Here is a 57,671-nt window from a genome sequence, read left to right on the forward strand (position 1 = left end):
GTGGTGATCGACGAATGCCACACCTATCGCGGTGTTTTCGGCTCGCATGTGGCCCAGTTGATCCGGCGTTTGCGTCGGGTGTGTCGCCGGTACGGATCGGACCCGGTGTTCATCCTGGCGTCGGCCACGGTGTCCGATCCGGCCGTCGCGGCCGAGCGGTTGATCGGCGCGCCGGTGGTCGCGGTGACCGAGGACGGCTCGCCGCACGGCGAACTGGTGTTCGCCCTGTGGGAGCCGCCGCTGACCGGCCACGAGGGTGAACACGGCGCGCCCGTACGGCGTACCGCGACGGCCGAGACCGCCGATCTGCTCACCGACCTGGTGCTCGATGGGGTGCGCACGGTGGCGTTCGTGCGCTCGCGGCGCGGCGCGGAGGTGGTCCGGGTGATCGCCCGGGACCACCTGGCCCGGGTGGACGAGGGGTTGGCCGACCGGGTGGCCACCTATCGCGCGGGCTACCTGCCCCAGGAGCGGCGGGCGATCGAGCGGGCGCTGCACGACGGCAGCCTGCTGGGGGTGGCCGCGACCACGGCGCTCGAATTGGGCGTGGACATCTCCGGGCTGGACGCGGTGCTGATCGCGGGCTATCCCGGCACCCGGGCCTCGCTGTGGCAGCAGGCCGGGCGCGCGGGACGGGCCGGGCAGGAGGCGCTGGCGGTGCTGGTGGCGCGGGACGATCCGCTGGACACGTTCCTGGTGCATCATCCCGAGGCGCTGTTCGATCGGCCGGTCGAGGCGACGGTGCTCGATCCGGACAACCCGTACGTGCTGGCCCCACACCTGTGCGCGGCCGCGGCCGAGTTCGCGCTGACCGACGAGGACCTGGAGCTGTTCGGGCCGGTGGCCGCCGAGTTGTTGCCGGGTCTGGAACGGCGTGGGCTGCTGCGCAGGCGGTCCACGGGCTGGTACTGGACCAGCCGGGAGCGGGCCACCGACCTGACCGACATCCGCGGCGCGGGCGGGCCGGCGGTGCGGGTGGTGGAGCAGGACACGGGCCGCATCCTGGGCACGGTCGACGCGCCCGCCGCGCACTCGGCGGTGCACCCCGGGGCGGTGCACCTGCACCAGGGCGACACGTACCTGGTCCGCGAGCTCGACCTCGGCGAGGGTGTGGCGCTGGTGCGGCCGGCGAATCCGGACTGGACCACCAGTGCGCGCGAGGTCACCGAGATCCGAATCCTGGAGACCGTGCGCAGCCGGGAGTGGGGCGCGGCCCGCCTGCACTTCGGCTCGGTCGAGGTCACCGGCCGGGTGGTCTCCTTCCAGCGCAAGCGGATCATCACCGGCGAGGTGCTGGGCGAGCACAAGCTGGACCTGCCCGAGCGCAGCCTGCGCACGCGCGCCGTGTGGTGGACGGTGACGCCCGAGCAGGTCGCCGAGGCGGGCATCGACCCGACCGACCTGCCCGGCGCCGCACACGCCGCCGAACACGCCTCGATCGGCCTGCTGCCGCTGTTCGCCACCTGCGACCGCTGGGACATCGGCGGGGTCTCCACATCGCTGCACCCCGACACCCGCCTGCCGACCGTCTTCGTCTACGACGGCCACCCGGGCGGCGCCGGCTTCGCGGAACGCGCCTACGTCACCGCCGACACGTGGCTCACCGCAACGAGGGAGGCCATCGCCTCCTGCGAATGCGACCACGGCTGCCCAAGCTGCATCCAGTCCCCCAAATGCGGCAACGGCAACCAGCCCTTGAACAAGCCGGCCTCAATCGCCCTCCTGGACGCGCTGCTACGAGAGGCGGAGGGGACAAGCAACCCGAAGGGTTAGCAAAGCCCGGAAAGCAGGAGCACGGGACGACCCGGGCGACCAAGGCGAGAGGGCCGGCCGGGTCCCCCAGACGTGCGGAACGCACCGGGCGGACGAGACGCCACCGACAGGCCGGGCAGGGCCAGGCGAGTGAGTGCGCCTGGCAGGGCCGGCTGGGCGGGCGCGCCGGGCAGGACGGGCCGGGCATCGCGCCGGGCGGACAGGGGCGGACGGGGCGGGCGGACAAGCAAGCCGGTCCGGGTCGCCGCCGGCCTGGCCAGGCGTTTTGGGTGGGGCCAGGTCGGGCGGGCTGTCCCCCCTGGTCGAGGCTGCGGGCGCGCCCCAGCGGGCGCGGTGCGACCGCGCCTCCGGCGGGCCGATCAGGGTCGGGCGGGCACCGGACCGGCCAGACGGGTGGGCGCGCCGGGCGGGACGAGCAGGTCTGTGGGTTGGCCGGCGGGCGGGCAGGCCGGGCAGGGGCGGGCGAACGGGTAGGCCGGTCCGGGCCGGGTGGATGCCAAAGCGGGACGGGGCAGGCCGGCCGGACGGGTGGGCAGGGCCAGGCGGGCGGGTGGGTCGCTTGTGCCATGTGGGGGCCGGCGGGGTTGGGTCGGGCCCGCAGGGGCCGCTTGGGGTGGTGGGGGCTTTGGGTGGGTGGTGGTTAAGGGCTGTTTGGGAGGTCTGGTGGGGGTGTGGGGATGGTTGGGCCGGCTCGGGCGGTGGCTTGGGCTTTGCCGATTCGGGCGGGGGTCGATACGTGGACCTCGGCGAAGCCGTTGATGAGCCGGCAGCTTGTCAGGTCCGTGTGCTGGGCTCGGGCCACTCGGCGGGCCAGGGCGCAGGCCTCGTCCGGGCCGGACCCGGCGGCGGATCGGGCCGCGGCAGCCAGCGCGGCCAGGTCGGCGGCGGCACCGGCGCGGTGTCGGGCCGCAACCGCGCCGGCGAAGGCGAAGACGAACGCCGCCGCGCATATCGGGACCAGCGCGAACGCAAGTACCCACAGTGTGGCCGAGCCCTCCTGGCCCGACCGGCCTCCCCTCACGGCGGCGCCTCCGCCTCGACGGCCGCCACCGCCGTATGTTCCACGTGGAACGTGACCCCGGCCCAGGCCGCACCCGGCACGCCGACCTCGGCGGCCACCCGGAAGCGCACCAGACCGTCCCCGCCGGACACCCCCGTCCGCGCCCCGGCCGGCCCGGCGGCCGAGGCCCGCGCCACCGCGACCTCGGTCGGCTCGCCCCGGGCCAGCGCCCGCGCGCCCGCCTGCGCCGCGTCCACACAGCGGATCTGCGCGGTGGCGGCCCCGATCCCGGCCGTCAACACGGCGGTCAACACCACCAGGACCGGCAACACCACGGCGGTCTCCGCGGTCACGAATCCGTCCGCCCCACGAAGCCCCCGCCCCGCACGAGCCTCAGAACGAGACATCGAGTGCCTTGGTGATCACCCGGGCGAGCGCCGCGGCGACCCCCGGACTGGTCACGATCTTGAACAACACCGCGCCGAACGCCACCGCGGCGACCGTGCCGACCGCGTATTCCGCGGTAGTCATCCCGGTGTCGACGCGCAGCCACGACCACACCCGACGTGCGTTCGAAATCGACATGCGCATGAGTCCCCCTCATCGATACGGATCCATATGAAACCTGCATGAAGCACACATAAAAATGTGCACTTCGGACACACCCGCCGACTCACCCCGCCCGCAGCAGCGACGTGCCCAGCCCGATCACGATCGGGACCACCCCGACCAGCAGGAAGGCGGGCAGGAAGCACAATCCGAGCGGAAGGGTGGCGCGGACCCCCACCCGGCGGGCGGCCGACGTCGCGGCCCGGCGCTGCTCGGCCCGTTGCTCGTCGGCCATCCCGGCGACCAGAACCGCCGCCGGCACACCACCGGCCGCCGCCCGGGCCAACACCCGCCCCAGCGGCGCGAGCACGGGATCGTCGGTCAGCCCCAACCAGCACCGTCCGGGGTCGCCGCCGAGCCGCAACGAGGCCACGATCGGCCGCAGTCGGCCCGCCAGCGGCCCGCCGACCGCGTGCGCGACCGCCTCGGCCGCGTCCGCCGGTGTGCTGCCCGCCACCAGGCACGCCGCGAACAGGTCGGCCGCGGGCGGCAGATCGGCTCGCAGCCGATCCCGCAGGGCCCGTCCGGACCGCGACTCCAGGCCGGTCAGTCGCCGATCCAGGACGACCGCCACCACGAGCCCGGCCAGACCTCCGAGCCAGCCGCCGAGCAGCACGAACACCGCCACCCCGCCGAGCCCCGCCGCAGCCCGCCGACCGAGCGCCGGATCCCGCCCCCGCGCCGACGGCCGGCGAAGCTCCTGGCCCCGCCCCCGCACCGCGCCGGCCGCGCCGCCCGCCGCCGCGACGACCGCCACCAGCACCGCCGCCGCGCTCATCCCGGCACCGGACCGGCTCGGGCCACCAGGCGATCGGTCCACTCCAGACCGACCACCACCAGGGTCAGCCCCGCGCACAGGCACCCGATCCCGACCGGCGTGCGCAACAACACCTCCATCGGCCGAGCGCCCAGGGCGCTACCCAGGAACAGACCGAACACCGGCAGCCCGGCCAGGACCTGCGCGGTCGAGCGGGCCCCGGCGAGTTCGGCGATCACCTCCTCGTGCGCGTCCTCCTCGGCCCGCAGACCCGCCGCGATCCGCTCCAGGGCCGGTGCGAACCCGGCGCCTCGCCCGGTCGCGATCCGCCAGCAGGCGGCGATCCGACGCAGCCCGGCCGCCCCGGGCACGGCCGCCGCGCGATCCAGCGCGTCCGGCACGTCGCCACCCACACGGGCGGTCCCGATCGCCTCGCCCACCACCGCCAGGATCGGCCCGTCCACCGCATGCGCCGCGGCGGCCAACGCCTGCGCCGGCGTGCGCCCGGCCCGCGACTCCCCCGCCAGCGCCGCACACAGCCGCGCCACGCCACAACGCACCGCCCCGGCATCCCGCTCGCGTCGGGCCCGATCCCGCCGCCGCCGCACCACCCAGGCCCCCGGAAAAGCCACCAGCACAGGCACCACCGACCCCAACCCCAGGCCCGCCAAGCCCCCCGCAGCCAACACCGCCGCAACCACCCGGTGCCGCCCAACCACCCCCACCCAAGCCACCCACCGCCCACCCGACCCGCCGCCCGAAACCCCCAACATCCCAGCCAACCGCCCAGGCCCCACCCGAGCCATCGACCACCACACCAACCCACCAACCCCAACCGCCCCCACCACCCCCAAAATCACCCACCCCACCCCCACCGAATCGCCACAAAAATCACCCCCACCCGCTCAACGCCCACCCCCAACCACCCACCCACCCCCTCAACACCACACCGCCCTGGCAACGCCCACCACTGCACCCACTCAAACCACCCCGACCAACCCACCCGTTCGACGCCCAACACCCCCGACGCCGCACACAACCGAGCCACCCCACCCCAAACCGTCACCAACCACACCGCCCCCACCCCGCCCGCCCAGGACCCCCAGCCGTCCGGCCCTTCGAAAACACCCACCGCAGGCACCCGGAAGCCACCACCTGGACCGACAAACGCAACCAAATTCCAGCCCGCCCGGGCTTAAGGACACCCACCGCACGCCCCCGGAACCGCCACCCAAACCGGCGAACACAGCCCCCTCCAGCACCCGGCGCTTGAGGACGGCCGCCGCAAGCCCCCGGGAACCGCCGCCCGAACCGGCGAACACAGCCCCCTCCAGCCCACCCGGCGCTTGAAGACACCCACCGCCGGCCCCCGGAAACCGCCACCCAAACCGCCGAACACCCCCCAGCCGGTCCGGCGTTTGAGGACGTCCACCACAGGCGCCCGGAAACCACCGCCCAAACCGGCCAACGCAACCCAACCCAGCCCGTCCGGCGCTTGAGGACACCCGAGTCGGGCCGACCCGCCGCCCCAGGCCGCCGCCCACCGCGGCCGTCGTCACCCGCGCCACCACCCGGCCAGCAGTGCGGCCAATCTGCCGTGGCCCGGTCCCGGGCGGCAGCCACCGGCGCGTTCGAAGCTCACCGCCGGGACCGGTCGCACCCAGCCCGCCGTGTCCCGTTCCAGGACATGGACCTCGGCCGCCCGCCGCAACCCATCGCGCTCGCGCACCACATGCACGACCAGATCGAGCGCCGCCGCCACCTGGCTGTGCACCGCACCCCGACCGAGCCCGGCCAACGCCCCCAACGCCTCCAACCGCGCAGGCACATCGGCCGCCGAGTTCGCATGCACCGTGCCGCAGCCGCCCTCGTGCCCGGTGTTCAGGGCCGCGAGCAACTCCACCACCTCGGCCCCCCGCACCTCGCCGACCACGAGCCGGTCCGGCCTCATCCGCAGGGCCTGGCGGACCAGATCGCGCAGGGTCACCTCGCCCGCGCCCTCGACGTTGGCCGGCCGCGACTCCAGCCGCACCACATGCGGGTGACGCGGCGTCAGTTCGGCCGAGTCCTCGGCGAGCAGCAGCCGTTCGGCCGGATGCGCACACCCGAGGAGTGCCCCGAGCAGCGTGGTCTTGCCCGAACCGGTACCGCCCGAGACCAGGAACGCGGCCCGTGCCGAGACCACCGCACACAGCAGTTCGGCCGCGGCCGGCGACAACGAGCCGGCCCGCACCAGGTCGGCCACCCCGAGCGAGGTACGCCGAGGAACCCGCAACGACAGGCACGTACCCCGCACCGCCACCGGCCGCAACACCGCGTGCAGCCGCACACCGTCGGCGAGCGTGGCGTCCACATACGGCGAGGCGTCGTCCAACCGCCGCCCGACCCCGCTCGCCAACCGCTGGGCCAACCGCCGCACCGCCGCGTCGTCGGCGAAGGTCACCGCCGTGCGCTGCGGGCCCGCGCCCCGATCGATCCACACCTCGTCGGGCGCGTTGACCAGCACATCAGTCACCTCGGGGTCGCGCAGCAGCACGTCCAACGGCCCGGCCCCGGCGATCTCCGACCGCAGCGCCCGAACCAGCTCCGGCAGCGCCGCCTCGCCGAGCACCCGCCCCTCGGCCCGCAGCGCCGCGGCCACCGCCGCGGGCGTCGGCTCGTGCCCACCGGCGGCCAACCGCGCCCGCACCGCCTCGACCAACTCCGGATCCGGCGCCGGAGCAACCACCGGACCGGCCGCCGCGACCGGCACCGCGACGGGTCGCGGCGGCGGCGCGGAGAAGACTCCGGTACCCCCGACCGGCGGCGCCGGCACCGGCCACGGCGGCGGCTGCGGCACCCGGCCCGACCGCCCGCCCCGCGGCGGCAGCGGCGGCGCGCCCGGCGGCGGAAACGGCGGCATCGGCGGCACCTCGCGCGCGCTCACGCCGCCTCCCGCGCCACGCCGGCCGGATTGCCCGCGAGGTAGTCGCGACAGAACCGGGCCAACGGCCCCCGCGTGCGCAACCCCGGCGGATCACCCCGCTCGGTGGCCGCCGCCAATCCCGCCTCCGGCCGCAACTCCCCCGCGAGCGGCAGCCCCAGGCCCCGCGCGACCGCCTCGGAGGTCAGCCCCGACGAACTCGGCTGCCGCACCACCGCCCGCAGATCACGCACCATCGGCCCCACCCGGCCCGCCACCTGCGCCGCCGCGGCCAGCGCCCGCACCTCGGCCGGCACCACCAACAGCCCCGTGTCGCACAACCGCAGGGCCTCCGCCGCCCCCGGGTCGGTATGCCGGGGCACGTCGAGCACCGCCACGTCGTGCCGTCTGCGCACCGCCCGCACCACCGAGCGAACCGTCTCCGGCGGGATCGCGGGCGGCCTGTCCCGGTCCCAGGACAACACGGTCAACCCGTGCAGCTGCGGCAGCGCATCGGAGAGCGCACCCCCGTCGATCCGCCCGCGCGCGCTCGCCAGATCGGACCAGCGCAGCCCGCTCTCGTCCTCGCCGCCGAGCAGCACGTCGAGGCCGCCGCCCAGCGGGTCCACGTCCACCAGAGCGGTGGCCAGTCCGGTCCGCACCGCCGCCACCCCGAGCGCACAGGCCAGCGTGCTGGCCCCGCTGCCGCCGCACCCACCCAGCACCGCGATGGTGTGCGCGTCGGGCCCGGTGCCCTCGGCCACATCGCCCAATCGATCCACGATCCAGTGCTCGGCGTCGGGCAGGAACACCACGTGGTCCGCGCCGACGTCCACCGCCCGCCGCCACACGTCGCCGTCGTCCAGGTCGTCGCCGATCAGCACCACGTCCTCGCGGCGCGGCAGCCCGCATCGGGCCAACCCCGGCGTCACGTCGTCGCCGACGATCACCAACGGCGCCCCCGGCCACGCGGCCCGCGCCGCGCCCGCGTCCGGTTGCACCTCCGGCTCGATCCCGGCCACCGCGCACAGCCGCAGGAGTTCGTCGAGCAGGGCCGGATCGCCGGTCACCAGGAGCGGACGAGCCGGCCGAGGTGGGGAAAGCGCTGCCACGGAACCTCCAGGGGTCGGGGAGGTCCGGCCGAACCGGCCCTCCCGGGAACTGACCCCAACCGTCGCGGCGATCGCGCGCTCCGCCGAGCGGGTGGTTCCCACCTGTGGACAAGCCCGCGACTGTGGATTACGGATTCACTCGCGTGAGGGACACCCGAGCCATTCCGACGCCACCCCCGGCCCCACCCCCGACCACAAGGCCCGCCCCCCGACGGACCCCCGCGCCCACCCACCCCCACCCACCCCACGGCACGACCCAGGCCCCGGCCCCGCCGACCCCGACTCCGAAATCCCCACCCGATTCCCCACAACGACCCGCAACGCCAAACAACCGCCGACAATCACGAGGGAACCGACCCGCATCAGGGATCCACATCAGGGATCCGCCCCGGCGACCACCCGAAGAAAACCCCGCGCCCATCCACATCGGGACGCAAAAAAGCCCCCCGGACAAGCGACGACCCCCGCCGGGGGGGAGAGCGGGGGTCGTCTCCGCGGCCGACTCGGGGGGGGAGGAGTCGGACCGGGTTAGCACGGTCGCGAACGATCCGTGACTTCCAGGATGTACCCGAGGGGGTTCTCTAGCAAACCCACGACGCGGAGTTTACGCCGAATGGCTGCCCTTATCCTCGTGAACTGTGGAAACCCAGGCGCCGAAGCGGACAGCAGCCTTCTTCGACCTCGACAAGACCATCATCGCCAGGTCCAGTGCGCTGGCGTTCAGCAGATCCTTCTACCACGGCGGACTCATCAATCGCCGCTCCGTCCTCAAGAGCGCCTACGCCCAGTTCGTCTTCCTCGTCGGCGGCGCGGATCACGACCAGATGGAGCGCATGCGCGAATACCTGTCCGCGCTGTGCCGCGGCTGGGACGTGCAGCAGGTGCGCGAGATCGTCGCGGAGACCCTGCACGACATGATCGACCCGATCATCTACGACGAGGCCGCGTCGCTGATCGAGGAGCACCACGCGGCCGGCCGCGACGTGGTCATCGTCAGCTCCTCCGGGGCCGAAGTGGTCGAGCCCATCGGCGACATGCTCGGCGCGGACCGCGTGGTGGCCACCCGGATGGTGGTCGAGGACGGCCACTACTCCGGCGAGATCGACTTCTACGCGTACGGGCCCAACAAGGCCGCGGCGGTCAAGGAGTTGGCCCGCACCGAGGGCTACGACCTCACCTCCTGCTACGCGTACAGCGATTCGATCACCGACCTGCCGATGCTCCTGGAGGTCGGCCACCCGTACGCGGTCAACCCGGATCGCGGCCTGCGTCGCGAGGCGACCGCCCGCGGGTGGCCCGTCCTGGTCTTCAGCCGGCCCGTGGCGCTGCGCCAGCGGGTGCCCAGCCTCTCGGTACCCTCGCGCCCCGTGCTCGCCGCGACCGCGATCGGCGCGGGCGCCACCGCGGCCGGCTTCGTCTGGTACCTCGCCAGGAAGCGCCGCTGACCGGAAGGCGGGGCCGCCCCGGCGCCCGACGATCATCGACAGCGGAGCAAATCCGACAAAGGCCGAAAGTAAAGATCTTGGGTCAGGGGTTCCCCTCCTCTCGGCAACGCACTAGAAAAGGGACCAACGGCCCGTACGGCCCCCGCTCACCCGGGTGGCCGGGACGGATCGAGCACGACCGCCGGGAACCCACGTGCGACCGACCCTCGTAGGGGCCGAACGCGTCGGACAACCTGCATGTTCTTCCCCCCGTGGATGCGCATGCCGGGGCCGATCGTCATAACGGGTACACGCCTGATACCTCGGCGGGAGTGACAAAGCGGCGGCGTCCTCCCGGACGCCGCCGTCTCGTACGTCCGAACCCGAAACACCCCGCAGCGAACCGCGCCGAGCCGCGCCGGGCCACCCGAGCCGCCCCGAGCCGCCCCCGGCCGAAGCACCCCCGCCGGCCGTCAGATCCCGCGCATCACCGCTTCGCACACCGCGACGCTCTCGCGCGCACCCAGCGTCATCGCCTCCGCGCAGTGCCGGATCCAGGTCGCCACACCCTCGGCGGTACCGCTCTCGTACGCCCGCAGCGCCTCGGCATAGCCGTCGACGCCCAGTTCCAGGTGGCCGACCTCCGGCACCGCCGCGCCCTTCGGGTCCAGGCCCCGGGTGATCAGCACGATCCGCTGCGCGGCGCGGGCGATCAGCCCGTTGCCCCAGCCGAACGGGGCCAGGCTCAGGATCTCCCCGTGGGTGACCGCGGCGACCACGACGGCGGGCGCGGCGGACGGCGCGAGCAGCAGTCGGGACAACCCGTCGAGGCGGGCCGCCACCTCGTCCGCCGGGAGTTGCCCGGCCGAGGACTCGTCGTCCCGGCGCGGCCGGCCCAGCGCCTCGGCGGGCACTGCGTCGGCCGCGGCGACCACGTGCAGCCGGGCCAGCACCTGGAGCGGGCTGTGCCCCCAGGTGCCGAGGAGCGTGCCGATCTCGGCGGACAGCCGCAACGCGCCCGCGACCACCGCACCGCCGTCGTCGCGCGAGGACGAGTAGTCGGTCCGCCGGCGAATCTCCTCCAGCGACCAGTCGACGCCCTCCAGGGCGGCACTGGCCCGCGCGCCACGAAGCGCGGATTCGGCGCTGATGTCCATGCTGCGGCGGCGCATCGTGCGGTGGCCGAGCAGCCGGTCCACCGCCGTGCGGGTGTCCTCGACGGACTCCGGCACGCCGGGCAGGAGCGCGAGGGCGGCGAGGGGATCGGTTGCGGTGCTCACCCGAGCGACCCTACGCCGGGCCGGGAATGGCCCGCGACACGGGCCCGCGCCGAGCCCGGCCGCGCCCGCCCGGGGTCGACGGCCCCTCGGCCGACACTGCGACTACTTTCCGACTTGACGTGATCACGGTCCGCAACGGATGATCCTATCGAAAACGATTGTCAAACTCATATATCAAGGGAGAGGCCGTGAAAATCGCCTTCGTCGGCAAGGGCGGCAGCGGCAAGACCACGCTCTCGTCGTTGTTCATCCGGCATCTGGTGGCCGCCGGCCGTCCGGTGGTCGCCGTGGACGCGGACATCAACCAGCACCTCGGCGCCGCGCTCGGCCTCGACGAGCAGGCCGCTGCGGCGATGCCCGCGATGGGCGCCCGCCTGCCCACGATCAAGGACTGGTTGCGCGGCGACAACCCGCGGATCGGCTCGACCGAGCAGATGGTCAAGACCACCCCGCCGGGCCGGGGTTCGCGGCTGATCCGACTCACCGAGGACAACCCGATCCACGCGGCGTGCGCGCGCGAGGTGCCCGGACTGCCCGGACTGCGGCTGATGGCGACGGGGCCGTTCGCCGAGTCCGATCTCGGCGTCGCGTGCTACCACTCGAAGGTCGGCGCGGTGGAGCTGTACCTCAACCACCTCGTCGACGGCGCGGGCGAGTATCTGGTGGTCGACATGACCGCCGGCTCGGACTCGTTCGCCTCCGGGTTGTTCACCCGGTTCGACCTGACCTTCCTGGTCGCCGAGCCGACCCGCAAGGGCGTCGGCGTCTACCGGCAATACCGCGACTACGCCCGCGACTGGGGCGTCGCGCTCGCGGTGGTCGGCAACAAGGTCCAGGGCCCCGACGACGTCGAGTTCCTGCGCGAGCACGTCGGCGACGACCTGCTCACCTGGACCGTGCAGTCCGACTACGTACGGGCCCTGGAGAAGGGCCACTCCCCCGACTTCGACAGCCTGGAACCGGCCAACCGGGCCGCGCTGGACGAGCTGGTGCACGCCGCCGACGCCGGTTTCGAACGCCGCGACTGGGCGCGCTACACGGCGCAGATGGTCGAGTTCCACCTGCGCAACGCACGCGGCTGGGCCAACGCGAAGACCGGCGTCGACCTGGCCGAGCAGGTCGACTCGGGATTCGTGCTCGGCCCGCAGGCAATGTCCGCACCGGTCTGAAGCACCGACCCGAAACGCCCGGCCCGAACGCCCCGTCCGAGGCGCGACCCGAAGCCCCGACCCGCAGTCCCGGCCCGCAGCCCCGATCCCGACGACGCGGGGCGGCCCGCCCACCAGTGACGGACCGCCCCGCACCCACTCCGTCCCGCTCAGTCCTCCGTCGGGGCCGACGGCAGCTGCGACGAGATCAGGTCCATCACCGACGAGTCGGTGAGCGTGGTGACGTCGCCGAGCGTGCGGTTCTCCGCCACGTCGCGCAGCAGGCGGCGCATGATCTTGCCGGAGCGGGTCTTGGGCAGCTCCGCCACCGGCAGGATCCGCTTGGGCTTGGCGATCGGGCCGAGCACCTTGCCGACGTGCTCGCGCAGTTCGGCGACCAGTTCGGCCGACTCCGAGGCGCTGCCGCGCAGGATCACGAACGCCACGATCGCCTGGCCGGTGGTCGCGTCGGTCGCGCCGACCACCGCCGACTCGGCGACCTTGGGGTGCGACACCAGGGCCGACTCGACCTCGGTGGTGGAGATGTTGTGGCCCGACACGAGCATCACGTCGTCGACCCGGCCGAGCAGCCAGATGTCGCCGTCGTCGTCCTTCTTCGCACCGTCGCCGGCGAAGTACAGGTCCTCGAAGCGCGACCAGTAGGTGTCCTTGAACCGCTGGTCGTCGCCCCAGATGGTGCGCAGCATCGACGGCCACGGCCGGTCCAGGACCAGGTAGCCGCCACCGCCGTTGCCGACCTCGGTCGCGGTGTCGTCGACGACCTTGGCCGAGATGCCCGGCAGCGCGCGCTGCGCGGAGCCCGGCTTGGTGGAGGTGACGCCCGGCAGCGGGCTGATCATGATCGCGCCGGTCTCGGTCTGCCACCAGGTGTCCACGATCGGGGTCTTCCCGGCGCCGATGTGCTCGCGGTACCAGATCCACGCCTCGGGGTTGATCGGCTCGCCGACGCTGCCCAGGATGCGCAGCGAGGACAGGTCGAACTTGGCGGGGATGTCGTCGCCCCACTTCATGCAGGTGCGGATCGCGGTGGGCGCGGTGTACAGGATGGTGACCCCGTATTTCGCCACGATCTCCCACCAGCGGCCCTGGTGCGGGGTGTCGGGCGTGCCCTCGTACATGACCTGGGTGGCGCCGTTGGAGAGCGGGCCGTAGGTGATGTAGGAGTGCCCGGTGACCCAGCCGATGTCGGCGGTGCACCAGTACACGTCGGTCTCGGGCTTGAGGTCGAAGACCGCGTGGTGGGTGTAGCTCGCCTGGGTCAGGTAGCCGCCGGAGGTGTGCAGGATGCCCTTGGGCTTACCGGTGGTGCCCGACGTGTACAGGATGAACAGCGGGTGCTCGGCGTCGAACGGCTGCGGCTCGTGCTCCTCCGACTGCGCGTCGACCAGGTCGTGCCACCAGATGTCGCGGCCCTCGGTCCACGCGACGTCGCCGCCGGTGCGCCGCACGACCAGCACGTTGCGCACGTCCGGGCAGGACGTCAGCGCCTCGTCGATGGCGGGCTTGAGCGCCGACGGCTTGCCACGCCGGTAGCCGCCGTCGGCGGTGATCACGATCCGCGCGTCGTTGTCGGTGACACGTGACGAGACCGCGTCCGCGGAGAAGCCGCCGAAGACCACCGAGTGCGGGGCGCCGATGCGCGCGCACGCGAGCATCGAGATCACCACCTCCGGGATCATCGGCAGGTAGATCGCCACCCGGTCGCCGGCCTCGACGCCCAGCGAGGTCAGCGCGTTGGCCGCCTTGGAGACCTCGCGCTTGAGGTCGGCGTAGGTGAGCGTGCGGGTGTCGCCCGGCTCGCCCTCGAAGTGGATCGCGACCCGGTCCCCGTGGCCCGCCTCGACGTGCCGGTCGACGCAGTTGTAGGCCACGTTCAGCTTGCCGTCGGCGAACCACTTCGCGAACGGGGGCGTCGACCAGTCCAGTGTCTCCTGCGGCTCGACCGCCCAGTCGAGCCGCCGGGCCTGCTCGGCCCAGAAGCCGAGCCGATCGGCTTCCGCCCGTTCGTACGCGTCGGCCTTGACGTTGGCGTCGGCCGCGAGCGCGGGCGGAGGTGCGAAGCGGCGCTCCTCGCGCAGCAGGTTCGACAGTGCCTCGCCGGCCTTGTCTCCCGTGTTCCGGTCTGCGTTGCTCACGCGTACTCCTCCGTGCGGCTGCGGTCTCTTCTCTGCCGTAGCTCATCAGGGACCGGCCCGAGCCGGCAAGAGGAGCACGAAGATTGGTTTAGACCACTCCGATGCACAGCGTGCATCGTGGCCGACCGCGCGAGCATGCGGGCCGGCTATCCGGGGTTGAGCGCCGGAAAAGTGTGATCTTCGGCGCTCGTCGGGACGGCCTGCGGGAGCGCCCCGGACTCGGCCCGTTCCGCGTCCACCGGACCGAAGTCGCCGCGCACCGCGTCGTAGAGGTACATCTGCGCGGACGCGAGGTCGAAGTAGAGCCCGAACAACCGCAGTCGGCCCGCCGCCACCGCCTGCGCGACCACCGTGTGGTCGCGCAGGTTGTCCAGTTGCTGGACCACGTTGGTCAGGCACAACTGCTCCACCGGCGGCACGGTATGACCGGTCACGGTCGGCGCGGGCTCGGCGGTGAAGCGGGCCAGCGACGCGTCGCCGTGGCGCAGCCAGCGGTCCAGGTGCGGCGTGGCACCGGGACGCGATCCGGCGTCGGGCACCGTGCCGACCTTGTCGAGCAGCGCCTTCATCGCCCCGCACCCGGAGTGCCCGCACACGGTGATGCTGCGCACACCGAGCACCGACACCGCGTACTCGATGGCCGCGCCCACCGACGCGTCGCCCGTGCCCGGCTCGGCCCGGGCGGTGTCGCCGGACGGAACCAGGTTGCCGACGTTGCGCACGGTGAACAGGTCGCCGGGACCGCTCGCGGTGATCAGGTTCGGCACGATCCGCGAGTCGGCGCAGGTGATGAACAGTTGCGCGGGTTTTTGCCCCTCCAGCGCGAGGCGTTCCAGGAACGGCTGGACCAGGGGCGCGGTGCGCTGCCGGAACTCGCGGGCACCGGCCACCAGGGCCTGGGACGCGGTGCCGTCCTCGCGCGGACACGCGCGCTGCCAGTGCCACCACGGCGCGAACCAGCGCGGCGACGGGGTCAGTCGGGACCGCCGGGGCCCCGGGGTGCCGCCCGCGGCCCGCTCGTAACAACCGTCGTGGATCTCCTCGATGTCCACCCGGCCCCCGCGCGCGAGGTAGCCGGCGCGCCACGAGTGCACGGCCTCGAACGCGGCCTGGTCGAGGTAGTCCACCGTCATGTCCACCACCACGTGCTCCCCGGGGGGCAACTTGGCGAGCACGCGCGACAGTCGCGGCACCGACAGGAAAGTGAGCGAGCCGTGCACCTCCACGTGCAGCACCCCGTCGCCGGGGTGGACCCGCACGGTGCTGCGGCTGAGCCGGTACAGCGCGGTGCACACCGCGACCACCACGCCGAGCAGCACACCCTGGAGCACCCCGGCCAGGATCACCCCCGCGATCGTCGCGGCGTACGCCGGGAATTCACGGTGGCGGTGTACGTGCCGGATGTGCGCGAGGCTGACCATCTGGAGGCCGACCGCCATCACCAGGGCGGCCAGCACCGCGAGCGGGATGCGCTCGACGAGCGCGCCGAGCAGGGCCACGAACACCATCACCCACACCCCGTGCAGGATCGTCGCGGCCCGGGTGACCGCACCGGCCCGCACGTTGGTCACCGAGCGGATCGCCACGCCGGTGACGGGGTAGCCGCCGATCGCACCGGAGACCACGTTGCCCACGCCCTGGCCGATCAGTTCGCGATCGAGTCGGGCGCGCGGCCCGTCGTGCAGCCGGTCGACCGCCGCGGCCGAGAGCAGCGACTCCATCCCGGAGACCAGCGCCACGCTGACCACGCCGACCACGATCGCGCCCCACGCACCCGACGGGGGCAGCACCGGGGTGGTGAACACGACCGAGGACAGGTCCACCCGGGCCACGTCCAGGTGCAGCACGCTCGCACACGCGGTGGCCAGCGAGACCGCGACCAGCGGCGCCGGCACCCGGCGGAGCGCCGCCCCGCGACCGGGCAGTCGGCCGAGCAGCGGCCAACCGAGCAGCAGGGCCAGGGTGATCATCCCGACGGCGACCGCGGGGGTGTGCAGGTCGGCGATCTGACGGGGCAGTTCGCGCAGGTTCTCCCAGGCCGACCGTTGCGGCGCGCCGCCCAGGACCACGTGCAGCTGGGCCAGCGCGATCACCACGCCGATGCCGGCCACGACGCCGTGTACGACGGCCGGCGACAGGGCGAGGGTGGCCCGGGCCACCCTGGCCACGCCGAGCAGGATCTGCAGCAGGCCGGCGCCGACGGTGACCAGGCAGGTCACCCGCCAACCGTAGTTCTGTACGAGACCGGCCACGATCACCGTCAGGCCCGCGGTGGGGCCGCTCACCTGGAGCGGCGCGCCGCCGAGCAGGCCGACCACGATGCCGCCGACCACGGCCGAGATGATGCCGGCGCCGAGCGGGGCGCCGGCCGCGAGCGCGATGCCGAGGGAGAGCGGCACGGCGACCAGGAAAACCACCAGCGAGGCGCGGAGATCGGCCCGCACGGACGCGGCCCTGGAAACCGGCGCGGGCGTGGTGACAGGGGCAACGGGCATGTCCGTGTCCTCCGGGGTCAGTCATGTCAGTCATGTCATGGCGGGCATGGCTGCCGCAGGGGTGGCGGCGCGCGGGTCGAAAGAAGAGTATTCGGGCCGGATAGGCCAACTTAACTCTAAGTGTTTACCTCGTCACAGTAAGGCTATCCTTTTCGGAACGTAAAATGTGCACCCATATGGGTGAAACAGATGTTTCACACCGAGCATCTTCCACACTGTGTGTGATGGCCCGTAATCTCCCCGGAGTGGGGGTGGTGCCGTGCAGGTGCTCACGCTGTTCGCGACCGGGCTCGGCGCGGGGTTCGCCGCGGGCGGCGCGTCCTGTGCGGCGGTTCAGGGCGGCCTTCTGGTCGGCGCGGTTCGCCCGTGCGGGGCGACCTCGGCCACCGGGCCCACCGATCGCGCCGATCGCGCCGATCGCGCCGGACCCGCCGAGGCCGCCCAGACCGCCGACTGCGCCGCCTCCCCCATGCGCCGCCCGCTCCCCCGCGCGCTGGCCGCCTTCCTGGGCGCGAAGCTGGTCGCCCACGCCGTCCTGGGCGCACTGCTCGGCCTGCTCGGCGGCGCGATCCAACCGGCGCCGAGCACCCGGGCGGTCCTGATGCTCCTCGCCGCCGCGCTGATGGTGCTGTTCGGCTTGGCCATGCTCGGCGTGCCCGGCGTGGGTCGGCTGTTGCCGCGCGGCTCGGCCCGCGGCGCCGGGCGCGGCCCGCTGCTCCTGGGCGCGGCCACGGTGTTCGTCCCGTGCGGGGTGACGCTGGGCGCCGAACTGGTCGCCGTCACCTCGCAAAACGCGCTCGGCGGCGCCGCGATCCTGACCGGTTTCGTCCTCGGCACCATCCCGCTGTTCACCGTCCTGGGTCTGCTGGTCGGCGCGTCGGGGCGCGTGCTGCGTGGGCGACTGACCACCGCCCTGGGCGTGTTGGTGCTCGTGGTGGCCGCGTGGACGGTCGGCTCCGGACTGCGTCTGGCCGGCTGGTGGACCCCGGCGGCCCGCGGCACGGTCGACCACGCGGCGGCGAGCACGGGGGCCGACGGCGTACAGCGGGTCACCGTCCGGGTGGCGAACGAGGGTTACCACCCGGCCCGCGCGCTGGCCCGGGCCGGCGTACCCACCATCCTGGTGTTGCGCACCGACCACACCACCGGCTGCACCCGGGGCTTCGTGCTGCCCGCGCGCGACCGGCAGCAGGTCCTGCCGGTGACCGGCGAGACCACGATCGACCTGGGCGTACCGCGCCCCGGGACGGTCGACTGGACCTGTGCGATGGGCATGTACGGCGGGCGGATCGAGTTCCGCGCCGACCCGTGACCGGAGGGTGACGCCGGATCGCTTCCGGGGCCCGACGCCCCGTACGGTGATGTGTCCGCGCTCACGCGCCCCGGACGATCCGATGGATCCCGGCCCGGGTACGCGGGGAAGCGGACCGGGGACGCACGCAACCGGGTGACCCCGGCGTGCGTATGTATCGATAGGGAATACAGCCCGGTCCGGCATGTCCATGGGAAGAGGTGAACTGTGCGAACTGTCCGCGGCGCTGCGGTGCTCGTCGTTGTCGCAGTCCTGGCCGCTATCGGTTTCGTGGTTTTCGCAAAGGACGGGAAAGATTCCGGCAACTCCTCTGCAAAGAACCCTGGCAGCGGAAATCCGAGCGATCCGGGCAAGGAATCGGACAAACCGAGGGGTCCGGTCAAACCGATCGGTGACGGCTCGACCGCCGACACCGGTCCCCAGCCGAACCAGCCCAAGGTCGAGAAGCTCAAGCCGGGGGAGAAACCGCCGCAGTTCGTCGTGTTCTCGTGGGATGGCGCGGCCGAGGACGGCAACAAGCTGGTTTCGCAATTCCTGAAGGTGTCCGAGGCGAACAAGGCACAGATGACGTACTTCCTGAGCGGTATCTACATGCTCCCGAAGACGAAGAAGGCCATGTACACCGGGCCGAAGCACACCGCGGGCCAGTCGGACATCAACTTCATGTCCGACGAAACCGTGCGCAACACGATCATCCAGATGCGCGAGGTCTGGCTCAAGGGCAACGAAGTCGGTACGCACTTCAACGGCCACTTCTGCAACAGCGCCACGAGTGGCAAGAGTTGGAGCCCGACCGACTGGAAGAACGAAACCGAGCAGGCGGTGAAATTCGTCCAGAACTGGAAGACCAACACCGGCTATGCCGACCTTCCGCCGCTGCCGTTCGACTACGCACCGGGCAAGGAGCTCATCGGTGGCCGCGCGCCGTGCCTGGAGGGCCAGACGAACCTGATGCGGGCGGGCAAGGAGATGGGATTCCGCTACGACGCGAGTTCGGCCGGCGGTCTTCAGGTGTGGCCCAAGCGCGGCAAGGAGACGGGAATCTGGGACTTCCCGCTGCAGTCGCTGCCGTGGCCGGGTGACCCGAACAAGTCGCAGCTCTCCATGGACTACAACATCATGTACGAGCAGGAGCAGCGGCACGGTAAATACGACCCGTCCAAGAAGGACGCGTGGGAGAAAGAGGCCCACGAGTTCTACATGAACGGATTCCAGCGCGCCTATACCACCAACCGCGCTCCCCTGTTCATCGGGAATCACTTCGAGGACTGGAGCGGCGGCATCTACATGAACGCCGTCCGGGACACGGTGACCTCGGTCTGCACCAAGGCCGACGTGCGCTGCGTGACGTTCCGTCAGCTGACCGACTGGCTCGAGGGACAGGACCCCGCGGTGATCGCCAAGCTCCAGGGGCTGGGTGTGGGCCAGACCCCGGCGGACTGGAACTCGATCGTCACCGCCGCGCAGGGCCCGAACAAGCCCGCCGCGAACCGGGCGCTGTCCGTCGAGGAGAACGCGCTGCCGACGCGCCGACAGGACTGACCGACCCGCGACACGCTGCTCCACGAGGGCCCCGTACCGAGCGCAACCTCGGTACGGGGCCCTCGTGTTGCCGTCCACGGCGGGTCATGATGCGCGCCGTGGGCCGGATCGGTTCGGCGGAATCGAAAATCTTGTCGATACACTGATGGGGACCGGGTCCGGGTCGGACCGCTCCCGCGTCGTGGGTCTCCCCCGACGGGAGACATGCCGGGAAGTCTGGTCGGCGCTGTTTTGTCGTTTTCGCAGGGCGGTATACGCCCGCGAGCCGCAGCCGACCTGGAGGTCCCGTGGGTGCCGAGTCCGCACCACGCAACAAGTTCTTTCGGCGTCCGTCCACGCTGGCCGAGCGGAATTTCATCGCCGACGCGCTCCGCACCGAAACGGTCGGCGGCGCGCTGTTGCTGATCGCGGCGGTGGTCGCGGTGGTCTGGGCGAACACCGGGTGGAGCGACGCCTACCAGGACCTGCGCGACTTCCGGTTCGGCCCCTCCGCGCTGCATCTCGACCTGTCGCTGAGCACCTGGGCCGCCGACGGACTGCTCGCGATCTTCTTCTTCGTGGCCGGCATCGAACTCAAGCGCGAGTTGGTGGTCGGCGACCTGCGCAATCCGGCCCAGGCGATCCTGCCGGTGGTCGCCGCCGGATGCGGGATGCTCACCCCCGCGCTGTTCTACTTCGCGGTCAACGCCGGCGGCGGCTCGCCGGACGGCTGGGCCATCCCCACCGCGACCGACATCGCCTTCGCGCTGGCCGTACTCGCGGTGATCGGCACCAGCCTGCCGTCCGCGCTGCGCTCGTTCCTGCTCACCCTGGCCGTGGTGGACGACCTGGGCGCGATCCTGATCATCGCGATCTTCTTCACCGATTCGGTGAACTTCCTCGCCCTGGCCGGAGCGTTCGCACTGCTCGTGGTCTTCTGGCTGCTCCAGCGCCGGCGGGTGCGCGGCTGGTGGTTCTACGTACCGCTCGCGGTGGTGATCTGGGCGCTGATGCACGAGAGCGGGGTGCACGCGACGGTCGCCGGCGTGGCGATGGGCCTGCTGATGCGGGTGGTTCCGGACCGGGACGAGCGCACCTCGCCGGCCGAGCACGTCGAGCACCTGGTCCGGCCGGTCTCCGCCGGTCTGGCGGTGCCGATCTTCGCGCTGCTGTCCGCGGGCGTCGCGGTTTCCGGACCGGTGCTCGGCGACGTGTTCACCCACCGGCCCACGCTCGGCGTCCTGCTCGGCCTGATCGCGGGCAAGGTGGTCGGCATCTTCGTCGGCACCTGGCTCGTCGCCCGGTTCACCCGGGCCCAACTCAGCGACGACCTGGCCTGGCCCGACGTGTTCGGCATGTCCATGCTGGCCGGCATCGGCTTCACCGTGTCGCTGCTGATCAGCGAACTCGCCTTCACCGACGACCCGATGCTGACCGAACAGGCGAAGGCCGCGGTCCTGGTCGGCTCGGTGCTCTCCGCCGTGGCGGCCACGGTCGTACTGCGGATACGGAACAACACCTACGCCCGGCTGTGCGCCGAGGAGAACCGCGACGACGACGGCGACGGTATCCCCGACGTGTATCAAACGGACGCCGACGGGCTGCGCCGGGACAAGCTCGCGTAGTCCGGATTGCTTCGTTTCCCATCCGAAACACTCGTACGACGTGCCCCGGTGGATACGCATCACCGCAGCAGGGCATGATCGGGGTTCGGCTTATCCATACCGGTACGAGGAGTGACCATGGCAGGCACCGACAGGTCCCCGGCCCAGGACGTGCCCGTCGACGCGCAACGATCCCTCGGCGAGCTGTTCTCGTCCGCCAGCAAGGACATGTCCACCCTGGTCCGCAGCGAGATCGCGCTCGCCAAGAGCGAGGTCAAGGTCAGCGTGGTCAACGTCGCGAAGGGCGGCGGCGCGTTCGGCGCGGCGGCATTCGTCGGTGTGTTCGCGTTCGTCTTCCTGAGCTTCGCGGTCGTGTACGGAATCCACGCCCTGGGTCTGGGTGTGGCGTGGAGCTTCCTGATCGTCGGCGGCTTCTACCTGCTGCTCGCGGGCGGGCTCGGGTACTACGGGATCGTGTCGTTCAAGAAGGTGCGACCGCCGGAGCGCACGATCACCACCACCCAGGACACGATCAACACGCTCAAGAACGTCGGCTGACCGCGCGGCGCGCCCGGGCCGGGGAAAGCGGGCGCGGAAACGGGAGTGCGATCGCGAGTGTGCAACCCTGCTCGGCATGACGGTTCCCGAGAGCACCGTGGTCAACGTGGCCGGGCCCTGGACACACCGCGACATCGCCGCCAACGGCGCGCGGTTCCACATCGCCGAGACGGGCGAGGGACCGGTCGTGCTGCTGCTGCACGGATTCCCGCAGTTCTGGTGGACCTGGCGGCATCAGATGCAGGCGTTGGCCCGGGCCGGCTATCGCGCGGTCGCGATGGACCTGCGCGGCTACGGCGGCAGCGACCGCACCCCGCGCGGCTACGACCCGATCACCCTGGCCCTGGACGTGACCGGGGTGATCCGCTCGCTCGGCGAGCCGGACGCGATCGTGGTCGGCCACGACCTGGGCGCCTATCTGGGGTGGACCGCCGCGGTGTTGCGGCCCAAGGTGGTCCGCCGACTGGTCGCGGTGTCGATGCCGCACCCCCGGCAACTGCGCGGCGCGCTGCTGACGGACCGTCATCAGATGGCGGCGAGTTCGCACATCTTCGGCTTCCAGCGGCCGTGGGTGCCCGAGCGGCAACTGATCCGCGACGACGCGGCGATGGTGGGCGACATGCTGCGCGCGTGGTCGGCGCCGGGCCGGCCGGTGGACGAGTCGTTCACCCGCTATCGCCAGGCGATGCTGGTGCCGGGCACCGCGCACTGCGCGGCCGAGCACTACCGGTGGCTGATCCGCTCCATCCCGCGCCCGGACGGCATCCAGTACTCGACCCGGATGAAGGCCCCCGTCGAGGTGCCCACGCTGCATCTGCACGGCGCCCTCGACCCGGTGATCCTGCCGCGCACCGCGGCCGGTTCCGGGCGCTACGTGGAGGCGCCGTACCGCTGGCGACTGCTGGACGGCGTCGGGCACTTCCCGCACGAGGAACAGCCCGCGATGTTCACCGAGGAACTGCTGGGCTGGTTGAAGGATCCGGAACCCGAGCGTTGAAGTTCCGACAGCGCTTTCGGGCCTTCATTGTGTGATCTCGATGGGCATATCCGACACTTCCGTACAGATCACCCCGGGTGGGCTCGGGAATCGTTTCCGGCCCGGCGGGCGGCGCGATTACGCCGTCGGTGGCCCGGGTAGGCGCCCCTGTATGAGCCGGACGTACAGCGCTCCGAGCATGGCGGCGGGGGCCGGGGACACCCGGTCGGAGACGGCAGAGACCCTCATGGTTGAGATCCACACCACCGGTACCCAAGGGTTCGAGCACGAGCGAGGGGCGCCGGCCGGCGCGGTTGCCGACCGGGGGGATCATTTCCCGGGGCTGATGGGGATATTGCGCCGGCGAGCACGCTGGTTGACGTTGCGTCTGCGCTTCCCCCGCTGACCCGTCACGGGCCGCCGCGCTCCGGCGGCCCGTCGGTTCGACGTCACATCGCGCAACTCTGGGTGTCCACGGGGCGGTCGGCGACCGCCCCGGCTTCGGCGTCCGCGCGGACCTCCTCGACGGTGAGCGCGTATCCGGTGGACTCGTCGTCGAGCGACTTGGCGAAGATCACCCCGGCGACCTTGCCGTTCGGCGAGATCAGCGGTCCGCCGGAGTTGCCCTGGCGGACCTTCGCGTAGAGCGAGTAGACGTCGCGACTGACCGTGCCGCGCTTGTAGATGTCCGGACCGCCGGCCTGGATCCGGGCCCGCACGCGCGCGGCCTCGACGTGGAAGGCGCCGTTCTCCGGGAAGCCGGCCACGATCGCGTCCGCGCCGCTCTCCACCTTGGGCTCGAACAGCAGTGGGGTGGCCTTGAGCCCGGGCACCTTGAGCACCGCGATGTCGCGCTTCCAGTCGTAGAGCACGACCTCCGCCGGGTACTCCCGGCCCTCGCCGCCGATCTGCACGTTCGGCTTGCGCACCCCGCCGACCACGTGGGCGTTGGTCATCACCCGCTGCGGCGCGTAGACGAAGCCGGAGCCCTCGATCACCTTGCCGCAGCTCTTCGCGGTGCCGACGATCTTGACGATCTTGTCCTGGCTCTCCCGGACCGCGGGCATCGACAACAACTTCGGGTCCGGCGGCGGCACCTGCGGGATGTCCTCGCGCACGAACGGACTGAACACCTGTGGGAAGCCGTTGCGGTCGAGCAGGTTGCCGAACGAGGAGAACCACGTGTCCGCGCCCCGGGGCAACACCTTCTGCACGCCGCCGAGCACCTGGGACGAGCGCACCTCGCGCGAGACGGTGGGCATCGACGCGCCCGCGACGGAGGAGCCGATCAGCCACACCACGATCAACAGCGCGCACACGCTCACGATCGCGCCGCCCGCCGCGTCCACCAGGCGCGCCGGTCGCCAGGTGAGTCGGCGGCGCAGCCGGTTGCCGGCCGCGGTGGTCAACGCCTGGAGCGCGGTGGCCAGCACGAGCACGACGCAGATCGCCGCGATCGAGGGCCCGAGCCCCGGCTCGAAGCGGTTCAGCAGCGAGGGCACCAGCCACATGCCGAACACGCCGCCGCCGATGAAGCCCAGGAACGAGAGCACGCCGACGATGAAGCCCTGCCGGTATCCGGAGATGGCGAAGGCCACCGCGGCGGCGAGCAGCAACAGGTCCAGGACATTCACGCGCTCACGTTCTCACGTGCGAGCCCGCGCTGTCCGCAGCCGTGCCGCTTCGTCGAACACCGGTGACACAGCCATACGAAACCGCCGTTGACGCACCATCAGCCCACCCTCCGCGAGCCGGGCGTCCCCGCCCGCCACCCCCGTGGCGCGTCAGCGCCCACGCCTCAGGCCACCCGCGTGATCGACGCGCGAAGCGCGGAGAGCGGCGGAGCCGCGAGTTTTGGGCCGGTGACCCGGAGCGAAGCGGAGGGACACCGGCCCCGAGCGAGGGGCCACTTTTTTTCTCGGAGGAGCACAGCGGGGGAGAGAAAAAAGTGGCCCCTCGCGAGCCGGCGCGAAGCGCCCAACAAGAAGCATCGCCGCCGACACGATCTCGGTCCGGCGTGATGCTGCGGACACGACCCACCTCCGCCGGCCGGCGCGAAGCGCCCAACAAATCAAACCCCGGGTTCGGAGGCGGTTTCCTCGTAGGGGTCGAAGCCGCGCCGGGCCAGTCGGTCCTCGGCGTCGGACAGGGTGATCTCGCGCCGGGGGTCCCACGGCCGCTCCCAGCCGGTGTGGTGCAGCACCCGGTCGATCAGCCCCGCGGTGAAGCCCCAGACCACCAGGTCCTGCACCTCGAACGCCGGTCCCAGGTGGCCGCCGGGATGCCGCAGCCGGACCCGGTTGGCCGGGTCGGCGAGTTCGGCGATGGACACCCGCAACACGCGCGCGACCTCCTCCGGCGCGCCCGGAGCCACCTCGCTCTCCCGGTGCCACCAGGCGAGCACGGGCGTGACCACGAAGTTGCTCACCGGGATGTACAGGTCGGGCAGTCGGCCGAAGACCCGCACCCCGGCGGGGTCGAGCCCGACCTCCTCCTGCGCCTCGCGCAGCGCGGTGCCCTCGGGCCCCTCGTCGCCCGGATCCACCGAGCCGCCGGGAAAGGCGGCCTGGCCCGCGTGCGAGCGCAGCGTCGCGGCACGCTGGAGCAGCAGCAGATCGGGTCCCTCGGGGCCCTCGCCGAACAGGATCAGTACGGCGGAGCGCCGGCCGCCCTCGGCGGGCGGCAGGAAGCGGCTGAGCTGTTCGGGGCTGACCGACCGGGCGGCGCGCGCCACCGGGCGCAGCCACTCCGGCAGGTCGGCCTCGGCCCACGTCTGGATCCCGGTCCCGGTCTGCGTCACCCGGCGTCCCCCTCGTCTTTCGGTGCTTTCGGTGCGTCCCGCGTCGGCTCGGCCTGCTCGGTCGGTGGGGCCAGCACCGGTTTGGCCGGCGGCTTGAGCCGTTGGCCGGGCTGTCCGGCCATCTCGTACTTGAGCAGGGCCCGGGCCTTGATCGGGTCCGTCTCGCCCTCGCCGTAGGCCGGACACAGCGGCGCGATCGCGCACGCCCCGCAGGCGGGCCGGCGGGCGTGGCACACCCGGCGGCCGTGGAAGATCACCCGGTGCGAGAGCAGGGTCAGGTCGCGGCGCGGGAAGAGCGCGCCGACCTCCTTCTCGATCCGGACCGGATCGTCGTCGGTGGTCCACCCGAAGCGGCGGGCCAGTCGCCCGAAGTGGGTGTCGACGGTGATCCCGGGGACGTCGAAGACCTCGCCGAGCACCACGTTGGCGGTCTTGCGGCCGACCCCCGGCAGGGTGACGAGGTCGGCGAGCCGCCCCGGCACCTCGCCGGCGTAGCGGTCCAGGAGCGCCTGGGCCAGACCCTGTACCGAGCGGGTCTTGGCCCGGAAGAACCCGGTCGGCTGAATGATCGACTCCAGCTCCGCGGGCTCCGCCGCGGCGATCGCGGCGGCGTCGGGGAAGCGGGCGAACAGCGCCGGGGTGACCGTGTTGACCCGGCGGTCGGTGGTCTGCGCGGACAACACCACGGCGACCAACAACTGGAACGCGTCGCCGTAGTCGAGTTCGCAGTGCGCACCCGGGTATATCTCGCCCAGTTCGCGGTTGATCCGGCGCGCACGGCGCACCAGGGCCAAGCGGGACTCGCCCTTCCCGGCTTTTGTGGCTTTCACGACCTTCGCGGTGCTCCGCGACCCGCGCGGCGCGGGCTCCGTCACGTTGCTCGACACCCGGCCAGAGTACGCAGATGCGCGGGCACTACGGTCGAGCAGTCCGCACACGCTCGATCACAGGAGCGACATGTCCGGTTACTGTGGATCCGCCCGTTCGTGATCCAGGCCACCCCGCGTGATGATTGCGGGTACCGGTGCGTCAGACTGTGACCGATCGCACTGTTTGACCGTCCGGCTTCATTGGTGTCGACCAGGCCGGCCTAGGAGGAACCTCGTGGACGACGTTTTGCAGCGGGCTCCGCTGTTCGCGGCGCTCGAAGATGAGGACGCCGCCGAGCTGCGGGCCTCCATGACGGAGGTCGGGCTCGAGCGCGGGGATTCGCTCTTCCACGAAGGTGACCCGGGCGACCGGCTTTACGTGGTGATCGAGGGCAAGATCAAGCTGCACCGCAGCTCCAACGACGGCCGGGAGAACATGCTCGCCGTGCTCGGCCCGGGCGAGATGTTCGGCGAGTTGTCGCTGTTCGACCCCGGACCGCGTACGGCGACCGCGACCGCGCTGACCGACGTGCGGCTGCTCGGCCTGGGCCACTCCGACCTGCAGCCGTGGCTGACCGGTCGGCCCAAGGTCGCCGCGGCACTGCTGCGGGCGATAGCCCGTCGGCTCCGGCGGACCAACGAGAGCCTGGGCGACCTGGTCTTCTCCGACGTGCCCGGCCGGGTGGCCAAGGCGCTGCTCGACCTGTCCCGCCGGTTCGGCGTGCCGGCCGACGAGGGCATCCACGTGGCGCACGACCTCACCCAGGAGGAGCTGGCCCAGCTGGTCGGCGCCTCGCGGGAGACGGTCAACAAGGCGCTGGCCGACTTCGCGAGCCGGGGTTGGCTGCGGCTGGAGGCGCGTGCGGTGGTCCTGATGGACGTCGAGCGGTTGTCGCGCCGCTCGCGCTAGCACTGCGTACACATCGACCCGTGGGCCCGCCGTCGGCGGGCCCACGGTCGTGTTCGGGCGGCGGTGCGCTCAGGCGTCGATGCGCTCAGGCGTCGGCGCGCTCGGCCAGATACTCCAGCTGGGCGCGGACCGACAGCTCGGCGGCCCACCACACGTCCCGGTCCACGTCGGCGTAGACCCGCCGGACGACCTCCTCGGCGGTGGTGTCGCCCGCGGCGACCGCGGCCTCGACCTGGGCCAGCCGGGCCGCCCGGTGCGCCAGGTAGAAGTCGAGCACGCCGGCCGCGTCGTCCAGGATCGGGCCGTGCGCGGGCAGCACGGCGGTGATCTCGCCGGATTCGGCCAGCGTGCGCAGCCGGCGCAGCGAGTCCAGGTAGTCGCCCAGGCGGCCGTCGGGATGCGCGACCACGGTGGTGCCGCGGCCGAGCACGGTGTCGCCGGTGATCACGAACCGGTCCGCGGCCACCACGAAGCACACCGAGTCACCCGAATGGCCGGGGGTGGCCAGCACGCGCAGATCGAGCCCGCCGTCGTCGATCACCTGCCCGTCGGTCAGGCCCTCGCCACCGTAGCGCCACTGCGGGTCGACCGCGTGCACCACCGCGTTGGTGAGCGCCTTCAGGCCCGCCACGCCCGCCGAGTGATCGGGGTGGCCGTGGGTGAGCAGGATCCGGCCCACCCGGCGGCCCTCGGCCTCGACCGCGGCGACGATCGCGCGCAGATGGCCCTCGTCGTCGGGGCCCGGATCGATCACCACGGCGGTGTCCGCGCCGGGTTCGGCCACGATCCAGGTGTTGGTGCCGTCGAGCGACATCACGCTCGGGTTGGGCGCGAGCAGACAGGTCACCCGCGCGCTCGCGGGTCCGCCGATGCTCGCGCGGGGGTTGCCGGGCAGGGGCTGTGCGTTCATGGTCGCCATCCTGTACCTCGGGTGCCCGGGACCGAACGGTGGATCGTTGCGTATCGGCCCCCGGGGCGCCGACGCGGGGTCAGCGCAGACCGAACGGATCCGCGATGCCGGGCCATTCGAGCACGAGGCGGTCTCCGTCGAAGCGGCCCCGCGCCATGATCGGACTGATCTCGCGGTCCGCGGCGGCGGCCAGCGCGGCGGCGGGGTCGGCGAGTTCGGCCAGGTGGCGCAGCGTGTCGATGGTGGGCGGCAACATGGCCATCTCCTGCGCGCGGTGTTGGGCCAGCGCGTCGGCGGGGCGGGCCCAGGTGACCCGGTCCGCCTCGCCCGAGACGTCGCGGGTGCGTTGGCCGGCGGGCAGCGCGGCGACGAAGAACCACGTGTCGTAGCGACGGTCCTCGAATTCCGGGGTGATCCAGCGCGCCCACGCGCCGAGCAGGTCGGAGCGCAGCACCAGGTCGCGGCCGGCCAGGAACTCGGTGAAGGTGCGCTCGCGGGCCACCAGCGCGGCGCGGTCGGCCTCCCAGTCGGCGCCGGTGGTGTCCGAGACGACGGTGGTCGGGTCGGGCCCGGCGAGCAGCACGCCGGATTCCTCGAAGGTCTCCCGGACCGCCGCGCACACGATGGCGCGGGCCTCCGCGACCGTGGTGCCCAGCCGTTCGGCCCACTCGGCGGGTTCGGGCCCGGCCCAGGCGGGCGAGTGGTCCGCGTCGCGGGGGTCGACCCCGCCGCCGGGGAAGGCGTACATCCCGGCCGCGAACTTCATCGTGGTGTGCCGGCGCAGCAGGTAGGCCTCGGGCCCTCGGGGACGGTCGCGCAGCAGCACCACGGTCGCCGCGCGGCGCGGGGGCACCGGTTCGGCCTCGCCGGCGATGATCGCGCGGGCCCGCTCGGTCCAGGACGCGGGCATGCCCGGCTGGGCGCTCCCGGCTTGCGTACTCCCCGTTTCGGCCATGCGCCGGATCGTACGCCTGACCGAGTCAAGTTCCATCCCTGACCCCCCGAAACCGAGCGGACCCGCCCCTTTCGGGTGCGGGTCCGCTCCGCGCGTACCTCGACGGGGACGCGCGCCGTTCGGGTCAGACCACCTCGACGAGGATCTCCACCTCGACCGGGGCGTCGAGCGGCAGCACCGCCACGCCGACCGCGCTGCGCGCATGCCGGCCGGCCTCGCCGAAGACCTCGCCCAGCAGTTCGCTGGCGCCGTTGATCACGCCGGGCTGCCCGGTGAAGTCGGGGGCGCTGGCCACGAAGCCGACCACCTTGACCACCCGGCGCACCAGCGCGAGGTCGCCGAGTTCGGCCTTGACCGCCGCGAGCGCGTTGAGCGCGCACTGCCGCGCGAGGTCCTTCGCCTCCTCGGCGGTGACCTCGGCGCCGACCTTGCCGGTCGCGGGCAGCTTGCCCTCGATCATCGGCAGCTGGCCGGAGGTGTGGATGTAATTGCCGGTGCGGACCGCGGGCACGTAGGCCGCGACCGGAGGCACCACGCCGGGCAGCGTCAGGCCCAGGTCGGTGATGCGCTGTTCGGGGTGTACCTCGCTCACGACGCCACCTGCTTCGCCCGCTTCATGTAGGCCACCAGGCTCTCCGGGTTCGGGCCCGGCACCACCTGGACGAGTTCCCAGCCGTCGTCGCCCCAGTTGTCCAGAATCTGCTTGGTCGCGTGCACCAGCAGGGGGACGGTCACGTATTCCCACTTCGTCATGGGTCCAGACTTTAGACCGACACGTCCGGCGGTTCGACGGGGCGCCACGCCACCGGCGAGGACAACACCATCGTGCTGGAGGGTTTGCCGTGCTCGGCGAGCCGGTCGATGAGCACCTGGAAGTCGACCATCGTGGCGACCGCGACCATCAGCAGGCAACACGCGTCGCCGGTGACCCGGTGTACCTGGAGCACCTCGGGCCATTCGCGCACCGTGTCCGCGTCGCGGCGCAGCAGACAGCCCGGGCCGTAGCAGTTCATCCGGACCAGGGCGACCACGCCGCGGCCGGCCGCCGCCGGGTCCACGTGCGCGTGGTAGCCGGTGATCACGCCGCTGTGTTCGAGTCGGCGCACCCGGGTGGCCACCGCCGGCGCGGAGAGGTTGATCCGCCGGGACAGTTCGTTGAGCGAGGTCCGGGCGTCGCGTTGCAGTTCGGCGAGCAGTCTGCGGTCGATCGCGTCCATGTTCGCCCTCCGTTCACGATCGTGAGGGTATGTCGTCCGACACGTTGCGAGCGTAAACCGAATCGGCCGTTCCGAGGTTCGACGCCCATTCCCAACCGAGCCGTCGCACGATTGCATGTGGGCACTCCCCGACCGGCCCCCGGCGGGCCCGGCGCGAGAGGTGGACGTATGGCGATCGGCGCATCGACGCCCCGAAGCGAACCGACGCACGGCGTCCACCCGCCGAACGCGCGGCCGGCCGGCGCGATCCCCTACGCGGACTACGCGAGTCTCGACACCCTGCTGTCCCTCCAGCGCACCCGCACCGACGTGCCCGCCGAGATGTCGTTCCTGATCGCGTCCCAGGTGATGGAGTTGTTGTTCGCGCTGCTCCGGCACGAATGGACGATCGCGGGCGAGCGGCTCGACGCCGACGACGTGGCGGGCGCGACCGACACGCTGCGGCGCAGCGTGCGCGAGTTGGACGTGCTGGTGTCCACGTGGGACCTGCTCGCCACGCTCACCCCCGGCGAGTTCGGCGCGTTCCGCGAGGAGTTGGGCGAGGCGTCCGGCTTCCAGTCGTACCTGTACCGGCACCTGGAGTTCCTGCTCGGGATCAAACGCGCGGGGGTGCTGCGGGGCTACGTGGGCACCCCGGACGTGCACGCGGAGCTGGACCGGGCGTTGCGGGCGCCGAGCCTGTACGACCACGCGCTGGACCTGCTCGCCCGGCGGGGCCGGTGCGAGGCCGCCAGCGGGCGGTCCGACCCGAGCCGGCCCTACGAGCCGACGGAGGACGTCGAACGCGCGTGGGCGGGCGCCTACACCGACGGGGTGCGCGATCTGGTCGCTCTCGGCGAGGTGTTGACCGACATCTCCGAGCGCTGGACCCGCTGGCGCGAGCGGCATCTGGCCGCCACACTGCGAGCGCTGGGGAACCGACCGGGAACGGGCGGTTCGGCCGGTGCTTCTTGGTTGGCACAGACCGTACGCGTGCGCGTTTTTCCCGAGTTGTGGACCATGCGCACCTTGGTCGAACCATCGAAGTCCTGATTCATCGAAAGACTGGTGGAGCATGTCGGATTCCTCGTTGAACACGGTCGCCGACGATTCGTCGGACCAACGCTCGACCGCCGGCCTCGCGGCCGGGCGGAGCACCACCGCGGCCGCGCTCGACGCCGCCGATCCGCTGGCGCACGTGCGCGAGCGGTTCCTGCTGCCGGAGGGTGTGATCTACCTCGACGGCAACTCGCTCGGGGCGCTGCCCGCCGGCGTGCCCGAGGCGCTGCGGGACGCGGTGCACCGGCAGTGGGGCACGGACCTGATCCGGTCCTGGAACGCCAACGACTGGTGGGGCGCACCCGCGCGGATCGGCGACCGGATCGGCGCGCTGATCGGCGCCGCGCCCGGCCGGGTGGTCTGCGGCGACTCGACGTCGGTACAGATCTTCAACGCGATCGCGGGCGCGCTGCGGCTGCGCCCGGGGCGCACCGTGGTGCTGGCCGACCCGGACAGCTTCCCGACCGACCTCTACCTGGCCGACTCGATCGCCGGCCTGCTCGGTGCCGAGGTGCGCCGGGTGCCGGTCGGCGAGGCGGCCGAGGTGTTGCGCGCGGACGGCGACACGATCGCGGTGATCGCGTACAACCACGTCGACTACCGCAGCGGCGAGTTGCGCGACCTGCCCGGCCTGACCGCCGCCGCGCACGCCGCCGGCGCGTTGGCCCTGTGGGACCTGTGCCACTCCGCGGGCGCGTTCCCGATCGACCTGGACGCGCACGAGGTGGACCTCGCGGTGGGCTGCGGCTACAAGTACCTGTCCGGCGGGCCCGGCGCGCCGGCGTTCGTCTACGTCGCCGAGCGGCACATCGCCGCGTTCGAGCCCGCGCTGACCGGCTGGCACGGGCACGCGAACCCGTTCGGCATGGAGGCCGGCTACGCCCCGGCGCCCGGCATCGAGCGGGCCCGGATCGGCACGCCCCCGCTGCTGTCCATGCTCGCCCTGGAGGCCGCCCTCGACGCCTACGACGGGGTGTCCATGGCCGAGGTGCGGGCCAAGGGCCTGGCGCTGACCGACCTGTTCATCGCGTGCGTGGGCGACCTGGGCCTGGAGACGCTGACCCCGACCGAGCACGCGCGGCGCGGCAGCCAGGTCGCGGTGCGCCACTCCGAGGCGCACGCGGTGATGGCGGCGCTGATCGACCGCGGGGTGATCGGCGACGTGCGACCGCCGGACGTGCTGCGCTTCGGCTTCAACCCGCTCTACATCGGACACGCCGACGTGGTCGAGGCCGCGCGGGTGCTCGGGGACATCCTGGAGACGGGGGCGTACAAGGAAGCGCGCTACGCCGTTCGGTCGACGGTGACGTGACGCGGGTCACCCCGGGGGGATCACCTCCGACCGGGCGGGGAGCGGGTGGTTAGGCTCGACTCGTGAGTTTGGGTGCGAGGTCACACGGGTCCGGTGGTTGCACGCGTGCGGCCGAATGGCGCAAGCCTTCGAGGGCAGGGATCCGGGCATGCCGCCGCCCCGAGCCGAGCGCGCCGCCCCGTCCCGCCGGGCGGCTGCGTTGACCACGTGGCCGGCGGGCGCACGCACGACCGACGGCGACGCCGATTGGGAAGGCGTGCGCCTGCACGTGGTCAGCGGCAAGGGCGGCACCGGCAAGACCACCGTGGCCGCCGCCCTCGCCTTGGCGCTGGCCACCGGCGGGCGGCGCACGCTGCTGGTCGAGGTCGAGGGACGGCAGGGCATCGCGCAGCTCTTCGACTGTCCGCATCTGCCCTACGAGGACCGCCGGATCGCGGTCGCCCCGGGTGGTGGCGAGGTGTACGCGCTCGCGATCGACCCGGAGGAGGCGTTGCTCGAATACCTCGACATGTTCTACCACCTGGGCCGGGCCGGTAAGGGCCTGAAGAAGCTGGGCGCGATCGACTTCGCCACCACCATCGCGCCCGGTCTGCGCGACGTGCTGCTGACCGGGAAGGCGTGCGAGTCGGCCCGGCGACGGGTGCAGGGGGCGTTCGCCTACGACGCGGTGGTGATGGACGCGCCGCCGACCGGGCGCATCGCGCGCTTCCTCAACGTCAACACCGAGGTGGCCGGGCTGGCCCGGTTCGGTCCGATCCACACCCAGGCCGAGGCGGTGATGGGGGTGATCCGCTCGGCGCAGACCGCGGTGCACCTGGTCACCCTGCTCGAGGAGATGCCGGTCCAGGAGACCGTGGACGGTGTCGCCGAACTGCGCGCCTCGGGCCTGCCCACCGGCGGTGTGGTGATCAACATGGCCCGCCCGCCGCTCCAGGCCGAGGACGAGAGCGACACCGGCCGGCGGCTGACGCCCGAGCTGCTCGAGGCCGGGCTGCTCGCCGGCGGGATCAAGCCCACCCGGCCGCTGGTCGCCTCGCTGCTCGGCGAGGCCGACGAGCACGCGAGCCGGATCGAGTTGGAGAGCACCGGCCGGGCCCTGGTCCGCGGCCTGGATCTGCCGGTCTACGAACTGCCGCTGCTGGCCGACGGGATGGATCTGGGCGGTCTGTACCGCCTCGCCGAAGCGCTGCGCGAGCAGGGGATGGCATGAACAGGCTGGAGATCGACGCGCTGCTCGACGACCCGGGCACCCGCATCCTGGTGTGTTGCGGCTCCGGCGGCGTGGGCAAGACCACCACGGCCGCGGCGCTCGGGCTGCGCGCGGCCGAGCGTGGTCGCGACGTGGTGGTGCTGACCATCGACCCGGCGCGCCGACTGGCCCAGTCGATGGGGTTGACCGAGTTGGACAACACGCCCCGCCGGGTCGTCGACGTCGACGAGACCAAGGGCGGCAGCCTGCACGCGATGATGCTCGACATGAAGCGCACGTTCGACGAGATCGTCGAACAACACGCCGACCCCGAGCGCGCGCAGCAGATCCTCGACAACCCCTTCTACCAGTCGTTGTCCTCCAGCTTCGCCGGCACGCAGGAATACATGGCGATGGAGAAGCTGGGCCAGTTGCACGCGACCGGCGAGTGGGACCTGATCGTGGTGGACACCCCGCCGAGTCGCTCCGCCCTCGACTTCCTGGACGCCCCCCAGCGTCTCGGCTCGTTCCTGGACGGCCGGCTGATCCGGATACTGTCCGCCCCCGCCAAGGTCGGTGGACGCGGCGCGCTGAAGTTCCTGTCGGCGGGCATGGGGATGATGACCGGTGCGCTGAGCAAGGTGGTCGGCGCCCACCTGCTGACCGACATCCAGACCTTCGTCGCCGCGCTCGACACCACCTTCGGCGGCTTCCGCAAGCGGGCCGACGCGACCTACAAGCTGCTCCAGGCCCGGGGCACCTCGTTCCTGGTGGTCGCCGCGCCGGAGAAGGACGCGCTGCGCGAGGCCGCGTACTTCGTCGACCGGCTCGGCACCGAGCGCATGCCGCTGGCCGGCCTGGTGCTCAACCGGGTGCACGCCACGAGCGCGGGGCGGCTGTCCGCGGAGCGGAGCCTGGCGGCGGCCGAGTCGCTGACCGAGCGGGCCGACGACCTCGACGACCCCGCCGACGGGGAATCGGCCGACGACGCACCGCAGCCCGCCGATCTGCGGCTGGTCGCGGGGCTGCTCACGCTGCACGCCGAGCGGCTGCGGGTGATCGACCGCGAGGAGCGCATGCGGACCCGCTTCACGTCGATCCACCCCGAGGTACGGGTGACCGAGGTCCCGGCGCTGCCCGGAGACGTGCACGACCTGGCAGGTCTGCGCGTCATCGGCGAGAGCCTGGGCTCCGGCTGACCTCGCGGCCGGGCCGGACCCGCGGGCCCGGGTGATCCGGACCGCGGTGACCCACCGCCCGACGTCTCGTCGCCACCCCGCCGGGACCCGGGCCTGACTCCCGGCCCCGGCGGGCGGTGACGTGCGCGCGCGATGGCGTTGCGGATACGGCGGTGTTCGAAGGTGCCGACCTCGGGTCGTCCACACGTGTTGCGCCACGTGTGCCGACACGTGTTCAGCCGGCGACCCGGAACTCCTCGTCTCCGTGGATGTCGCGCTCGTACTCCTCGCGCGCGGTCTCGAGGAGCCGACGCCACGAGGTGATCATCGGCCGGCGGCGCAGCAGCGCGCGCCGCTCCCGCTCGGTCATGCCGCCCCAGACGCCGAACTCCACCCGGTTGTCCAGCGCGTCGGCCAGGCACTCGGTGCGGACCGGACATCCGGTGCACACTGCCTTGGCGCGGTTCTGCGCCGCCCCCTGCACGAACAGCTCATCCGGATCGGTACTCCGGCAGGCGGCCTGCGTGCTCCAGTCGGTAACCCAGCTCATGCTGGTGCCGTCCTCTCCCGATTTTCGAGGCTCCCCCAACGGCGGCGCCGGGAATTCCCGATGCCAAGCAGGACGGTACGAAACCCTGGGCACGCGCAACAGCCCCTGCGCGGGCAGTCATCGATGGCCCGGAAGGACTATGCGCAAATATGGACCCACCCGTCCGGGTGAATGCTCTTGCGCTTTGGGTCCGGGCTTCACTCAGAAGAGGGCACGTCGGAGGCACGAGAGACGGCAGCAGGACCCGACATCCGGCCGCTTTCACTCCAAAGAGTGAAATGCGTGATGACACGAATCCCCCGGCTGCTCCGCCAGCTTAGGCGAAGTCCCTTCGCCGCGTAGGGTGTTTCGGCACGTAGGCTGTCGCCCATGGCCCGAACTTCCTCCGGCTCGGCCCGCCCGAAACGCGGTTCGTACCGTCCACGATCCCCGCTGGGCTTCGTGGGACGGTTCGCCGCGTTCGTGGGTGCGAGCATCCTCGCCGGCGCCCTGGTCGCGGGAGTCGCGCTGCCGTTCGTGGGCGGCCTCGGCCTGTCCGCGAAGGCGGCGTCGGAAAACTTCGACGACCTGCCCGGCGATCTGGATCAACCGTTCCTCTCGCAGCCGTCGTACATCCTCGACTCCGAGGGCAACCAGCTCGCGATGGTCTACGACCGCTATCGCATCCTGAGGAACTTCGACCAGATCGCGCCGATCATGCGTCAGGCGATCGTGGCGATCGAGGACTCGCGCTTCTACGAGCACGGTCCGATCGACCTCAAGGGCACCCTGCGTGCCCTGTTGCGCAACCAGCAGTCGGGTGGCACCGGATCCAAGCAGGGCGGATCCAGCCTCACCCAGCAGTACGTGAAGAACATCTTCGTGGAGGAGGCCGGCAACGACCCGGCCAAGGTGGCCAAGGCCCAGGCCCAGGAAGTCTCCCGCAAGATCAAGGAGCTGAAGTACGCGATCGGCCTGGAGCAACGGCTGTCGAAGGACGAGATCCTCACCCGGTATCTCAACATCACCTTCTTCGGCCGCCAGGCGTACGGCGTCGAGGCCGCGTCGCAGCGCTACTTCAGCAAGCACGCCGCCGATCTGACCCTGCCCGAGGCGGCCACCCTGGCCGGCGTGGTGCAGGCGCCGTCGGCGTACGACCCGATCGGCTATCCGAACGCCGCGCGGGATCGGCGCAACGTCGTGTTGCAGCGCATGGCCGAGGTGAAGGTCATCACCCAGGCCGAGGCCGACACGGCCAAGGCGACCGAACTCAACCTGAAGACCCAGCCGCTGCCCAACGGCTGCATCACCGCCGACCAGATCGACGGTGCCGCGTTCTTCTGCGACTACGTCGAACGGGTGGTCAAGAACGACCCGGCGTTCGGCGCGAACAAGGACGAACGCGACAAGATGTGGCGCGAGGGCGGCCTGAGGATCACCACCACGTTGGACCGAAAGGCCCAGAAGGCGGCCTACACCGCCGCGACCAAGGGTGTACTGCAAAAGGACCCGGTCGCCGACGCGGTCGTCATGGTCGAACCGGGCACCGGGAAGATCAAGGCGATGGCGCAGAGCCGGCCGTACGGGTTCGGCGACTACGAGACCACGCTCAACTACTCGGTCGACCACAACATGGGCGGCTCGACGTACGGCTTCCAGACCGGGTCCACGTTCAAGCCCATCACCGCCGCGGCGGCGCTGGAGAACGGGATGAAGGTGGACCAGGAATACTCCACCGGCTACGACATCGACATGCGGAAGGAGAAGTTCCGCACCTGCGGCGAATCGACGCGCGACCCCAAGTACCAACCGCAGAACGAGAGCCGCAGCGAGACCGGCACCTGGAACATGCAGACCGCGCTGGAGAAGTCGATCAACACCTACTTCGTCCTGCTGTCCAAGGACGTGGGGCTGTGTCCGATCGCGACGCTGGCCGATCAGATGGGTGTGCACCAGGGCAACGGCGAGGCGCTGAAGCAGGTGCCCAGCATGACGCTCGGCGCCAACACCATCGCGCCGATGAACATGGCGGCGGCCTACGCGACGTTCGCCAGCCGCGGGGTGTACTGCACGCCGATCGCGGTCACCGAGGTGGCCAAGCTCGACGGCACCAAGTTGTCCGTGCCCCAGGCGGGCTGCAAGCAGGTGATGAAGCAGTCCACCGCGGACACCATCAACACCCTGCTCAAGGGTGTGGTCGAGGACGGCACCGGCACCCAGGCCGGCCTCAAGGACCGCGACAACGCGGGCAAGACCGGCACCACCAACGAGCGCAAGGCGGCCTGGTTCGTCGGCTACACGCCGAACCTGTCCACCGCGGTGTGGATCGGTGGCGCCAAGAACGATGTCGAGATGGTCGACATCAAGATCGCCGGGACCACGTACGAGAAGGTCTACGGCGGACAGGTCCCCGGACCGATCTGGAAGAGCGCGATGTCGGGTGCGCTCAAGGGTGTGGACGCGCCGGACTTCGCCGCCCCGCCCCCGGGCGCGATCCCGGCGAAGCCCGATCCCAACAAGAAGCCGGACGACGGCAAGCCCAACCCGCGCGACCAGAACCGGCCGCCGGGTGGCGGGAGTACTCGGCCGCCGTGGCCGCCGTGGACTCCGCCGGTGACGCCGCCGACCACGCCGACCACGGGCGGGGGCGGTGCCACCAAGCCTCCGGAGACGCCGCGGCCGCCGGGGCACACTCGGCCGCCGAGCACGGGGGATATCGGGGGTGGGGATTTCGGGGGGTTTTGAGTGGGGGTGGTCGCGGGGTCGCTCGTGATCGCCCGTAGGCCCCCGTAGTCGCTCGTGATCGCTCATGGAAATGTCGATGGTGGTGCTCCCGATGTGTTCGGGGGCACCACCATCGGCGTGTGGAGCGGGGGTCGGGCGGGTGTGCCCGGGGTCGGGCGCGGGACCGGCTCTGTGCGGTCCGCCCGGTGCGGTCCGCCCGGTGCGGTCCGCACTGTGTGGTCGGGCCTGTGCGGTCGGCGCTGTGTGGTCGGGCCTGTGCGGTCGGCGCTGTGTGGTCAGCCGGCCAGCTGGCTCTTGATCTCGGCGGCGATCCGGCCGCCCTCGGCGCGGTCGCCGATCTTGGGGCGGACCACCTTCATGACCTGACCCATCGCCTGCGGGCCGGCGGCGCCGCTCTGCGCGATGGCGTCGGCGACGATCGCGCGGAGGTCGTCGTCCGACAACTGCGCCGGCAGGTAGGCCGCCAGGACCTCGCCCTCGGCGCGCTCGCGGGCGGCGGACTCGGTCCGGCCGCCGTTCGCGAAGGCCTCGGCGGCCTCGCGACGCTTCTTGGCCTCGCGCACGATGACCTTCAGCACCTCGTCGTCGGACAGCTCGCGGGCGATCTTGCCCGCGACCTCCTCGTTGGTGATCGCGGTCAGGGTGAGGCGCAGCGTCGAGGAGACCAGTTCGTCACGGGACCGGATGGCCGCGGTCAGGTCGCTCTGCAAACGGCTCTTGAGGGTGCTCATGGGGTCAAGTGTCGCAGCCGTGACCGGCGTGCCCGTACCGAATTACCGCGCTCGGAGTGCGTCGCGACCACTCTCGCCCGGGCCCGACCGCCGTCCCGCGACGTCGGGTGCGCCGCCGAGACTGCCGAGCATCGGCCGGCTCTGCCAGCATGGAGGGATGCGACCGCGTTCAGCCTTTCCCCTAGCCGTAGCCGCCACCGGGGCCGCCTGCCTCACCTACGCGGCGGCCTACGAGGCCCGTTCGTTCCGTCTGCGCCGGGTCGAGGTGCCGGTGTTGCCGCGCGGCGCCCGGCCGGTTCGGATCCTGCAGGTGTCCGACATCCACATGGTGTCCGGTCAGCGCCGCAAGCAGGAGTGGCTGCGCCGCCTCGACGCGCTGCACCCCGACATGGTGCTGAACACCGGCGACAACCTGTCCGACCCCGAGGCGGTGCCGGAGACGCTGGACGCGCTGGGCCCGCTGCTCGGTCGGCCCGGGGCGTACGTGTTCGGGTCCAACGACTACTTCGGCCCGCGCCCCAAGGACCCCACGGGCTACCTGCGTCGTGACGACGGCACCCGCCGGCTCGGCCGGGAGAACCCGTGGACCGACCTGCGCGACGGCTTCGACGCGGCGGGCTGGGCAAACCTCAACAACGCGCGCGGCCGGCTCAAGGTGGACGGCCTGGACATCGAGCTGGTCGGCCTGGACGACCCGCACATCGACCGGGACCGCTACGAGCAGGTGGCCGGCGGCCCCGACCGCAGCGCCGACATCTCGCTGGCCGTGGTGCACGCGCCGTACCTGCGCGCCCTCGACGCCTTCACCGCCGAGGGCTACCCGCTGGTGATCGCCGGCCACACCCACGGCGGCCAGGTCTGCGTCCCCTTCTACGGCGCCTTGACCACCAACTGCGACCTCGACCGCAAACGCGCCAAGGGCCTCTCGAAGCACCTGTCCGCCGACCGCGAGGCCTACCTCCACGTCTCCGCCGGCTGCGGCACCTCCCGCTACGCCCGCTTCCGCTTCGCCTGCCCCCCGGAGGCCACCCTCCTCACCCTGACCCCCCGTCAGTCCGGCGGCGCCACCGCCGCCCCGCCCCCGCGCTAAACCGGATTTCGCCTCAGGCCCCCGACCCGCTAAGCTGAACGCGCAGCATCGGGGTGTGGCGCAGCTTGGTAGCGCGCTTCGTTCGGGACGAAGAGGCCGTGGGTTCAAATCCCGCCACCCCGACCACCGTCAGGGGCCGTATCAGAGAGATCCGATACGGCCCCTGACGCGTTGCCGGCGCGAGGTACAGCACTCACTCCGGCTGTGAGCAACCTTGATCAAGCGCTGGGTCGGGTGGCCCACCCTTGGTGACCCGATGACTGGCCTGACGCAACTGCCACCGAGCGTCTCACCAACCTCCTTGAGCGCTTCGCGCATCCGCCCCCGACAAACTGGGGGCACGTTGGGGCTCCTGATGATCAGGAACCTTCTCGCCGGTGTAGAACTCGGACTTTTCACAGACGCCTGGTGGAAACGACCGAGCGCTGCTCCACGGCTTGGACAAGTCGCGGAGCAGCCGGCATTGCCCGCAGGCTGCTACACGCGGTTCTGCTCGGCCAACGGAGCCGGTGCCGGGGCGAGCGGCAGGACGTACTCCTCAGCCAGATTCGCCAGGTGCAACGGGAGCGGCCGGGAGAGCGGGTGGTAATCGTCGTGGAAGCGCAACTGGTGGGCAGCAGCAGCGACCACTGCGGGCCGGTCCGACCTCATGCCGGTGCGTCCGGCAGCCGCCAGGGCTGCCTCGGACAGGCAGCCCAAAACGGTGAGTTCCAAGGCTTGGGGATTCCAGGCCGTCGCTGCGGGACCATGCGGCCAGTTCTTGTCCGGAACCAGCTTGCGGAGGTCGCGGCGCACCGTGCCCGCAGTCGGCGGCTTGCCCACCGTGCTGACGAACACCCGATTATCGGCATCCGCTTCCCGCGCTGCCCAGAGACCTGCGGAGAACCCCGGCGTTTCCACCTCAGTCTCACCTGGTGCGTACCACTGGGGCGTCTCGCCACGGCTGTTGGCGTCGCGGAGCAGCACCACACGCAGGTCCTCCCCGTGAAGCGCGAGCCGGGCAGGCGGCTCCCCATCGAACGTGAGCATGTCCTTGACCAGCTGCCCGTTATTCAGTCCGGGCCACACCTCACGCAGGTTGCCGCTGTTCACAAGGAGCAGGGTCGGCCGGTCGCGCACCTGGTACAGCAATGCTCTGATCTGGCGCTCGACCTCGTCGCGCCGCTCCTCGGTGGTCGAGGCGGCGCGACCGAATCGGGTTCTCGTCGCAGCACCATCGGCAGCGAGGGTGAGCAGCAGCCGGGCGTAAGGCACCCACTCCTTGCGGGCGTCGTCCCAGCCACGTACAGGGTGCACCGGATCTCGTGGGCGGATCCGGAGGGCGACCAAGTGCCGTCCGGCCTGCCGAGTCGGCCCGTTGGCCTGCCGCCGCACGTGCCAAACCGCGAGATACTGGAGGTCGTCCGCCAGTTCCTCGTCCAGCCGCTGGTCCGGGGGGACAACGGCACCGAGCTGGCGCATCCCGTCGGCCAACGCGGACCGGGCGCGCTGAGCCAGAGGCCCTTCGGCGTCCTCCGGTACGACGATGAACTGGCTGACCCGGCGGGCCGACGCGCAACCGTGGCGCAGCGCGGACTTGGGATCGGAGTCCTGCGCCGAGAATCGCTCCGGACCCAGCGTCTCGATGATCGCAAGCCCCACCGGGCCGCTTCGGGGACCGAGCTGGGCGACCGTCAATGCGGCGCGCGCCCGGACGGCCTCCGCCAGCGCCTGGGCTCGTGATCGGCCGGATTCCCGGGCGATCTCCAGTGGTGCGCCCAGGGCACGGAGTGGCCGGGAGCGGAGCACGACATGCAGATCACCGTCGTGCCACTCCTGGTCGCCATCCGCTCCGCCCGATCCGACAGGGAGCTCCAGCCACTCACGAAGTGCCGCAACCAACTCGTCCCGGGTCTCCTCCGTCTGCCAGAGCAAGTCCACCAGCAGCGGCTGCCCGTCGAGTGTCGCGCGCACTGCGTCGCGCCGGGCTTGCACGCGGTACCGGGAGCGCGTCTTCAGCTCCTCCGGGTCCTTCGTCTGCGCGGCGGGCAGTAGGGCGGGCTTGGACTTCCGGTGCGCGCGTCCGAGGTCGGGCACCCGGCGCAGCACGGGTCGAAGTCCCTCCTCGACCCAGCGATCGAGCATCGACCGCTCTAGCGGCATGAGTCCGGTTCCGACACCGTGCCGGCCCATCGTGGTGCTGTGCAAAATGCCTGCGGCGACCCCGTCCCGGCCTTCGATCCAGTCGACCGGGTCTGCAACCAACTCAGCCGGCTTCGGGTAGGCGCGCAGCACGTCCAGTTCTGGCAGCAGGTCGACCAGGCTCTTCCGGCTCCAGGCAAGCATGCCAAGGCGGCGGTCGAAGACCAGGGAGTTGGCGGTGAGCCGCCAGCGCGGACCGTCGGCGCCAGGCCACGGCAGCGGCGCATCGAGCAGGACGGTCGCGCCGCGGCCCTCTGGCAGCCAAACGGGCGAGCCGGTGGCCCAGCGGCGGATTCCGTACGAGACGTGCACCCGAAAGCGCGCGGCGAACGGAACCGTCTGCACGGTGACGGTCACCAGCCCTGAGTAGTACCAGACGCGCTTTCCCCGGGTGTAGCTCTGCGGCGGCCAGCTGACCAACTCGACCCCTTGGTCACGGGTTACCAGCCGGAAGGAGAGGTCGACGCCGTTCAGGTGGAGCGGGCGGGCGGCGAGCCTGGCACCGATCCACTCTGGCAGCAGGTGGTAGAGCCTGCGGTCGGGTTGGGCTGTGCCGCCGGGGGACAATTCCGCGGACGTAAGGTCCACGGCCTCATGTTGCCATCGCGGGGCATGCTGATCGATGAGCGCCAGTGCTCGGTCCAGAGCCACCCGGTGGTCGGCCGCACGCTCGACGTCGGGGTCGGCGCCCGGCGGCAGGGTTAGCACCCAGGAGGCCAGCAGCGGCGTAACCAGCTCGGCGGGCATCTCCTCGGACGCGTAGAACCAGGGCACCTCGGCAGTGCTTCCGGCTCCCCGGCCGGTGGCCACCAGACCCGGGGCGGTGGCTCGCAGCAGGTCGTTGAGCTTTCTGATCGGCAGGCCCACCGGTTGCTCCCGGCGCCACTGTCGCCGATAGAGGTCCATGAACTCGGTCCGCCATTCCTCGGGGAAGCTGATCGCCCGGTATTGCTCGGTCCAGGGCCCGGCCTGCGGATCCGGTTCGTAGGCGGTGGTGCTGATCAGGCGGTACACGTGGTGTTCCTTTTGTCGGAAGACTGGGCAAGGCATCGGTCGAGGGCTGTCCACATCGGCCGGTAGAGCGCCTGAACGATGTAGCGGTCGGCAGCAGGTACGGGGGCGTCCGGGGTGAAGTAGGGCTCCAATACGGCATGGATGCTGTGCAGCAGGCTGGTCTTCGGGGTGTCCGGCTGGTTGGTTGTCTGACCGGCGGCCAGGTGGGGCGAGAATGCGGCGTCGACGAAGGCGACTCGGGTGGGCACCGCACCCCGCACGGAGCGGCCGATCACCTGCCAAATCAGCACGAGCAGGTCCCAGGTGACCTGCTCTCGGTCGTCGCCCAGCCGGCTCCATGCCATGCTCCTGGCGAGCACCCGATACCACTGCGAGCGAGCCAAATCCCTGACCTTGCGGGCGCCGAGGCCCAGAGTGGGCTCAGCCCGGACCCAGTCGGCAAACTCGCCCCCGTCGATGGCCCGGACGATCCAGTCGTTGATTGCGTGCACGGCGAGACCAAGGTCGTCAGGTCGCGGATTGGGCCGGGCAAGGAAGTAGATCGACCCGATCGCGGCGTGGTTGCGGTCGAGGTCGAGGATGTTGTGACCGCGTTCCACCGCCAGCAGGGGCGCCACCAGGATGTCGGCGCTGGTGTTGGCGAGCGTTTCCACATCGCCGCGGCGCAGCACGGGCGCGTGGTGCTCGTCGTCGTCCGACCAGATTCCGGCGTCGGGGTCGTCGTCGGACACCAGCCGACGAACCCTGCCCTTCCAGCGCTTGTTGAGGGTATGCAGGGTGTCCGCCACGACCTTGGCCTCCTCATAACTGCCGACGAGCAGCAGGATGTGGCGGCGGCTCTCCGGAAGGAGCGTCAACTCCTCCCGCAGACGGCTGATTCCGGCGTCCTCCTTACCGAGGGCGATGGCCATCCGGCGCAGAATGTCCGCTCGCTGGTCGAGTGGCTCGCCGGAAAGTCGCTGTGCCTCGTTGGGCTCATGGCACTCGCACCCCGCGCGGCACGCGCACCCGTCACGGACGAACTCGTAGCGGAACTCGCTCTGCTCAGCGATCCGGTCGAGCTCCTCCGGGGCAGGCTCGATGATCACGCCGATCGGCACCGAGATGTGATATCGGCTGGAGCTTCCAGCCCAACTGCTGCCCGACATCAGCAGGACGTTGGTACCAGGGCGGCCGTCCACCGTGGGCAGGTCGGGCATCACCCGGAGCAGTTCCCGACCGACCCCGCTGCACCGGAAGAAACGTAGTTCTCCAGTGCGCACTCCGCCGAGGTCCGGACCTTCCATCACGAACTGGAAGCCGATCAAATTGCCCATCGGTGCTTCGGGCACCATCGGGCCGTAGTCGAGCGGCCTGCGGTACATCTCGTTGAAGCCCAGGTGGAGCGCCGCAGCGACACGCGGCCACATGGCGTTGATCAAGGCGAGCTTGGGCTCGAGTGCACTGAGCAGCAAGGTGAACTCGAAGCGGGCCATCAACAGGGTCAGCCACCGGTCGGGGCTCTCCGGCGGGCGCTTTCTACTCCTGCGCCCGAAGGCCCTGCGGCCTGTCCCGCCCGACCCAAGTGTCGATGCGAGTTCGCCTGCGGCAGGCCCACGCAGTTCTCGGTACCGTTCACGGCCCTCGTCAGTGGGTTCCAGCAGAAGGTCGAGGTCGAACAGGTCGCGGAGCACCTCCTCCAGCCGCTCCCGAGTGCGCTCACGGTAGTTGGTGTGCAGGAGTTCGCCGAGCAGACCTGTGAGCTCCGCACCGTCATCGAGGGGTCGCCGTCGGTCGCCGAACGGGTTCTCCCGAAAGGTGTCCAGGATCTCGGTGAGCCGCCGTCGAGGCGCTCGGTGCGGATGTTCGGCGTCGGGTCCCACCCCCCCGACCGGTGTGTCGTCGCGATCCTCCGGAAGTGGGTACCGCTCCTCCAGCAGGCGGAGTTGGAGCGTCCAGGCACTGAAGTACCCGGTCCTGACCCAGTTGCGCAGGTCGACGTCCCGAACCAACATGGCAACCAGGCGGTCGGCCGCGGTCTGCGTGGTGTTGACGGCGGCCGACCAGTTCTCCACGTCACGGTCGGACAACTGGATCCGGCCGGCGCCGGCCAGCTCACGAATGCGGTGCTGGTTGACGTCGTCAAGGAAGGACCGGATATCGGGGCCGCCGCCGATCAGCGGAATGGCCGGCGCGAACATTCGGTCGAGCTGCATCTGGACTCGGTCCGCCTCGTCGACGATTACCAGGTCGCTACGCCTGCAGGCCAGTTCGAGGTAGCGAATGCGCTCGTGATTCTGTGGATGCGGCACCGCAGAATCGACCAAGCTGGCAGGCGTGGCGATCCAAATGGCCGCGTCGACCAGCTCGCGGGCGCTGTGGTGGCGAGGGCAGCCGGACCAGAAGGGGCAAAACACCCGGTGCCGTGACCACGACTCGTCCGCGAAATCCCGGCGGCGGCTGGGCGGTTGCAATCTGCTGCAGGGCGCTTCGCCGTATCCCAGCGGGTCGTCGGCAAACTGCCCCTCCGCGTATCGTAGTGCGTTCAGGGCGCAGGACGTGCTCAGGTACACAAACCCAGGGTCGTCGTGGGTGAGTAGGTTACGCCCGCCACGTCCGATCAACCGCCGGTGCAGCCGCTCGGCGTGCTGCTGACGGCCCGATGCACCGAGCACCGGGGCGGCCGACCCAGGCACATACGTGTTGTACAGCCGGACCAGCTTGAGCTGTTCGGCGACGTCTCCGATGACGATGGTTGCCCGGAGGCCCCGCCTGGCCAAGTGCACGGCCAGCACGTCCCGCAGGGTGCTTTTACCGGCGCCGACGATGCCCAACAGATGCTGGAGCCGCGCCACCTCGAAACCGTCCGCGCGCCGGAACTCCCCGCCTTGGCCGTCGAAAAGATGGATCGCACGTAACCGTCCGACCCAGTTCACTGGCTCCACCGAGTCCATGAAGGCCGCAGTCTCCAGCAGGTCGTCCCATCGGAAGTGCAACGGCTTCCCCCCGTTCACTGGCGGCGCCGCAAGGTCGTGGGCGATCGGCGGCGGCAGGGCATGCTCGGGCAGCCGGACGGTAGTCAGGTGCCGGCCGATCGGGAAGGCGTGCCGTCCCGCTTTGGCAAACGCCATGGGTCGTCCGGCGAAAGCCGGTGCCTCGCGCAGCAGCCGCTCGTAGGTCTCCCAACGATCCGGTGCTACTGACAGCGAGGACCGGCGAGCGGCTGGACGATCCGGGTCGGCGACCTCATAGCCGCGGAGCTGGCGGTCGATCCGCTGATACTCCTGAAGTGCCTCGGTCCAGGCCAGACGACGGCCCCAGGTCCAGAGGGTATGCCGGGCCGTACGGAGGGTCCGTTCTCCGGCTGCGTCGACGGCTCCCGAGACCCGCGCGAACGGGTACCCGCTGAACAACGTCCAGGCATCTGCTGCCGGCGCGCCGGTGGCAAATGTCTCTTGAAGGAGGAGCCCAACCTCGATTTCACACATGGAGACAAGCCGAGCGGCCTTCAGTTGCGGGGCCGCGTCCGACAAACGGTCGACCACCTCGACCAAGGACTGGGTGGTGCTACGCATGGGCCCTCCTTGTTCGACCGGTCGGCTCCGGCGCGGTGAACTCGCTCGCGGACAACAGACGCACCCGGGTGCCGGTTGGCACCGCACAATCGAAGTCCTGTCGATACCCAGGGCGCGCCGCCACCCCGTCCGGGACCACGACGTCCAACGGCTCACCGAGCAGGGCGGCGACCTCCGCCGCCCGTAGGGCGGCCGGCAGCGGTTGCTCTCGATCGTGGACCTGAAAGGCACGCAGCATCCCGTCATGGCTGGAGAAGAAGTGGACCCCCAGGCCAAGAGGGCGCAGCCGGGCCCTCTCCGCGAGCTGGGAGCGAACGGTCAGCTCGGTACGGCCTGGAAGTGCCAGAAAGAATCGCAACGCTAACGGCAGGGCAAGGGCCAGCCCGGGCTGCTGGGACACTTCAAGCTTGCGACCCACTGCCAGGCACCCGCCCTCACACCATCGACCTTCCGTTGTCGCAGACTTCGCGAGCAGCCCACAACCGGTGCAGCAGTGCAGCAACCCGTCGATCGTGAAGCGGTCGGGTACGGGACCGTAGAGTTCCTTGACCAGCCTCCAGGTCTGAGCCACGGCCGGCTGCAGCACTTCCACCGGATCGAAGCGAAGGATGACTGGCCGCCGGATGAGGAAGTCGCGGCACACCGCGAACCGCTCCACGGTGCCGCATGTGTTGGCAAGTCCGGCCAGTAGGGTTTCGGCCTCCTGCTCCGGCCCGCCCTGCGGGCCGAAAGAGGCCAGCTCAGCGCAAGTCCTGGTCGGCTCGCCCGCTGCAGGGTTGATCAGACGGGCATCTGCGGTCAGGAAACCACTCGGCAGTGCCAGCGGCCAACCATCCAGCTCTCGCTCTCGACACCAAGACATCAGCTCTGGTATTCCGGAGGGCACCGGCAGGCCCCTGGTCAGGCCCGCGAGCACCAAGCGGTCCAGGGTAAGTTGAACGATCGGCGGGTAGGGCAGCCGGAACGTCGACGACCGGGCCACGGAGTTCAGTTCGATCACGCTGCGGGCCACCGCAACCAGTAGGTCAATGTCCGTCGACACGTCCTCGGTCACCGGCCCGCCCCCGGTCCCGCCGTCTGTCGCACCGAGCACCACCGCGCCACTTCGCAAGTAGCGCACTCAGCGCCGGGGACAGCCACGAAGAGCCTTTCCGCGTGCCAGCCCGATACCTGCTCGCGCAGCGCCGCCTCGGCGGCGGCCCCGGTCGCGGGTGCGAACGGATCGAGGATTCGCAGGTCCACGCCGCCGGGACGCAGCAGCTCCAACTCGACCCTTCCCCTGCCCGGCGGGCCGGGGAGCGCGCCCTTGCCGATTATCCTGATGGCCAGGGCCAGTTGGGGGTAGGCCGCCAACACGTCGCGGCGAGGGCGATTGCTGCGGGAGGTTTTGGTCTCCCGCCAGACCCATGAGCCCGCGTCCCGGTACAACAGGTCAGGCTCCGCCACGACCAGCAGGTCGGCCGCAGAGTCGTCGAACACCAGCCGGGGCTCGATCCGGATCTCCGACTGCTGTCCGACCATGTGTAGCGGGCATACTTCCGCGTGGTGGCTCAGCAGCTCGGCACCGAGCTCTCGTTCCTCAACAGGGAGTTGGTAGCCCTCAGGTACCCATTCTGCTGGGATGTCAGAGGTGCAGGGCGTGCGCGGCTGCCGCGCGTGTCGCTCGGCGAGGAACGCGTGGACGGCCCGCCCACGTTCGGCGGCGGCGCCCCGTTCCACAGTGTCGTCAGTCGGAAGCCGCAGCTCGCGCAAGTAGCCGCGGGCCGGGCAGCTCTGGTGCCTTCGGCCGGTGGTCGAGGACCAGCTACGGCGCGGCCGGCTCCGGTCGGATATCCCAAGCAACCCCGCTTCCCTCGGAAGCGCTGGGCAGACCGGCGCAACCGAACACGAGACACAGGCGGCACCAGGCCGATACTCCCGGCTGTCGAGCAGTGTGCGAACGGCGGGCACCCCATCGGCCCGGTAGGCCGCCAGCGCCTCGTCCCGAGTGCCGTCGAAGACCGGTGCCGTACGTCCGTCGGAGAGGGCGAATTGAACGACCCTGACCCGTTCGAGCCGGGGATCCGGATTCCCCTCCGCCGCGACCAGGGCAGCCACCGCGCGTTCCGCCGCGCTGCGCGCACGGAGGCGGTTGACTGGCAGGCGCAGCTCGCGCAGCCGACCATCGTCCGTCTCGAAGCAGCGGCCCCAGGCGATGATCCGGTACTCCACGGCGCCGCGGCCGCTATCCGTAGGGCGGTAGTGCCGATAGACCCAGGGCTCGCGGGCGAGGCGAAGATCCCGGTCGGCCTTGAACGCCTCCTGATACATCCGCAACGCATGCTCGGTCCACTGCCGCAGGCCATCGTGTAGCGGACGCCGCCCCTTGCGCGGTGGGCTCGGCAGCGGCTCATCCACCGTCCGTTCCATCTTGTCAGCCGCAGCCATGAACGGGCCGTGAGGGAAGGACTCCAGTAGCTCGGGCTTCCAAACCGCCCGCGTGCGAAGCCGCAGTCCACGCGCCTTGAGTGCATCGGATGCCGGGCACCGATACTTCTTCGGGCCAAACATGGAAAGCCGCACGGTGACGACGGAGGAATCCCCGACGAGACCTTCGGGTGGCCAACTCTCTGTCATAATGACCTCACTTCTCTACCTCCCGGGGTACTTGGTTGAACCGGCCGGGCATTTCTTTTCCACACGGAGCGATTGCGTTGCTTCCCGGTACGCTCGTCAATAACCGTTACCTAGTGAAACGAAAGATCGGCGAAGGCGCCGAGGGCGAAATTTTCGTCGCATGGGACGAAGGATTCAAGCGGGACGTGGCGATCAAATTCCAGCGCGCCCAGACCTTCGAATCACCTGAAACCTATGTAGACGACGGCAGACTCATCGAACAGGAGTACGATCGCCTCGGTGTCGTGCTGGATGTTCCGGGAATTCCTCGCGTCTTCGACAAGGGATCCTTCGGCATAAGCAACCGTCGATTCCTGGTCATGGAATTGATCGATGGTGTCACCGTTGCTTCGTGGATCAGCGCGCACCAGCCTGTCCCGGCAGCAGCGGCGCTATCGGCCATCGGGCAGCTTTGCGAGATTCTCGGTGGGCTCCATGCCAAGGAATATGTCCACCGCGACGTCACGCCGAACAACACGATGCTTCAACCTGACGGCCGGGTCCGACTGTTGGACGTCGGCATCTCCGTCATGGCCGGGGAACTCAACGCCTATCCCGGTGGTAGTCCCGGCTATGCCGCGCCGGAGCAGTACGACCGGACCGTGGCGCTCACTCCACAAGCCGACGTCTTCGCCCTCGGCGTGCTGCTGTTCGAGATGGTTGCCGCCCGGCTGCCATACAGCGGCTTGGAGCGCCCGCTCGACGACAGGGCCTCGGCCTTCCCGAAGGATTTTCGGGCCGAGATGCCCGAAACGCTCCGTAGCCTGGGGCTCGCCATGGTGTCCGTCGACCCGCGAGAGCGACCCAACGGAGTCGCGGAAGTGCTGCGGCTCCTGCAGCCGATGCTGCCCGCAGCCGGCTCGCCCGCCTCCCCGAAAGCGACTCGCCCCGATCCCACGGCCCCATACCGTCTCGGACTGGCGGTGCCGTGACCCGCTCATGGGAGGCACACCACTGGATCGTCGTCACGGCACGTATCTCAACCGCTCGACGGCCGCGTCGAGGTCGCTCTCACCCATGTCTCCCAGCAAGGCTCGAGCTCGCTTGATCACCTCCTCGGCTTCCCGGGGCCGGGCGGCGCCGCGAAGCGCGTCCCCGAGCCAGACCAGCGCCTTGGCCTCCCGGCTTCCGTAGGTCAGCGACCGGTACAGGTCCCGGGCACGCTCGAAGTCAGCGATGGCGGCCTCGTGCTCTCCCAGTACCACTCGGATCCGGCCCAGGCTGAACAGCGCATGCGCCCTACCGTTCAGATCGTCCGTGGTGTCCAGCAGGGTCAGCGACTGCAGGCAATACTCAAGGCCCTCGTCGTACTCGGCCAGGTCGTAGCGAGCACTTCCGATCCCGTTCAACGCGGCTCCTCGACCGAGCAGGTCGTCGAGTTGCTCGAAGGCGGACAGGGCGGCGGTGAAGTGCTCCAGCGCTTCGCCCGGTGCGCCGCTCTCGCGCAGCAGGACACCAAGGATGTGACGGCCCAAGGCGCTACCCGGGATGTCACCGTTGTCCTCGCTCACCCGTACCGCGCATCGCAGTTCTCGCGTCGCCTGCGCAAGATCACCAAGGCCCCGGTGGGTACCGGCGAGCATCCGGTGGACCATCGCCACGTCTGGCGGGCCGCCCTCCCGCCTGGCTGCTGCGAGTGCGCTGGTCAGGTACTTGAGCGCGTCCAAGTTGCGGCCGGAGCGCCACTGAAAGGTCACTAAAGTCATTGGCAGTAACCACGTGTAGCGGTCGAGTCCGCGCTCCTCGGCCAACCTGACCGCGGCCGCCAGGGTGGAGTACTCGGCCTCGAACCAGGACATTGCATCCGCCGCATGGGACGGAGCAACGACGTCCATGCCCAGCGGTTCGCCGATCGGTAGCCGGCGGCCCGGATCCAGCTTGCGGTCGCAGGCCCAGGCGTTGTGCAGCAGGAAAAACAGCATCCGCTCCACGAGCCGGGCCCGCTCGGTTTCGTCCTGCCGGTCCGCCAGTTCGCCGGCGTAGACGCGGACCAAGTCGTGCAGGGAGTAGCGTTCGAAAATCGGCTCGGTCACCAGGCTCATCCGCATCAGGTCGTCGATCGCGTCGTTGACTCCGACGGCGTTGTCCGGTTCAAGCGCCCGCAGCGCCGCCCAGCTGACCGTCGGCCCCGGGTGAACTGCCAGTTGCCAGAGGAGCCCTGCTGCCGGCGCCGGCAGCAGCTTGTGGGACGTCTCCAACGACAGGCGGACACTCAGGTTTTCCGAGCCCAGATCGAGGGAACGCAGCCTGGTGCTCTCCTGCCGCAGTTCACGGACCATACCCGCGAGTGCCTGGGGCGGGCGCTGCGCAATCCGCGCAGCCATGATTCCCAGGGCCAGGGGCATGCCGGCGCAGTGCTCGACCAGGTCACCGATGAACGGGACGGCTGTGCGCATCCGGTCCTCCCCCAGCCGTGTCCGCAGCAGCTCGGTGGCGTCCTGCCGACCCAGCGGAGCAAGGTCCACGAGCTCGGCTCCCTCCCTGATCGCCAGCCCGTGCAACTGGCGGCGACTGGTGACGATCGCCGCGCTGGCTCCTGGTCCGGGGAGCAGCAGGCGGACATGCTCCTCGTCGCGCGCGTTGTCCAGGATCAGCAGTACCGTGCGGTCCGCGAGTGCGGTCCGGTAGGCGGAGACCATGCCGTCCAGCGTCGGAGTCGCGGGGCGCACTCCGAGATCGTTCAGGAATCTGGCCAGGACAGGACCATGTTGCTCCGGCTCCCCTGGCGAAAATCCGCCGAGGTCGGCGTAGAGGATCCCGCCCGGGAAGCTCGGTTCGACCCGGACCGCTGCCCGCACGGCGAGGAAAGACTTCCCGACACCCGGCATACCAGTGAGCGCGGCAACCCGACTCCGGCCGGCTGTTCGCCCCAAGAGAGTTTCCGTGAGGAGGTCGAGCTGCGATTGACGGCCCACGAGGTCGACGGGCTGGGAGGGAAGCTGCCGGGGCCTCAAACGGGCCGGCGCGAGTGGGGCGCCGGGCATTGCTCCGCTTCCTTTTCCCTCCGCCTCACCGACGAGCAGCAGATGGACGGTGGGCCGGCCGAACCGGCGCTCCCAGCGAGCGAGCAGCGGCTCGACCTGGTCCTGCCTGCCGAGGGCGCGCAAGGCACGTACGTTGAGCTCGAGCAGGGTCTCGCTCTCCGGCCAGCGGGCCAGCGCCGACCCGGCCCGATCGAGCGCGGCACGGGCCTCCCCACACTCCAGCTCTGCGAAGACGCAAGCGGCCGTGACCTCCAACAGTTCGGCAGTTAGTTCGGCCCGCTTCTGTTCGAAGCCTTCGCCGGGCAAGTCCTCCAGGGGCGTTCCCCGCCACTCGCCGAGCGCGGACCGAAGTGCCTTGAGCCGAGCCGACGCGCTGTCCACGGCATCCGCAGCGCGCCGTAATTCCTGGAAACGGACGTAGTCGATGCTCTGCGAATCGGCAGGGATTTGGCAAAAACCTCGCTCGTTCTGCCGGTCGATACCTGGCACAGATTGCCGCAATTGATGAAAGCACTGGCGAATTCGATTGGCGTTCGAATCCTCACCGGGCCACAGGTAGCGCGTGACACTGGCATGAGAGGCACGGTGACCGGGCGACAGCAGCAGAACGGCGAGGAGTTCGAGAGCTTTCGCTGACTTCATCCTGACCGGCAGCCCCGCCCGCAGGGCAACCACCGGCCCCAATACTCGAAATTCCATGATCGTTAACCTCCAATTCCCGCGACAGTGCGCCGCTAGCGGCTGCATCGGCCGGCACTGGAAAGCATGCCACGGAACGTCGAGCGCCCATTAACGTTCGACTAACGCTTGCAGCTTGGCAATTCCTCGGCCGATCTGCCACGCTGCGATCACCTCACTCCGAGCGCTCCGGCAGATCACCGGGATCCCCTGGCACGTGCGCCTGAATACGGCGACCTGCGAGCCCCGAACGCGCCCAACAATGGCAAATCCGGATGTTGAGCAATAGAACACCCAAACAGGGAGAATCAATGAAACCCAGGCAGCAGAAGCCCGTCCAGCACAGCATCAGCCGCCCCACACAGAGCCGGCGGGCCAAGGCAACGGTGCCGCCCCGGCGCCCCCAGCGGCCCCGCCCCACCTCCCGGCCGGCCCCGCAGTCGGCCTATCTCCTACGCGGTCGGCTTCGGAAGCCGGTCTGTCCGACAGCGCAACGGGCCTACGAGGCCGAGATGTTTGACGAACTTGAGTAAAGCCCAGGCGCTGCGGCAACCAGCCTGAACCGCACCCGCTGCAAAAGCGGGGTGGGGAGGACAGAAGGCGCCCAAGAGGAAGCGGGTCGGGGAACCCCCGGCCCGCTTGCGGCGTTTCCGGAGCCGGCGGACCGGACAAGGGGGTGGCGGGGTGGCGTAGCACGCGGACCGGCACCCAGAGGAGCGACGGCGGGCGGAGGAACCGATGAGACCGCACCGGCGTGAGTGCCGTCACGGGCGTCTGGGGCACACGCGACCACCGTCAGGGGCCGTATCGGAGAGATTCGATACGGCCCCTGATGCGTCTTGCTTGCACCCGCTGCGGTGATGGGACTTCGCGGGTGGTGGGGCTCGTCCCGGGGGCGAATGGGGTGGACGTCATGGGGTGGGTGGGGTTGGATCTTGGGTGTGTCCGATGCTGCTGCTCTCGACGGTTGTTCGTCGGTGGGTGATCTGCCGGTTCGGTTTCGGGATGTTGCCTACGTGTATGCCCGTCATCCCGAGGCGGTTGCGGCGGGGGATTTGGGCGGTGGGGCCAACTGTCAGTTGTATGCGTATGCGTTTCTTGGTCATTACGGGCTTTACGTGCCGCCGTTGCGGTCTTCGGAGTTGTGGGCCGAGGAGGTGACTCGGCGGGTCGTCGAGTTCGCGCCCCTGGATCTGTTGTTGTTCGATGGTGGGCCGCGACCGGATCGGGCGCCGGGTTATGGCGCGCATGTCGGGGTGTTTCTGGGGCACGGGCGGGTGTTGCATTTGTGTCGAGAGGTGGGACGGCCCGCGATCTGGGGGTTTGCCGACTTCGCGGCGCGGCCTGCGTATGCGCGGCTGCTCGGGGCGAAGCGGTGTCGCGCGGGGCGGGGCGGCTCGGGCCACTCCGGAGGGTGACGGGGCGCTTCGTACGGTGACGGAACACAACCGGGGCCGGTCGTAGTTGAATTGCGATATGCCCGCTCCCGAGAACACCGCCGCCGATACCGTCGAGACCACACCGTCGATCGCCGAGCCCGCGCCGACCATCCCCGCCTGGGAACGTCGCTACCGGGCGGCTCGGATCAGCCTGCCGCGCTGGGCCGACCACGCGCCCGCGAAGTCCGTCTTCGTCTCCAACGCCTCCGGCACGTTCGAGGTGTACGCGTGGGACCGCGTCACCGGCGAGCAGCGCCGGGTGACCGACCGGCCCAACGGCACCGCGTCGGCCCGGATCAGCCCCGACGGGCGCTGGATCTGGTGGTTCGCGGACACCGACGGCGACGAGTTCGGGATCTGGATGCGCCAGCCGTTCGACGGCGGTGCGGACGAGCCGGCCGTGCCCGGACTGGCGCCGTCCTACCCGGGCGGGCTCGGCCTCGCCATGGACGGCACCGTGGTGGTCGGCCGGATGAGCGACGACGAGGGCTCCTCGATCCACGTCGTACGCCCCGGCGCCGAGCCGGTGACCGTGTACCGGCACGCCGAGTCGGCCTGGTTGTCGGGGCTGTCCGAGGACGGCACGCACCTGGTCATCGCCCACAACGAGCACGGCGACGCGATGCGCTCGTCGCTGCGCGTACTGCGCCTGGACGGCACGCCGGTGGCCGACCTGCACGACGGTCCCGAAGGGGGCCGACCGGACTCCGACCTGTCCTCGATGGGCTTCTCCCCCGTCGCCGGCGACCAGCGCCTGCTGGTCGTGCACCAGCGGCGCGGCCGGGACGAGGTGCTGCTGTGGGAGCCGCTGACCGGCACCGAGACCGAACTCGACCTCGGGCTGCCCGGCGACCTGTCCGCCGACTGGTATCCCGACGGCCGCGCGCTGCTGGTCGACCACGAGCAGCACGGGCGTTCCGAGTTGTACCGCTACGACCTCCAGAGCGGCGAACTCGCCCGGATCGACACCCCGCCCGGCACCATCGGCGGCTCCGGCGCGCGACCCGACGGCAGCGTCGAATACCACTGGTCCAGCGGCTCGACCCCCGCCGAACTGCGCTCGACCGCGGGCGGCGTGCTGCTCACCCCGCCCGGCGAACGCCCGCCCGGGTCGGTCCCGGTCACCGACGCGTGGGTCGAGGGCCCCGGCGGCCGGGTGCACGCGCTGGTGTCCAAGCCGGTGGGCGAGGGCCCGTTCCCGACCGTGTTCAACATCCACGGCGGGCCCACCGCGCACGACGGCGACCACTTCGCCGCCGACGTCGCGGCCTGGGTGGACCACGGCTTCGCGGTGGTCCGGGTCAACTACCGGGGCTCGACCGGCTACGGCAAGGAATGGACCGACGCGCTGCGGGTGCGGATCGGCCTGATCGAGTTGGAGGACATCGGCGCGGTCCGTGCGTGGGCGGTCGAGTCGGGCCTGGCCGACCCGGAGCGCATCGTGCTCTCCGGCGGCTCGTGGGGTGGCTACCTGACCCTGCTCGGCCTGGGCGTGCAGCCCGAGGCGTGGGCCCTGGGCCTGGCCGCGGTGCCGGTGGCGGACTACGTCACCGCCTACCACGACGAGATGGACGTGCTGAAGGCGATGGACCGTACGCTGCTCGGCGGCTCGCCCGAGGAGGTCCCGGAGCGCTGGGCCGCCTCCTCGCCGCTGACCTATGTCGAGCAGGTCCGGGTGCCGGTGTACATCAGCGCCGGCGAGAACGACCCGCGCTGCCCGATCAAGCAGATCGAGAACTACGTCGAGCGGCTGGCACAGCTGGGCAAGCCGCACGAGGTCTACCGCTACGACGCGGGCCACGGCTCGCTGGTCGTCGAGGAGCGAATCCGGCAGATGCGCCAGGAGTTCGCCTTCGTCGACGGGGTCATCGGCCTGCCGGTGCGCAACCCCGCGTAGGTCGCCGCGAGCGCGGGCCGATCACCTCGGCCCGCGCCAGCCGGCCGGTCGGGACCCGGCCCGGCCGGTCGCTCGGGACCCGGCCCAGCGGGCCGCTCAAGACCCGGCCCACCCGGGCGCTCGGGTCTCGACGGCGCTCACGCCTCGATGCCCAGCTCCGCGAGCAGCTTCGCCTCCTGCTCCTCCGCGCGCTCGTCCGCCTCCCGGCGCACCACGCGCCACCACACGAACACCGCGGCACCGGCGAACACGAACCACTGCGCGGTGTATCCGAGGTTCTGCCACGCCCGCCCCGAAATGCCGCCGCCCCCGGACGCCTTGGCCGGCGGCATCGGCACCAGCGCGGCCGAGTCGGCGGCCGGGGTCTGCGCGGTCAGCGCGACGAAGCCGTCGGTGAGCGGATAGGGCAGCACGTTGACCAGCTCGGGCGTGCTGATCATGGACACCTGGCCCGGCTTCAGGTCGGTGGCCCGATCCACGTCGGAGGTGTGCTCGGCTTCCGACCACTCCAGGCGACCGGTGACGGTGACCGTGCCTGCCGGCGGCGCGGGCACGCTCGCACCCTCGACCCAGCCCCGGTTGACCACCACCGCGGGCGCGCCGGCCACAAGCAGCGGGGTGACCACGTACGACCCGGTGCGCCCGTCGTGGCGCCGCCCCGGCACGACCAGTTGGTGCGCCGGGTCATAGCTCCCGGTCACCGTGACCGCGCGGCCGCGCGCACCGCCCTCGACCCTGGCGCCCGGCGGCAGCAGTTCGGCGAGCGGCACCGCGGGCGCCACCGACACCTTCTCGCCGCCGTCCCCGCTCCGCTTGTGTTCGCCGTAGCGGTGGAACTGCCACAATCCCAGCGCCGCGCACACCGGGACCGCGACGAGCACGATCACGTGGAAGACCAGCCAGCGCGGCTGGAGCAGGAACCGGTACACCCCCCAACGGTAACCGTCCGCCGACGGGGGCCGATCCCGGGTCTCACCCCACGCGCGCGTACTCCCCGGTCCGGTAGATGTCGGTGCGGTACACGGTGCCGCCACACGTCGGCGTGAGTGTCACCTTGGCCACGTTGAAGTCGTTGGCGGCGAGCGCGTACCCGAGCGCGGGCACCGGCGCCTTGGGCGCGTCGGCGGCACACGTGCCGTCCGCACCCGGGGGTTGCGGCTTCCACGCGA

45 protein-coding genes and 1 tRNA gene (2 of these 46 cut by a window edge) are annotated in these 57,671 nt (G+C 71.1%); 19 read left to right on the forward strand and 27 right to left on the reverse strand.

Annotated features, from left to right (window positions below; genetic code table 11):
- Positions 1-1,773, forward strand: partial view of a DEAD/DEAH box helicase gene (locus ACH4XV_RS40835; RefSeq protein ID WP_395798396.1) — the 3' portion only. It extends 585 nt beyond the left edge of the window; 1,773 of the gene's 2,358 nt are visible here — the last part of the coding sequence; the start codon falls outside the window, past its left edge; it ends in the stop codon at positions 1,771-1,773.
- A gap of 640 nt (positions 1,774-2,413) precedes the next feature.
- On the opposite strand, the gene ACH4XV_RS40840 is transcribed toward ACH4XV_RS40835, so the two are convergent.
- From ACH4XV_RS40840 to ssd, 7 genes are all read right to left on the reverse strand, one after another.
- A complete protein-coding gene (locus ACH4XV_RS40840; protein WP_395798398.1) occupies positions 2,414-2,794 on the reverse strand; it encodes an Rv3654c family TadE-like protein in 381 nt (126 codons plus the stop codon).
- Positions 2,791-3,126, reverse strand: coding sequence for a TadE family type IV pilus minor pilin (locus ACH4XV_RS40845; RefSeq protein ID WP_395798400.1), 336 nt, complete (start codon positions 3,124-3,126; stop codon positions 2,791-2,793). Before ACH4XV_RS40845 ends, ACH4XV_RS40840 begins: the two co-directional genes overlap by 4 nt.
- 40 nt (positions 3,127-3,166) lie before the next feature.
- Complete coding sequence (locus ACH4XV_RS40850; RefSeq protein WP_395798402.1) at positions 3,167-3,358, reverse strand: DUF4244 domain-containing protein; 192 nt, start codon at positions 3,356-3,358, stop codon at positions 3,167-3,169.
- A gap of 88 nt (positions 3,359-3,446) precedes the next feature.
- Entirely contained in the window at positions 3,447-4,160 is a 714-nt protein-coding gene (locus ACH4XV_RS40855) for a type II secretion system F family protein (protein WP_395798404.1), read from the reverse strand.
- Positions 4,157-4,771 (reverse strand): type II secretion system F family protein, encoded by a 615-nt coding sequence (locus ACH4XV_RS40860; RefSeq protein ID WP_395798406.1) that lies wholly within the window; start codon positions 4,769-4,771, stop codon positions 4,157-4,159. The genes ACH4XV_RS40855 and ACH4XV_RS40860 overlap by 4 nt, the downstream gene beginning before the upstream one ends.
- 923 nt (positions 4,772-5,694) lie before the next feature.
- Positions 5,695-7,065 (reverse strand): TadA family conjugal transfer-associated ATPase, encoded by a 1,371-nt coding sequence (locus ACH4XV_RS40865; RefSeq protein ID WP_395798408.1) that lies wholly within the window; start codon positions 7,063-7,065, stop codon positions 5,695-5,697.
- Positions 7,062-8,153, reverse strand: a complete 1,092-nt coding sequence (gene ssd / locus ACH4XV_RS40870) for a septum site-determining protein Ssd (RefSeq protein ID WP_395798410.1) — start codon at positions 8,151-8,153, stop codon at positions 7,062-7,064. The genes ACH4XV_RS40865 and ssd overlap by 4 nt, the downstream gene beginning before the upstream one ends.
- Before the next feature lie 638 nt (positions 8,154-8,791).
- Between ssd and ACH4XV_RS40875 the strand changes: the two genes are divergently transcribed.
- Complete coding sequence (locus tag ACH4XV_RS40875; RefSeq protein ID WP_395798412.1) at positions 8,792-9,598, forward strand: HAD family hydrolase; 807 nt, start codon at positions 8,792-8,794, stop codon at positions 9,596-9,598.
- A 452-nt stretch (positions 9,599-10,050) separates the two neighbouring features.
- Here the strand turns inward: ACH4XV_RS40875 and ACH4XV_RS40880 are convergent, their stop codons facing one another.
- A complete protein-coding gene (locus tag ACH4XV_RS40880; protein WP_395798414.1) occupies positions 10,051-10,857 on the reverse strand; it encodes an oxidoreductase in 807 nt (268 codons plus the stop codon).
- Positions 10,858-11,045: 188 nt separating this feature from the next.
- On the opposite strand from ACH4XV_RS40880, the gene ACH4XV_RS40885 reads away from it, so the two are divergent.
- Positions 11,046-12,026, forward strand: a complete 981-nt coding sequence (locus ACH4XV_RS40885; protein ID WP_395798416.1) for an ATP-binding protein — start codon at positions 11,046-11,048, stop codon at positions 12,024-12,026.
- Positions 12,027-12,175: 149 nt separating this feature from the next.
- Here ACH4XV_RS40885 and acs read toward each other — a convergent pair whose 3' ends face one another.
- Positions 12,176-14,161 (reverse strand): acetate--CoA ligase, encoded by a 1,986-nt coding sequence (gene acs, locus ACH4XV_RS40890; RefSeq protein ID WP_395798418.1) that lies wholly within the window; start codon positions 14,159-14,161, stop codon positions 12,176-12,178.
- 146 nt (positions 14,162-14,307) lie between these two features.
- Positions 14,308-16,656: a SulP family inorganic anion transporter gene (locus ACH4XV_RS40895; protein WP_395798420.1), complete on the reverse strand. Its 2,349-nt coding sequence runs from the start codon at positions 16,654-16,656 to the stop codon at positions 14,308-14,310.
- A gap of 259 nt (positions 16,657-16,915) precedes the next feature.
- Between ACH4XV_RS40895 and ACH4XV_RS40900 the strand changes: the two genes are divergently transcribed.
- The 5 genes from ACH4XV_RS40900 to ACH4XV_RS40920 all read left to right on the forward strand — a co-directional run bounded on the left by ACH4XV_RS40900 (position 16,916) and on the right by ACH4XV_RS40920 (position 22,648).
- Positions 16,916-17,968 (forward strand): sulfite exporter TauE/SafE family protein, encoded by a 1,053-nt coding sequence (locus ACH4XV_RS40900; protein WP_395798422.1) that lies wholly within the window; start codon positions 16,916-16,918, stop codon positions 17,966-17,968.
- A 207-nt stretch (positions 17,969-18,175) separates the two neighbouring features.
- Positions 18,176-19,510 carry a hypothetical protein gene (locus ACH4XV_RS40905; RefSeq protein ID WP_395798424.1) on the forward strand — a complete coding sequence of 445 codons (1,335 nt, stop codon included), beginning with the start codon at positions 18,176-18,178 and terminating at the stop codon, positions 19,508-19,510.
- Positions 19,511-19,797: 287 nt separating this feature from the next.
- Complete coding sequence (gene nhaA, locus ACH4XV_RS40910; RefSeq protein WP_395798426.1) at positions 19,798-21,114, forward strand: Na+/H+ antiporter NhaA; 1,317 nt, start codon at positions 19,798-19,800, stop codon at positions 21,112-21,114.
- Between the two features lie 117 nt (positions 21,115-21,231).
- Positions 21,232-21,651 carry a phage holin family protein gene (locus ACH4XV_RS40915; protein ID WP_395798428.1) on the forward strand — a complete coding sequence of 140 codons (420 nt, stop codon included), beginning with the start codon at positions 21,232-21,234 and terminating at the stop codon, positions 21,649-21,651.
- 76 nt (positions 21,652-21,727) lie between these two features.
- On the forward strand, positions 21,728-22,648 hold the full coding sequence (locus ACH4XV_RS40920) for an alpha/beta fold hydrolase (RefSeq protein ID WP_395798430.1): 921 nt from the start codon (positions 21,728-21,730) through the stop codon (positions 22,646-22,648).
- A gap of 428 nt (positions 22,649-23,076) precedes the next feature.
- Here ACH4XV_RS40920 and ACH4XV_RS40925 read toward each other — a convergent pair whose 3' ends face one another.
- The 3 genes from ACH4XV_RS40925 to nth all read right to left on the reverse strand — a co-directional run bounded on the left by ACH4XV_RS40925 (position 23,077) and on the right by nth (position 26,314).
- A complete protein-coding gene (locus ACH4XV_RS40925; protein ID WP_379998894.1) occupies positions 23,077-24,261 on the reverse strand; it encodes a MarP family serine protease in 1,185 nt (394 codons plus the stop codon).
- A gap of 437 nt (positions 24,262-24,698) precedes the next feature.
- A complete protein-coding gene (locus ACH4XV_RS40930; RefSeq protein WP_395798432.1) occupies positions 24,699-25,427 on the reverse strand; it encodes an NUDIX hydrolase in 729 nt (242 codons plus the stop codon).
- Positions 25,424-26,314: an endonuclease III gene (gene nth / locus ACH4XV_RS40935; protein ID WP_395798434.1), complete on the reverse strand. Its 891-nt coding sequence runs from the start codon at positions 26,312-26,314 to the stop codon at positions 25,424-25,426. The genes ACH4XV_RS40930 and nth overlap by 4 nt, the downstream gene beginning before the upstream one ends.
- Positions 26,315-26,531: 217 nt before the next feature.
- Here nth and ACH4XV_RS40940 point away from each other — a divergent pair, with 217 nt between their 5' ends.
- The gene (locus ACH4XV_RS40940) at positions 26,532-27,206 is read left to right on the forward strand and encodes a Crp/Fnr family transcriptional regulator (protein ID WP_078976497.1); all 675 of its coding nucleotides are present in this window, start codon (positions 26,532-26,534) and stop codon (positions 27,204-27,206) included.
- Between the two features lie 85 nt (positions 27,207-27,291).
- Here ACH4XV_RS40940 and ACH4XV_RS40945 read toward each other — a convergent pair whose 3' ends face one another.
- The 5 genes from ACH4XV_RS40945 to ACH4XV_RS40965 all read right to left on the reverse strand — a co-directional run bounded on the left by ACH4XV_RS40945 (position 27,292) and on the right by ACH4XV_RS40965 (position 30,288).
- Entirely contained in the window at positions 27,292-28,116 is an 825-nt protein-coding gene (locus ACH4XV_RS40945; protein ID WP_395798436.1) for an MBL fold metallo-hydrolase, read from the reverse strand.
- 79 nt (positions 28,117-28,195) lie between these two features.
- The gene (locus ACH4XV_RS40950) at positions 28,196-29,071 is read right to left on the reverse strand and encodes an NUDIX hydrolase (protein WP_395798438.1); all 876 of its coding nucleotides are present in this window, start codon (positions 29,069-29,071) and stop codon (positions 28,196-28,198) included.
- A gap of 124 nt (positions 29,072-29,195) precedes the next feature.
- Positions 29,196-29,663, reverse strand: coding sequence for a RidA family protein (locus ACH4XV_RS40955; RefSeq protein WP_395798440.1), 468 nt, complete (start codon positions 29,661-29,663; stop codon positions 29,196-29,198).
- Positions 29,660-29,824: a hypothetical protein gene (locus ACH4XV_RS40960; protein WP_395798442.1), complete on the reverse strand. Its 165-nt coding sequence runs from the start codon at positions 29,822-29,824 to the stop codon at positions 29,660-29,662. Before ACH4XV_RS40960 ends, ACH4XV_RS40955 begins: the two co-directional genes overlap by 4 nt.
- A gap of 11 nt (positions 29,825-29,835) precedes the next feature.
- Positions 29,836-30,288: an Lrp/AsnC family transcriptional regulator gene (locus tag ACH4XV_RS40965; RefSeq protein ID WP_379998882.1), complete on the reverse strand. Its 453-nt coding sequence runs from the start codon at positions 30,286-30,288 to the stop codon at positions 29,836-29,838.
- 168 nt (positions 30,289-30,456) lie between these two features.
- Between ACH4XV_RS40965 and ACH4XV_RS40970 the strand changes: the two genes are divergently transcribed.
- The 4 genes from ACH4XV_RS40970 to ACH4XV_RS40985 all read left to right on the forward strand — a co-directional run bounded on the left by ACH4XV_RS40970 (position 30,457) and on the right by ACH4XV_RS40985 (position 35,026).
- Positions 30,457-31,320: a tryptophan 2,3-dioxygenase gene (locus tag ACH4XV_RS40970; protein WP_395798444.1), complete on the forward strand. Its 864-nt coding sequence runs from the start codon at positions 30,457-30,459 to the stop codon at positions 31,318-31,320.
- A 22-nt stretch (positions 31,321-31,342) separates the two neighbouring features.
- Positions 31,343-32,638, forward strand: coding sequence for a kynureninase (kynU, locus tag ACH4XV_RS40975; RefSeq protein WP_395798445.1), 1,296 nt, complete (start codon positions 31,343-31,345; stop codon positions 32,636-32,638).
- 148 nt (positions 32,639-32,786) lie between these two features.
- Complete coding sequence (locus tag ACH4XV_RS40980; RefSeq protein ID WP_395798447.1) at positions 32,787-33,848, forward strand: ArsA-related P-loop ATPase; 1,062 nt, start codon at positions 32,787-32,789, stop codon at positions 33,846-33,848.
- Positions 33,845-35,026 carry an ArsA family ATPase gene (locus ACH4XV_RS40985; protein ID WP_395798449.1) on the forward strand — a complete coding sequence of 394 codons (1,182 nt, stop codon included), beginning with the start codon at positions 33,845-33,847 and terminating at the stop codon, positions 35,024-35,026. The genes ACH4XV_RS40980 and ACH4XV_RS40985 overlap by 4 nt, the downstream gene beginning before the upstream one ends.
- Before the next feature lie 214 nt (positions 35,027-35,240).
- Here the strand turns inward: ACH4XV_RS40985 and ACH4XV_RS40990 are convergent, their stop codons facing one another.
- Positions 35,241-35,555 (reverse strand): WhiB family transcriptional regulator, encoded by a 315-nt coding sequence (locus ACH4XV_RS40990; RefSeq protein WP_020554910.1) that lies wholly within the window; start codon positions 35,553-35,555, stop codon positions 35,241-35,243.
- A 369-nt stretch (positions 35,556-35,924) separates the two neighbouring features.
- On the opposite strand from ACH4XV_RS40990, the gene ACH4XV_RS40995 reads away from it, so the two are divergent.
- Positions 35,925-38,279 carry a transglycosylase domain-containing protein gene (locus ACH4XV_RS40995; protein WP_395798451.1) on the forward strand — a complete coding sequence of 785 codons (2,355 nt, stop codon included), beginning with the start codon at positions 35,925-35,927 and terminating at the stop codon, positions 38,277-38,279.
- Between the two features lie 275 nt (positions 38,280-38,554).
- Here ACH4XV_RS40995 and ACH4XV_RS41000 read toward each other — a convergent pair whose 3' ends face one another.
- Complete coding sequence (locus ACH4XV_RS41000; RefSeq protein ID WP_395798453.1) at positions 38,555-39,010, reverse strand: GatB/YqeY domain-containing protein; 456 nt, start codon at positions 39,008-39,010, stop codon at positions 38,555-38,557.
- A gap of 157 nt (positions 39,011-39,167) precedes the next feature.
- Between ACH4XV_RS41000 and ACH4XV_RS41005 the strand changes: the two genes are divergently transcribed.
- Together ACH4XV_RS41005 and ACH4XV_RS41010 are read left to right on the forward strand one after the other, a co-directional pair.
- Positions 39,168-40,100: a metallophosphoesterase gene (locus tag ACH4XV_RS41005; protein ID WP_395798455.1), complete on the forward strand. Its 933-nt coding sequence runs from the start codon at positions 39,168-39,170 to the stop codon at positions 40,098-40,100.
- 49 nt (positions 40,101-40,149) lie between these two features.
- Positions 40,150-40,226, forward strand: a tRNA-Pro gene (locus tag ACH4XV_RS41010).
- 351 nt (positions 40,227-40,577) lie between these two features.
- Here ACH4XV_RS41010 and ACH4XV_RS41015 read toward each other — a convergent pair.
- Genes ACH4XV_RS41015 through ACH4XV_RS41030 form a run of 4 tightly spaced genes read right to left on the reverse strand, consistent with a single transcriptional unit; the run spans position 40,578 to position 49,276 of the window.
- Positions 40,578-43,295, reverse strand: coding sequence for a pPIWI_RE module domain-containing protein (locus ACH4XV_RS41015; protein ID WP_395798457.1), 2,718 nt, complete (start codon positions 43,293-43,295; stop codon positions 40,578-40,580).
- A complete protein-coding gene (locus ACH4XV_RS41020; protein WP_395798459.1) occupies positions 43,283-46,849 on the reverse strand; it encodes a hypothetical protein in 3,567 nt (1,188 codons plus the stop codon). The genes ACH4XV_RS41015 and ACH4XV_RS41020 overlap by 13 nt, the downstream gene beginning before the upstream one ends.
- Complete coding sequence (locus ACH4XV_RS41025; protein WP_395798461.1) at positions 46,842-47,903, reverse strand: hypothetical protein; 1,062 nt, start codon at positions 47,901-47,903, stop codon at positions 46,842-46,844. Before ACH4XV_RS41025 ends, ACH4XV_RS41020 begins: the two co-directional genes overlap by 8 nt.
- Positions 47,900-49,276 carry a PD-(D/E)XK nuclease family protein gene (locus tag ACH4XV_RS41030; RefSeq protein WP_395798463.1) on the reverse strand — a complete coding sequence of 459 codons (1,377 nt, stop codon included), beginning with the start codon at positions 49,274-49,276 and terminating at the stop codon, positions 47,900-47,902. Before ACH4XV_RS41030 ends, ACH4XV_RS41025 begins: the two co-directional genes overlap by 4 nt.
- 302 nt (positions 49,277-49,578) lie before the next feature.
- Between ACH4XV_RS41030 and ACH4XV_RS41035 the strand changes: the two genes are divergently transcribed.
- On the forward strand, positions 49,579-50,436 hold the full coding sequence (locus ACH4XV_RS41035) for a serine/threonine-protein kinase (RefSeq protein WP_395798465.1): 858 nt from the start codon (positions 49,579-49,581) through the stop codon (positions 50,434-50,436).
- A 33-nt stretch (positions 50,437-50,469) separates the two neighbouring features.
- Here the strand turns inward: ACH4XV_RS41035 and ACH4XV_RS41040 are convergent, their stop codons facing one another.
- Complete coding sequence (locus ACH4XV_RS41040) at positions 50,470-53,187, reverse strand: ATP-binding protein (protein ID WP_395798467.1); 2,718 nt, start codon at positions 53,185-53,187, stop codon at positions 50,470-50,472.
- 920 nt (positions 53,188-54,107) lie between these two features.
- Between ACH4XV_RS41040 and ACH4XV_RS41045 the strand changes: the two genes are divergently transcribed.
- Positions 54,108-54,584, forward strand: coding sequence for a cell wall hydrolase (locus tag ACH4XV_RS41045; RefSeq protein WP_395798469.1), 477 nt, complete (start codon positions 54,108-54,110; stop codon positions 54,582-54,584).
- A 58-nt stretch (positions 54,585-54,642) separates the two neighbouring features.
- A complete protein-coding gene (locus ACH4XV_RS41050) occupies positions 54,643-56,502 on the forward strand; it encodes a prolyl oligopeptidase family serine peptidase (RefSeq protein WP_395798471.1) in 1,860 nt (619 codons plus the stop codon).
- Between the two features lie 137 nt (positions 56,503-56,639).
- Here ACH4XV_RS41050 and ACH4XV_RS41055 read toward each other — a convergent pair whose 3' ends face one another.
- Entirely contained in the window at positions 56,640-57,431 is a 792-nt protein-coding gene (locus tag ACH4XV_RS41055; protein ID WP_395798473.1) for an SURF1 family protein, read from the reverse strand.
- Between the two features lie 43 nt (positions 57,432-57,474).
- Positions 57,475-57,671, reverse strand: the final stretch of a protein-coding gene (locus ACH4XV_RS41060; RefSeq protein ID WP_395798474.1) for a hypothetical protein. The gene runs 793 nt beyond the window's last position; only the last 197 of its 990 coding nucleotides appear in the window; the start codon falls outside the window, past its right edge; the stop codon is at positions 57,475-57,477.

The sequence above is a fragment of the Embleya sp. NPDC020630 genome (assembly GCF_044334985.1).
Lineage (GTDB): Bacteria > Actinomycetota > Actinomycetes > Streptomycetales > Streptomycetaceae > Embleya.

Coding starts and splice junctions, on each gene's coding strand:
- ACH4XV_RS40915 (WP_395798428.1), top strand. CDS start 21,232: ATGGCAGGCACCGACAGGTCCCCGGCCCAGGACGTGCCCGTCGACGCG.
- ACH4XV_RS40850 (WP_395798402.1), bottom strand. CDS start 3,358: ATGTCGATTTCGAACGCACGTCGGGTGTGGTCGTGGCTGCGCGTCGAC.
- ACH4XV_RS41005 (WP_395798455.1), top strand. CDS start 39,168: ATGCGACCGCGTTCAGCCTTTCCCCTAGCCGTAGCCGCCACCGGGGCC.
- ACH4XV_RS40990 (WP_020554910.1), bottom strand. CDS start 35,555: ATGAGCTGGGTTACCGACTGGAGCACGCAGGCCGCCTGCCGGAGTACC.
- ACH4XV_RS41050 (WP_395798471.1), top strand. CDS start 54,643: ATGCCCGCTCCCGAGAACACCGCCGCCGATACCGTCGAGACCACACCG.
- ACH4XV_RS40950 (WP_395798438.1), bottom strand. CDS start 29,071: ATGGCCGAAACGGGGAGTACGCAAGCCGGGAGCGCCCAGCCGGGCATG.
- ACH4XV_RS40965 (WP_379998882.1), bottom strand. CDS start 30,288: ATGGACGCGATCGACCGCAGACTGCTCGCCGAACTGCAACGCGACGCC.
- ACH4XV_RS40920 (WP_395798430.1), top strand. CDS start 21,728: ATGACGGTTCCCGAGAGCACCGTGGTCAACGTGGCCGGGCCCTGGACA.
- ACH4XV_RS40980 (WP_395798447.1), top strand. CDS start 32,787: ATGCCGCCGCCCCGAGCCGAGCGCGCCGCCCCGTCCCGCCGGGCGGCT.
- ACH4XV_RS41000 (WP_395798453.1), bottom strand. CDS start 39,010: ATGAGCACCCTCAAGAGCCGTTTGCAGAGCGACCTGACCGCGGCCATC.
- ACH4XV_RS40995 (WP_395798451.1), top strand. CDS start 35,925: ATGGCCCGAACTTCCTCCGGCTCGGCCCGCCCGAAACGCGGTTCGTAC.
- ACH4XV_RS40945 (WP_395798436.1), bottom strand. CDS start 28,116: ATGAACGCACAGCCCCTGCCCGGCAACCCCCGCGCGAGCATCGGCGGA.
- ACH4XV_RS40970 (WP_395798444.1), top strand. CDS start 30,457: ATGGCGATCGGCGCATCGACGCCCCGAAGCGAACCGACGCACGGCGTC.
- ACH4XV_RS41030 (WP_395798463.1), bottom strand. CDS start 49,276: ATGGCTGCGGCTGACAAGATGGAACGGACGGTGGATGAGCCGCTGCCG.
- ACH4XV_RS41020 (WP_395798459.1), bottom strand. CDS start 46,849: ATGCGTAGCACCACCCAGTCCTTGGTCGAGGTGGTCGACCGTTTGTCG.
- ACH4XV_RS41040 (WP_395798467.1), bottom strand. CDS start 53,187: ATGGAATTTCGAGTATTGGGGCCGGTGGTTGCCCTGCGGGCGGGGCTG.
- ACH4XV_RS40895 (WP_395798420.1), bottom strand. CDS start 16,656: ATGCCCGTTGCCCCTGTCACCACGCCCGCGCCGGTTTCCAGGGCCGCG.
- kynU (WP_395798445.1), top strand. CDS start 31,343: ATGTCGGATTCCTCGTTGAACACGGTCGCCGACGATTCGTCGGACCAA.
- ACH4XV_RS40985 (WP_395798449.1), top strand. CDS start 33,845: ATGAACAGGCTGGAGATCGACGCGCTGCTCGACGACCCGGGCACCCGC.
- ACH4XV_RS40960 (WP_395798442.1), bottom strand. CDS start 29,824: ATGACGAAGTGGGAATACGTGACCGTCCCCCTGCTGGTGCACGCGACC.
- ACH4XV_RS40855 (WP_395798404.1), bottom strand. CDS start 4,160: ATGAGCGCGGCGGCGGTGCTGGTGGCGGTCGTCGCGGCGGCGGGCGGC.